This is a genomic window from Streptomyces chumphonensis (assembly GCF_014779715.1).
In the GTDB taxonomy this organism is placed as follows: domain Bacteria; phylum Actinomycetota; class Actinomycetes; order Streptomycetales; family Streptomycetaceae; genus Streptomyces; species Streptomyces chumphonensis.
In genome coordinates, this window is the sequence record NZ_JACXYU010000011.1 from 114168 (window position 1) to 171595 (window position 57428).

The 57428-nt window shown below is 74.1% G+C and carries 48 protein-coding genes and 2 tRNA genes (2 of these 50 cut by a window edge); 13 read left to right on the top strand and 37 right to left on the bottom strand.

Annotated elements, in window-relative coordinates; all coding sequences use genetic code 11:
- The 7 genes from def to IF129_RS19585 form a co-directional block, all read right to left on the bottom strand.
- Positions 1 to 13, bottom strand: partial view of a peptide deformylase gene (gene def / locus IF129_RS19555; protein WP_191211023.1) — the 5' end (the start) only. The gene continues 632 nt to the left of window position 1, outside the view; only the first 13 of its 645 coding nucleotides appear in the window; it begins with the start codon at positions 11 to 13; its stop codon lies beyond the left edge, outside the window.
- A gap of 108 nt (positions 14 to 121) precedes the next feature.
- Positions 122 to 1135, bottom strand: coding sequence for a tetratricopeptide repeat protein (locus tag IF129_RS19560; RefSeq protein ID WP_191211024.1), 1014 nt, complete (start codon positions 1133 to 1135; stop codon positions 122 to 124).
- 325 nt (positions 1136 to 1460) lie between these two features.
- Positions 1461 to 1838: a mycothiol system anti-sigma-R factor gene (gene rsrA / locus IF129_RS19565; RefSeq protein ID WP_191211025.1), complete on the bottom strand. Its 378-nt coding sequence runs from the start codon at positions 1836 to 1838 to the stop codon at positions 1461 to 1463.
- The gene (locus tag IF129_RS19570) at positions 1835 to 2518 is read right to left on the bottom strand and encodes a sigma-70 family RNA polymerase sigma factor (protein WP_381479817.1); all 684 of its coding nucleotides are present in this window, start codon (positions 2516 to 2518) and stop codon (positions 1835 to 1837) included. Before IF129_RS19570 ends, rsrA begins: the two co-directional genes overlap by 4 nt.
- Positions 2519 to 2780: 262 nt before the next feature.
- Positions 2781 to 3455: an alpha/beta hydrolase family protein gene (locus IF129_RS19575; protein ID WP_191211027.1), complete on the bottom strand. Its 675-nt coding sequence runs from the start codon at positions 3453 to 3455 to the stop codon at positions 2781 to 2783.
- 35 nt (positions 3456 to 3490) lie between these two features.
- On the bottom strand, positions 3491 to 4306 hold the full coding sequence (locus IF129_RS19580; RefSeq protein ID WP_191211028.1) for an SOS response-associated peptidase: 816 nt from the start codon (positions 4304 to 4306) through the stop codon (positions 3491 to 3493).
- Positions 4307 to 4372: 66 nt separating this feature from the next.
- On the bottom strand, positions 4373 to 6454 hold the full coding sequence (locus IF129_RS19585) for a glycosyltransferase (RefSeq protein WP_191211029.1): 2082 nt from the start codon (positions 6452 to 6454) through the stop codon (positions 4373 to 4375).
- A gap of 178 nt (positions 6455 to 6632) precedes the next feature.
- Between IF129_RS19585 and IF129_RS19590 the strand changes: the two genes are divergently transcribed.
- From IF129_RS19590 to rsgA, 3 genes are all read left to right on the top strand, one after another.
- A complete protein-coding gene (locus IF129_RS19590; RefSeq protein ID WP_191211030.1) occupies positions 6633 to 7388 on the top strand; it encodes a M50 family metallopeptidase in 756 nt (251 codons plus the stop codon).
- A gap of 128 nt (positions 7389 to 7516) precedes the next feature.
- Complete coding sequence (aroA, locus tag IF129_RS19595) at positions 7517 to 8830, top strand: 3-phosphoshikimate 1-carboxyvinyltransferase (protein WP_191211031.1); 1314 nt, start codon at positions 7517 to 7519, stop codon at positions 8828 to 8830.
- Positions 8831 to 8844: 14 nt separating this feature from the next.
- Positions 8845 to 9837, top strand: coding sequence for a ribosome small subunit-dependent GTPase A (gene rsgA, locus IF129_RS19600; RefSeq protein ID WP_191211032.1), 993 nt, complete (start codon positions 8845 to 8847; stop codon positions 9835 to 9837).
- Positions 9838 to 9918: 81 nt separating this feature from the next.
- Here the strand turns inward: rsgA and IF129_RS19605 are convergent, their stop codons facing one another.
- The gene (locus IF129_RS19605) at positions 9919 to 10521 is read right to left on the bottom strand and encodes a TetR/AcrR family transcriptional regulator (protein ID WP_191211033.1); all 603 of its coding nucleotides are present in this window, start codon (positions 10519 to 10521) and stop codon (positions 9919 to 9921) included.
- 174 nt (positions 10522 to 10695) lie between these two features.
- On the opposite strand from IF129_RS19605, the gene hisN reads away from it, so the two are divergent.
- Complete coding sequence (gene hisN / locus IF129_RS19610; protein WP_191211034.1) at positions 10696 to 11502, top strand: histidinol-phosphatase; 807 nt, start codon at positions 10696 to 10698, stop codon at positions 11500 to 11502.
- A gap of 188 nt (positions 11503 to 11690) precedes the next feature.
- Positions 11691 to 12110, top strand: a complete 420-nt coding sequence (locus IF129_RS19615; protein ID WP_191211103.1) for a CBS domain-containing protein — start codon at positions 11691 to 11693, stop codon at positions 12108 to 12110.
- A gap of 142 nt (positions 12111 to 12252) precedes the next feature.
- Here the strand turns inward: IF129_RS19615 and IF129_RS19620 are convergent, their stop codons facing one another.
- The gene (locus IF129_RS19620) at positions 12253 to 13719 is read right to left on the bottom strand and encodes a catalase (RefSeq protein ID WP_191211035.1); all 1467 of its coding nucleotides are present in this window, start codon (positions 13717 to 13719) and stop codon (positions 12253 to 12255) included.
- Positions 13720 to 13876: 157 nt separating this feature from the next.
- On the opposite strand from IF129_RS19620, the gene IF129_RS19625 reads away from it, so the two are divergent.
- Positions 13877 to 14296, top strand: a complete 420-nt coding sequence (locus IF129_RS19625) for a Fur family transcriptional regulator (protein WP_191211036.1) — start codon at positions 13877 to 13879, stop codon at positions 14294 to 14296.
- Positions 14297 to 14449: 153 nt separating this feature from the next.
- On the opposite strand, the gene IF129_RS19630 is transcribed toward IF129_RS19625, so the two are convergent.
- From IF129_RS19630 to IF129_RS19645, 4 genes are all read right to left on the bottom strand, one after another.
- Positions 14450 to 14523, bottom strand: a tRNA-Met gene (locus IF129_RS19630).
- A 68-nt stretch (positions 14524 to 14591) separates the two neighbouring features.
- On the bottom strand, positions 14592 to 16349 hold the full coding sequence (locus IF129_RS19635; protein WP_381479764.1) for a tetratricopeptide repeat protein: 1758 nt from the start codon (positions 16347 to 16349) through the stop codon (positions 14592 to 14594).
- Between the two features lie 194 nt (positions 16350 to 16543).
- Positions 16544 to 16617, bottom strand: a tRNA-Met gene (locus tag IF129_RS19640).
- A 64-nt stretch (positions 16618 to 16681) separates the two neighbouring features.
- Positions 16682 to 19663 carry a UPF0182 family membrane protein gene (locus IF129_RS19645; RefSeq protein WP_381479765.1) on the bottom strand — a complete coding sequence of 994 codons (2982 nt, stop codon included), beginning with the start codon at positions 19661 to 19663 and terminating at the stop codon, positions 16682 to 16684.
- A 113-nt stretch (positions 19664 to 19776) separates the two neighbouring features.
- On the opposite strand from IF129_RS19645, the gene IF129_RS19650 reads away from it, so the two are divergent.
- The gene (locus tag IF129_RS19650) at positions 19777 to 20355 is read left to right on the top strand and encodes a PPA1309 family protein (protein ID WP_191211038.1); all 579 of its coding nucleotides are present in this window, start codon (positions 19777 to 19779) and stop codon (positions 20353 to 20355) included.
- 55 nt (positions 20356 to 20410) lie between these two features.
- Here IF129_RS19650 and IF129_RS19655 read toward each other — a convergent pair whose 3' ends face one another.
- The 4 genes from IF129_RS19655 to IF129_RS19670 form a co-directional block, all read right to left on the bottom strand.
- Positions 20411 to 21502 (bottom strand): YlbL family protein, encoded by a 1092-nt coding sequence (locus tag IF129_RS19655; protein ID WP_191211039.1) that lies wholly within the window; start codon positions 21500 to 21502, stop codon positions 20411 to 20413.
- 9 nt (positions 21503 to 21511) lie between these two features.
- Positions 21512 to 21802 carry a hypothetical protein gene (locus IF129_RS19660; protein WP_191211111.1) on the bottom strand — a complete coding sequence of 97 codons (291 nt, stop codon included), beginning with the start codon at positions 21800 to 21802 and terminating at the stop codon, positions 21512 to 21514.
- 121 nt (positions 21803 to 21923) lie between these two features.
- Positions 21924 to 22394 carry a molybdenum cofactor biosynthesis protein MoaE gene (locus IF129_RS19665; RefSeq protein ID WP_191211040.1) on the bottom strand — a complete coding sequence of 157 codons (471 nt, stop codon included), beginning with the start codon at positions 22392 to 22394 and terminating at the stop codon, positions 21924 to 21926.
- An 84-nt stretch (positions 22395 to 22478) separates the two neighbouring features.
- The gene (locus IF129_RS19670) at positions 22479 to 23597 is read right to left on the bottom strand and encodes an SDR family oxidoreductase (RefSeq protein ID WP_191211041.1); all 1119 of its coding nucleotides are present in this window, start codon (positions 23595 to 23597) and stop codon (positions 22479 to 22481) included.
- 245 nt (positions 23598 to 23842) lie between these two features.
- Between IF129_RS19670 and IF129_RS19675 the strand changes: the two genes are divergently transcribed.
- The gene (locus IF129_RS19675; protein WP_191211042.1) at positions 23843 to 25315 is read left to right on the top strand and encodes a zinc-dependent metalloprotease; all 1473 of its coding nucleotides are present in this window, start codon (positions 23843 to 23845) and stop codon (positions 25313 to 25315) included.
- Positions 25312 to 25839, top strand: a complete 528-nt coding sequence (locus IF129_RS19680; RefSeq protein ID WP_191211043.1) for an NUDIX hydrolase — start codon at positions 25312 to 25314, stop codon at positions 25837 to 25839. The genes IF129_RS19675 and IF129_RS19680 overlap by 4 nt, the downstream gene beginning before the upstream one ends.
- A 79-nt stretch (positions 25840 to 25918) precedes the next feature.
- On the opposite strand, the gene IF129_RS19685 is transcribed toward IF129_RS19680, so the two are convergent.
- From IF129_RS19685 to IF129_RS19700, 4 genes are all read right to left on the bottom strand, one after another.
- Entirely contained in the window at positions 25919 to 26650 is a 732-nt protein-coding gene (locus tag IF129_RS19685; RefSeq protein ID WP_191211044.1) for an AIM24 family protein, read from the bottom strand.
- A gap of 14 nt (positions 26651 to 26664) precedes the next feature.
- A complete protein-coding gene (locus IF129_RS19690) occupies positions 26665 to 27348 on the bottom strand; it encodes an AIM24 family protein (protein ID WP_191211045.1) in 684 nt (227 codons plus the stop codon).
- Between the two features lie 11 nt (positions 27349 to 27359).
- On the bottom strand, positions 27360 to 28913 hold the full coding sequence (locus IF129_RS19695; protein ID WP_191211046.1) for a TerD family protein: 1554 nt from the start codon (positions 28911 to 28913) through the stop codon (positions 27360 to 27362).
- A 65-nt stretch (positions 28914 to 28978) separates the two neighbouring features.
- Complete coding sequence (locus IF129_RS19700) at positions 28979 to 29557, bottom strand: M48 metallopeptidase family protein (RefSeq protein WP_191211047.1); 579 nt, start codon at positions 29555 to 29557, stop codon at positions 28979 to 28981.
- 224 nt (positions 29558 to 29781) lie between these two features.
- Here IF129_RS19700 and IF129_RS19705 point away from each other — a divergent pair, with 224 nt between their 5' ends.
- Together IF129_RS19705 and IF129_RS19710 are read left to right on the top strand one after the other, a co-directional pair.
- Positions 29782 to 30924 (top strand): ThiF family adenylyltransferase, encoded by a 1143-nt coding sequence (locus tag IF129_RS19705; RefSeq protein WP_191211048.1) that lies wholly within the window; start codon positions 29782 to 29784, stop codon positions 30922 to 30924.
- Positions 30925 to 30958: 34 nt separating this feature from the next.
- Positions 30959 to 32374 carry an ABC1 kinase family protein gene (locus IF129_RS19710; RefSeq protein ID WP_191211049.1) on the top strand — a complete coding sequence of 472 codons (1416 nt, stop codon included), beginning with the start codon at positions 30959 to 30961 and terminating at the stop codon, positions 32372 to 32374.
- Positions 32375 to 32522: 148 nt separating this feature from the next.
- On the opposite strand, the gene IF129_RS19715 is transcribed toward IF129_RS19710, so the two are convergent.
- From IF129_RS19715 to IF129_RS19760, 10 genes are all read right to left on the bottom strand, one after another.
- Positions 32523 to 32831: a hypothetical protein gene (locus IF129_RS19715; RefSeq protein ID WP_191211050.1), complete on the bottom strand. Its 309-nt coding sequence runs from the start codon at positions 32829 to 32831 to the stop codon at positions 32523 to 32525.
- Positions 32828 to 33181 carry a WhiB family transcriptional regulator gene (locus IF129_RS19720; RefSeq protein WP_318153841.1) on the bottom strand — a complete coding sequence of 118 codons (354 nt, stop codon included), beginning with the start codon at positions 33179 to 33181 and terminating at the stop codon, positions 32828 to 32830. The genes IF129_RS19715 and IF129_RS19720 overlap by 4 nt, the downstream gene beginning before the upstream one ends.
- Positions 33182 to 33302: 121 nt before the next feature.
- Positions 33303 to 33596: a hypothetical protein gene (locus IF129_RS19725; RefSeq protein WP_318153842.1), complete on the bottom strand. Its 294-nt coding sequence runs from the start codon at positions 33594 to 33596 to the stop codon at positions 33303 to 33305.
- Between the two features lie 217 nt (positions 33597 to 33813).
- Positions 33814 to 36042 carry an ATP-dependent DNA helicase UvrD2 gene (locus IF129_RS19730; protein ID WP_191211051.1) on the bottom strand — a complete coding sequence of 743 codons (2229 nt, stop codon included), beginning with the start codon at positions 36040 to 36042 and terminating at the stop codon, positions 33814 to 33816.
- Between the two features lie 124 nt (positions 36043 to 36166).
- Complete coding sequence (locus tag IF129_RS19735) at positions 36167 to 36409, bottom strand: mycoredoxin (protein ID WP_191211052.1); 243 nt, start codon at positions 36407 to 36409, stop codon at positions 36167 to 36169.
- A gap of 115 nt (positions 36410 to 36524) precedes the next feature.
- A complete protein-coding gene (nudC, locus tag IF129_RS19740) occupies positions 36525 to 37469 on the bottom strand; it encodes an NAD(+) diphosphatase (protein WP_191211053.1) in 945 nt (314 codons plus the stop codon).
- A gap of 55 nt (positions 37470 to 37524) precedes the next feature.
- Complete coding sequence (locus IF129_RS19745) at positions 37525 to 40935, bottom strand: ATP-dependent DNA helicase (RefSeq protein ID WP_191211054.1); 3411 nt, start codon at positions 40933 to 40935, stop codon at positions 37525 to 37527.
- Positions 40936 to 40995: 60 nt separating this feature from the next.
- Positions 40996 to 41817: a hypothetical protein gene (locus IF129_RS19750; RefSeq protein ID WP_191211055.1), complete on the bottom strand. Its 822-nt coding sequence runs from the start codon at positions 41815 to 41817 to the stop codon at positions 40996 to 40998.
- A gap of 138 nt (positions 41818 to 41955) precedes the next feature.
- On the bottom strand, positions 41956 to 45234 hold the full coding sequence (locus IF129_RS19755) for an ATP-dependent helicase (RefSeq protein ID WP_191211056.1): 3279 nt from the start codon (positions 45232 to 45234) through the stop codon (positions 41956 to 41958).
- Between the two features lie 236 nt (positions 45235 to 45470).
- A complete protein-coding gene (locus IF129_RS19760) occupies positions 45471 to 45857 on the bottom strand; it encodes an MGMT family protein (RefSeq protein ID WP_224755251.1) in 387 nt (128 codons plus the stop codon).
- Between the two features lie 134 nt (positions 45858 to 45991).
- On the opposite strand from IF129_RS19760, the gene IF129_RS19765 reads away from it, so the two are divergent.
- Together IF129_RS19765 and IF129_RS19770 are read left to right on the top strand one after the other, a co-directional pair.
- Complete coding sequence (locus IF129_RS19765; protein ID WP_191211058.1) at positions 45992 to 48832, top strand: lysylphosphatidylglycerol synthase domain-containing protein; 2841 nt, start codon at positions 45992 to 45994, stop codon at positions 48830 to 48832.
- Positions 48833 to 48949: 117 nt separating this feature from the next.
- Positions 48950 to 50581: an alpha/beta hydrolase gene (locus IF129_RS19770; RefSeq protein ID WP_191211059.1), complete on the top strand. Its 1632-nt coding sequence runs from the start codon at positions 48950 to 48952 to the stop codon at positions 50579 to 50581.
- A 105-nt stretch (positions 50582 to 50686) separates the two neighbouring features.
- Here the strand turns inward: IF129_RS19770 and moeZ are convergent, their stop codons facing one another.
- From moeZ to IF129_RS19800, 6 genes are all read right to left on the bottom strand, one after another.
- On the bottom strand, positions 50687 to 51865 hold the full coding sequence (gene moeZ, locus IF129_RS19775) for an adenylyltransferase/sulfurtransferase MoeZ (RefSeq protein WP_191211060.1): 1179 nt from the start codon (positions 51863 to 51865) through the stop codon (positions 50687 to 50689).
- 65 nt (positions 51866 to 51930) lie between these two features.
- Positions 51931 to 52752: a spherulation-specific family 4 protein gene (locus IF129_RS19780; protein ID WP_318153845.1), complete on the bottom strand. Its 822-nt coding sequence runs from the start codon at positions 52750 to 52752 to the stop codon at positions 51931 to 51933.
- A complete protein-coding gene (locus tag IF129_RS19785; protein WP_191211061.1) occupies positions 52740 to 53657 on the bottom strand; it encodes an NAD-dependent epimerase/dehydratase family protein in 918 nt (305 codons plus the stop codon). The genes IF129_RS19780 and IF129_RS19785 overlap by 13 nt, the downstream gene beginning before the upstream one ends.
- Positions 53654 to 55108 carry a hypothetical protein gene (locus IF129_RS19790; protein WP_191211062.1) on the bottom strand — a complete coding sequence of 485 codons (1455 nt, stop codon included), beginning with the start codon at positions 55106 to 55108 and terminating at the stop codon, positions 53654 to 53656. The genes IF129_RS19785 and IF129_RS19790 overlap by 4 nt, the downstream gene beginning before the upstream one ends.
- The gene (locus IF129_RS19795) at positions 55105 to 56922 is read right to left on the bottom strand and encodes a DUF3492 domain-containing protein (RefSeq protein WP_191211063.1); all 1818 of its coding nucleotides are present in this window, start codon (positions 56920 to 56922) and stop codon (positions 55105 to 55107) included. Before IF129_RS19795 ends, IF129_RS19790 begins: the two co-directional genes overlap by 4 nt.
- Before the next feature lie 201 nt (positions 56923 to 57123).
- Positions 57124 to 57428 carry the 3' portion of a DUF3152 domain-containing protein gene (locus IF129_RS19800; protein WP_318153846.1) on the bottom strand. Its footprint extends 856 nt past the window's final position, so the window shows 305 of its 1161 coding nt (coding positions 857-1161); its start codon lies beyond the right edge, outside the window; the stop codon is at positions 57124 to 57126.

A 57428-nucleotide genomic window follows, 5' to 3' on the forward strand; every position in this document is an offset into this window, starting at 1 on the left:
GCTGCTGGCTCATGCCGCCGTTCGCCTTCCTCACAGCCTGCTCTTCCGCCCTACAGGGTACGGGGAGCCGGGCGTGCCACCGCCCGCACCGTCGGCTTCCCGCCAGGCCGCGCGGACGGCGTCAGCAGACCTCCTCCAGGTCCCGCCACTCGCGGGTGTCCGGGCTGTCGGCCACCCAGCTGTCCAGCAGGCCGCGCACGAGCGAGGCGGGCGCGGCCAGGCCGCACTCCCGCTCCGGGATCCACACCTGGCCGGGGCCTCCGGCCGTCATGTGGCCGAGCGGGCCGGGCTGGCCGGGCTCGCTGTGATCGTGCGGATCGTGCCGGGGAGCGGTGCCGTCGCCCTCGTCGCTCGGCATCCGCGACTCCGAGCAGGAGCGGCACAGCAGGCGCACGGACGACGACCAGTCCTCGGCGGCGAAGCCCGCGTCGGCGGCGAGCCGCTCCAGCGCCTCCCGGTCCGCCTCGGTGGCCGCCTCCAGCAGGACGACCCACGTCGGGACGGGGGAAGGCGCCCACAGCTCTATCTCGTCGAAGACCGGGAAGGCCGTGGGCCGCCCGGTGCCGTTCAGCGTGCGCTCCCCGTGCGGGACGCCGTCGTGCAGCACCACCTCGCCCCAGCGGCGTCCGGACGAGGGCAGCGGGATCGACTGCACGGCTATCCGCGCCGGGTCCAGCCGGCGGCCCCACACGACCTCCGACTCGCCCTCCGGGGAGAGCCGCAGCGCCGCGCTGCCCAACTCCATCCCCGTCGGCTCGCCGGTGGCCCCGGCGTCGGACGCGTCCGTGGGCACCTTCAGTCCGTACGCCTGCCAGGCGCGGCGGGCCAGCGGCCAGTCCTGCAGCGCGGTGGCGGCGATACCGACGTTCCACCAGTCCGGAGCACCGGCCGCCCGCTCCAGCAGGGCGACCGCCCGCAGCCCTGCGGTGCGGGCCTGCTCCCAGTCGTGCCGGAACTTGTGCAGCAGGGCGAGGTTGAACCAGGACTCGGAGAGCCACGGCTCCATGTCGGCGGCGCGCGTCAGCAGTTCGCCCGCGTCCTCGTACCGGCCGTCACCGATCAGGGTGAACGCGCGGTCGGTGGCCAGCCGCCAGTCGGTGGACGGCCGGTGCCGTGCCCTGCCGAAGATCTTCACGATGATCCCGCCTGATTCCCGCCTGTCGATGGTGGCGTCTACCGGTCGAGGGCGCCGCGTGCAGGGGCCGTGGGGAGCCCTGCGGAGCTCTGCCCCCGCATCCAACCATGCCCGCTCCCGCACGTGCTCATTACCCGACGGCCGGACCGTTCCTCACGGGTTTCGGGTCCTTACACGGTCAGCTTGCTCCAGCCGCACGCGGGGCGCGACAGGACGTGCGTCGGACGGGGAGGGCTGGGAGCGGGGTGCGGGCCGGGCGACCCGGACCCCTGCGGGGGCGGGAGGCGGCGGCCCCGGACGCGGCGCGGACGGCCGAACGGGTACGTCAGCGCAGGTGGGGACGGACGGAGGACGCCGGCCCGGCTCCACCCTCGTCGCCCGGCTCGGTGGCCGACGCGCCGTGGACGTATCCGGAGGTGTCCAGCACCGCCTGGTCCGGCACGGCGTCGCCGGCCCGGATCAGGTCGATCCGCCCCATCACCTTCGAGCGCAGATCCGTGGGGACGTCGTCGTGGCCGCAGCAGCGCTTGACGAGCTTCTTCACCGCCTGCTCCAGGCCGTACTTCTCCAGACACGGAGAGCACTCGTCGAAGTGCTCCGCCAACTTCTCGCGATCGGCGTCCGGCATTTCCTGGTCCAGGTACTCGTACAGGTGGTCCAGGACCTCTGAGCAGTCCGTCTCGTGCGGATCTCCGCAGCTCATGAGCCCGAGCCCTTCCGGTCGTGCGCTTCGTCGAACCCCCCGGAACCGGCCGTCGCCGCTGCCGCCCCCGCGGGGACGAGGCCGCGCTCGCGGGCGTAGTCCTCCAGCATCCCGCGCAGCTGACGGCGGCCGCGGTGCAGCCGGGACATCACGGTGCCGATCGGCGTACCCATGATGTCGGCGATCTCCTTGTAGGCAAAGCCCTCGACGTCCGCGAGGTAGACCGCGATGCGGAATTCCTCCGGCACGGCCTGGAGGGCCTCCTTCACGTCCGAGTCGGGCAGGTGGTCCAGCGCCTCGGACTCCGCCGAGCGCAGCCCCGTGGACATGTGCGACTCGGCACGGGCCAACTGCCAGTCCTCGATCTCCTCCGCCGCGCTGCGCTGCGGCTCCCGCTGCTTCTTGCGGTAGGAGTTGATGAAGGTGTTGGTCAGGATCCGGTACAACCACGCCTTGAGGTTCGTGCCCTCACGGAACTGGTGGAACGAGCCGTACGCCTTCGCGTACGTCTCCTGCACGAGGTCCTCGGCGTCCGCCGGGTTGCGCGTCATGCGCAGCGCGGCGGAGTACATCTGGTCGAGAAAGCCGAGGGCGTCCCGCTCGAAGCGTGCGTTGCGCTCGGCGTCGGTCTCCCGCGGTAGGCGCTCCGTACCGTCCTCGGTGCCCGTGACCGGACCCACCTCCTCCGTAGCGGCCGCGAGCCCTTCGTCGGACCCGCTCGAACCGGAGAATAGACGACGTTCCACGTCATTCGCCGCCTCAATCCTCACGGCACCGGCCAGCGCGAGCGTGGCCCAGTCCATGTCGACGGCCTGGGGACGCTGCGGGCAAGCGACTGAACCCATGGGGGCGGCTTCCTCTCCTGGTGCCTCGGTGACGTCCTGCGGTCGGGCGCCCGGCCTTCCGGCCCGGCAATCCGTCACAACAGCGCCGCCGCCGGGATCATTCCCGGCCCAGCCACCGGGTCACGGCGTCCACGATCAGCGCGGTCGCGGCGTCCTGCCCGGAGGACCCCGGCTGCCCGGCCTTCGCCCTGCGGGGCACGGCGAACCCGTGGTCGGCGGCGGGCACCTCGACGACCTCCGTCCCGGGCGGGAACTCCTCCGGCCGCCCGAACGGGTCACGCCCGCCCTGGACCACCAGGACCGGCACCCCGGCGCCCAGCAGCTCCTCCGCCCGCGACTTCTCCGGCCGACCCGGCGGATGCAGCGGGAAGGACAGCGCCACCACGCCGACCGCCCCCAGCCCCCGGGCCGTGCGACACGCCACCCGGGCCCCCGCGCTGCGGCCCCCCGCCACCACGGGCGGGCCCTCGGCGGCGAGCTCCGGCCACAGGGCCGTCCAGGCCGCGTCCAGCGTCTTCGGGGCGGGGGCCACCTTCCGGCCCGCCACCCGCCAGGGCTGCTCCACCAGGGCCACCGTCACCCCGTGGGCGGGCAGGGCCGCCGCCAGGGCCGCCAGGTCCCGGGCCTCGATGCCGCCTCCGGCACCGTGCCCGAGGGCCAGGACCCGGCGCGCCCCGGGGGCCCGGTGCCAGGTGACGCGGGCGGGCCCGGCGGGCGTCGTGATCTCGCTCACGGGGTGCTCGGGGCTTTCATCGGGTTCCTGGCCGCTCATGCCGCCATCAGACCACGGCACGCGCGGCAGGCCCGTCAGAACAGCGTCTCCTCCTCGGGAGCCTCCAGCTCCCTCACCAGTTCGGGCGAGTTGTTGCGGACGTTGCTGACCTCCGTGCTCACCGGGTAGGCGCGGTGCCGCCCCGTCGGCAGGCCGCCGAGCAGCTCCCGCAACTCGCCCTCGTCGTGACGCCCCGGGTCGAGCCAGGCGTCCCAGCGGTCCGCCGGGAGGGCGACGGGCATACGCGGGTGGATGTCCGCGAGCGAGCGCGGCCCGCCCGGCGCGGCGCCGGGCAGCTCGGCCGTCTCCGCCTCCGTGGTGATCACCGTGCACGTCACCCACCAGGCCCGGGGGTCGTCCTCCGGGCGCGTGGTGTCCTTCCAGAACTCGTAGAGCCCGGCCAGCGCCATGACCGAACCGTCCACCGGGGTGACGAAGTAGGGCTGCTTCCTCGGCCGCTTCCTGCGGCCCCTCTGCTCCAGGTCCAGCTCACCCCGGCCCGTCACCCACTCGAAGTACCCGTCGGCGGGCAGCAGGCACCGGCGGGAGGTGAACGCGCGCCGGAACGCCGCCTTCTCGTGCACCGTCTCGGCCCTGGCGTTGATCATCTTGACGCCCAGCTCGGGGGACTTCGCCCAGGACGGCACCAGCCCCCAGCGCAGGACGCGCAGTTGACGTACCGGCTCGCGACTCTCCGCACCCTTGAGCGGCCGGTCCAGGACAGCGTGCACGTCCTTGGTCGGCGCCACGTTCCAGTCCGGCGCCAGCGTCTCCTCCGGCTCCCACTTGCGCACATCGAACAGCCCGACCAGATCCTCCGGGCTCCGACTCGCCGCATACCTACCGCACATGCGTGCAAGCCTGCCACGGCGCTCCGACGGGCGGGGGCGGCGGAGGGGTCCGGCGCGGTGGGTGGGTCACGTGGTCTCGGGCGTGAGGGTGCGGGCGCTGAGGGCCAGTTCGTTGCGGAAGGTGATGTACGGGCGCACGCGGGTCGTTCCGCGCTGCGGGTGCGGCACTTCGACGGCGGGGTAGACGTCGGTCCGGCGGCGGTCGGCGGAGTCGCCGCCGATGCGGCCGAGCGGTGCCGGGGCGGCACCGGGCGCGGGCAGCAGGCGCAGGTCCCACAGGTCGTGCGCCGCGCCGCGTCGGGCCAGCGCCTCCCCGTGGGGCAGCGTCGCGGCGAAGCGGGCCCCGCCCAGTGGCCGCGCGGGCACGGTGAAGTCGTGCGCGGCGCCGAGCCGGGAGGCGGCGAGCAGGACGGCGTCGGGCCCGGGCTCGGCGCCGAACAGGCGGGCGGTGACGGCCGTCGCCCCCTCCCCCACGACGACCTGCTCCACCTCGGCGTGGGCCGGACGCAGCCACGTCCGCACGCTCAGATTGCCGTGCGCGGTGGTGTAGGGCACCCACGCGGCGACTCCCGCCTCCGTCGCCCGGGGCATGAGGGTGACCAGGGCGGCCGTCTCCACCAGTTCCGACCGCACGCGGCGCACCCGGCGCGTGCCGCTCCGCGCCACGTAGAGGTCCCAGCGGCCTTCGGCGAGCGTGTGGGCGTCCGGTTCGACGAGGGCCTCGATCCGGCCGTCCGCCGTGTCCGCGCGCGACGCGAGGGGCAGGACGATCTGCCGCCCCCCGGGGTCCGCGCGTCGGCGCAGGACGAGGTCCAGCGGCTCGGGCGGCAGACCCGCCGGGTCCAGCCGGACGACGACGCCCCCGTCGCGGGTGGCGGCGGCGCGGGCCTGCGGGGCGGGCGCCGCGCCCGGCGGCGGCTCGGGCGGCGTGCGGCGCGTGCGGCGACGCACGGTGGCGGCGGCCCGTTGCAGGCCGTCGGCCGCGCGCCGGCGCAACGGCCGGAGTTCCGTCAGCAGCCGCACGTAGCGCTCGGCGATCCGGTCGGGATCGTAGGCGCGGGCGGTGACGCGGGCGGCGGCGCCGAGGGCACGCCGCTCGGTGGCGTCGTCGATGAGCCGCAGAAGGGCCCCGGCGAACGCGTCCTCCCCGCCGGCCGGTGGGACGAGGAGGCCGTCCCGTCCGTGCGTGATGATCTCCCGGGGCCCGAAGGGGCAGTCGGTGGAGACGACGGGGACGCCGCAGCGCATGGCCTCGACGATCGTCATGCCGAAGGACTCCGCGTCGGAGGAGACGGCGGCGATGGCGCCCTTGGCCCACTCCGTCTCGATCGGCGTGACCGCGCCCATGAGCCGCACCTGGTTGTAGAGGCCCAGCTCGGTCACGAGGGCCCGCAGGCCCGCGGCCCCGGCGCCCCGCCCGTACAGCCGAAGGCTCCAGTCGGGGCGGTCGGCCGCGACCTTGGCGAAGGCCCGTACGAGCCGGTCGTAGCGCTTGACGGGGATGAGCCGGCCGGCCGCGACGACGGTGCGCGAGCCGCCGTCCGTGGGGGCCACCGGAACGGCGGGCACCGCGTTGGGGATGCACAGGATGCGGGTGCGCACGCCCGGCAGCACCGCGCGGTAGCGGGCGGCGTCGCTCTCGGAGACGGTGACGAACGCGTCGAGTCCGGCGACGGCGGTCTTCTGGTCCTCCCGCAGCTGCGGGTTGTGGAAGTCGTGGGTGAGGTGCTCCTGCCCGACGCGCACGTAGCGCGACGTCCCGTAGCGGTCGAGGTAGCCGTTCAGCACGGGTCTGGTGCCGATGACGGCGTCCGCGTCGGTCGTCCGCAGGTAGGCGGCGACGCGTTCGTCCGTCAGTCGGGTGGGGGCGAGGGGGCCGTTGCTGACGCCGCTGTCCTCCCACAGCGCGGTGGGCTCGGCGGCGTGGGGGTGTTCGCCGTCGTGGCCGGGGGCGCCCCGGCGGCACTCGATGAGCGAGCGGACCCGCACACCGGGGGCGAGGTCGAGCCGCAGCGCGTCCCGGGTGCGGTGCACGGAGACGATCTCGACGTCGTGGCCGGCGGCGGCCAGCGCACCGCCGAGGTTCACCGTGGAGCGGATCGTTCCGCCGATCCCGAAGGCGTTGTAGAGGAGGAAGGCGATCTTCACCTGGCACTCTCCTGTTCTCCGGCCTGCCCGTGGCCGGTCCGGACTGCTACCGCAAGGAGTGCTACGCCCGGGAGCGCCGAAGGTTGCTGAGGACACCGCCCGGATCTTTCTTCGAGGCCGGCCACACACGGGTGACGTGGCAAGGTGGGGCGACGGGCGGGAGCGGGAGAGGAAACCCATGGGCATCGACGACGTCACCGAGATGTGGGACCGGGTCACCGGTACCCAGCAGGCTCCGGCGGTGTGGCTGGTGATCGCCACGGGCCTGGTGGCGCTGGCCGTCGTGGGGATACGCGGCTCCTGGCGGTTCGCCCGCAACGCCGTCACGATCGCCCACGAGGGCGGCCACGCGTTGATGGCGCTGTTGACCGGACGTCAACTCCAGGGCATACGTCTGCACTCGGACACCTCGGGGCTCACCGTGTCGCGGGGGAAGCCGACGGGACTCGGCATGGTCCTCACGGCCGCGGCCGGTTACACGGCGCCGCCCCTGCTCGGGCTCGGCGGCGCGTGGCTCCTGCAGTCGGGGCGCATCACCGCACTGCTGTGGGGGACGACCGCGCTGCTCCTGGCCCTGCTGGTGATGGTCAGGAACGCCTACGGCGTCCTCAGCGTCGTCGCGACGGGGTCGGTGTTCATCCTCGTCTCCTGGCTGACGCCGGGCGAGGTGCAGGCCCTGTTCGCCTACGCCGTGGTGTGGTTCCTCCTCCTGGGCGGCGCGCGGCCGGTCTTCGAGCTCCAGGCCAGACGCCGACGGGACCGGGGACGCGTGCCGGCCGTCCCCGGTGCCGCCGGCACGGCCGGTGCCCCCGACAGCGACGCCGACCAGCTCGCCCGGCTGACCAACGTGCCGCCGCTGGGCTGGCTGCTCTTCTTCCACGCCGTCGCGCTGTGCTCCCTCGTCGGTGGCGGGAGCTGGCTGCTCGGGCTGTAGGGGGCGGCCGTCCCCGGGGCGGGCGCGGGGTGAGCGCGGGGTGAGCGCGGGGTGAGCGCGTGCGACGTCGCGCGGCGAGGGCACGCGCGCACGACCGACGCCTTGGCGCACGCACTAGAGTGAGGCCCATGACCGCCACCGCTGCTCTTTGGCCTGCGCCGTCCGCGTCCGGTGCCGTCGACGCCAACGTCACCGTGCCCGGCTCCAAGTCGGTGACCAACCGCGCACTGGTCCTGGCCTCGCTCGCCTCCGACCCGGGCTGGATCAGGCGGCCGCTGCGCTCCCGGGACACCGTCCTGATGGCCGAGGCCCTGCGCACGATGGGCGTCGGCATCGAGGAGGGCGTCGGCCCCGACGGCACCGGTGAGGCCTGGCGCATCATCCCGGCGGGCCTGCACGGCCCGGCCACCGTGGACGTCGGCAACGCCGGCACCGTCATGCGCTTCCTGCCGCCGGTGGCCGCGCTGGCCGACGGCCCCGTCCACTTCGACGGCGACCCACGCTCGCACGAGCGGCCGCTGCACGGCGTCATCGACGCGCTGCGCACCCTCGGCGCCCGGATCGACGACGACGGCCGCGGCGCCCTGCCGCTCACCGTCCACGGCGGCGGCTCGCTGACCGGCGGTCCGGTGGCGATCGACGCCTCGTCCTCCAGCCAGTTCGTGAGCGCGCTGCTGCTGTCCGGTCCCCGGTTCAACCAGGGCGTGGAGGTGCGGCACACCGGCGAGACGCTGCCGTCGATGCCCCACATCCGCATGACGGTGGACATGCTGCGGGCGGCCGGAGCGCAGGTCGACACCCCGGAGGCCGGCGGAGAGGCGGGCGTGTGGCGGGTGACTCCGGGCGCGCTGCTCGGCCGTGACCTGGTGGTCGAGCCCGACCTGTCCAACGCCCAGCCCTTCCTGGCCGCCGCTCTCGTGACCGGCGGCCGGGTCACCGTCCCGGACTGGCCCACGCAGACCACCCAGCCGGGTGACGCCCTGCGGGAGATCTTCACCTCGATGGGCGGACGGTGCGAGCTCGACGAGCGCGGGCTGACGTTCACCGGCTCCGGCGCGATCCACGGCATCGACGTCGACCTGTCCGACGTGGGCGAGCTGACGCCCGGCATCGCCGCCGTGGCGGCCCTCGCGGAGTCGGAGTCCGTGCTGCGCGGCGTCGCCCACCTGCGGCTGCACGAGACGGACCGGCTGGCCGCGCTGACCAAGGAGATCAACGGCCTCGGCGGCGACGTCACCGAGACCGCCGACGGCCTGCGCATCCGCCCGCGCCCGCTGCGGGGCGGCGTCTTCCACACCTACGACGACCACCGGCTGGCCACGGCGGGGGCGCTGCTCGGCCTGGTCGTGCCGGGCGTGGAGGTGGAGAACGTGGCCACGACGGCCAAGACCCTGCCGGACTTCCCCGGCATGTGGCGGTCCATGCTCGGCATGCCCGGCTGAGGACGGCGCCCGGCATGCGCCGCTACGGCAAGCACACCGACGAGGACGACATCCGGATCCGGCCCGGACGCCGGGGCAGCCGGCCCCGGACCCGCCTGCGGCCCAAGCACGAGGACGCGGCCGAGGGCTTCGTCCTCACCGTGGACCGGGGCCGCGTCACCACGCTCGTCGACGGCCGTACGGTCACCGCGATGAAGGCCCGCGAGCTGGGCCGCAAGGGCGTCGTGGTCGGCGACCGGGTCGCCGTGGTGGGGGACCTCTCCGGGGAGAAGGACACCCTCGCGCGCATCGTGCGGGTGGAGCCGAGGACGTCCGTGCTGCGCCGCACGGCCGACGACGACGACCCCTACGAACGCGTCGTCGTCGCCAACGCCGATCAACTGGCCATCGTCACCGCGCTCGCCGACCCCGAGCCGCGCCCCCGGCTGATCGACCGCTGCCTGGTGGCGGCCTTCGACGCCGGCCTCGACCCGCTGCTCGTCCTCACCAAGGCCGACCTCGCGCCCGCCGAGGAGTTGCTGGCCGCCTACGCCCCGCTGGGGGTACGCGCGGTGGCCGCCCGGCACGACGAGCCCGTCGCGGCGGTGCGGCACCTGCTCGACGGCCGGGTGACGGCGTTCGTGGGCCATTCCGGCGTCGGCAAGACGACTCTGGTCAACGCCCTCGTACCGGAGCGCAGCCGGGCCACCGGGCACGTCAACGCGGTCACCGGACGCGGCCGCCACACGACGACGTCGGCGCTGGCGCTGCCCCTTCCGGACGGCGGGGGCTGGGTCATCGACACCCCCGGCGTGCGGTCCTTCGGGCTGCACCACGTGGACCCGTCCCGCGTCATCCACGCCTTCCCCGACCTGGAACCGGGCACCGAGGGGTGCCCCCGGGCGTGCAGCCACGACGAGCCGGACTGCGCGTTGGACGCCTGGGTCACCGAGGGCCACGCCGAACCGGCGCGGCTGTACTCCCTGCGCCGACTGCTGGCCGCCCGGGAACGCCGCGAGGGCGACTAGGGATCGTCGAGGCGCGCGGGAGAGGCGGGCGGGGGAACGGCCCGGGTGCTGGCCCCTCCGGGCGGAGTCCCGGTGGGGGCCTCATGGCCGACGGGTCGGCGGGCCCGCGTCCGGGGCCGGTAGGCCCCCTCGGACGGAGGAGCCCGAGAGCAGCGCCGAGACGACGGCGGCGACGCGGGCCGGTGCGTCCGGTTCGGTCGGCGGTACGACGACGTAGGAGAGGGCCAGCCGCAGCCCCGCCTCGCAGGCGCGGCGCAGCTCGGCACCCCCTTCACCGCTCAGGGCGTCGAGGATGCCGGCGGCCAGCCGCTCGACCACCTGCGCGGGCGGGACCTCGGGGAGGGGCAACCGCGAGTTCCAGAAGCCGGTGAGCGCGGCGCGTACCAGCGGTTCCTCCCGCGCCCGGCAGAGGATCCACACGGCGGCGGCGGCGCAGCACACGGCCGGGTCGCCGCCGCTGCGCCGGGCGGCGGTGACGGCGTCGGCGGCGCCCGTCACGAAGCCGTCGACCTGGCGGGCCACGAGGGCGGCACCGAGGCCCTCCTTGGTGCGGAACTCGTTGTAGAGGGTCTGCCGGGAGACGCCGGCCGCCGCCGCGACCTCGACCATGCGCACGGTCGCCCAGGGCTGCGCCGCCAGGGCCGACTGGGCGGCGATCAGCAAGGACTCACGGGCGCTCGGCATGATCCCCTCCCCTGGCCGCGCGTCGGATGTGCGGCACAGGATCATGGCGGGGCCGGGGCAAGTCAAGACATCGGAAGGGTGACGTCCGTTCACCGTGCCCGCTCGCGACACGGGCACGCGCCCGGACGGACGGCCCATGTGGCCGGGCCACCGCCCACTGGATACTGTTCGATCATGCCGGACTATCACGATGATCTGCGTCTCGCCCACGTCCTGGCCGACGCCGCCGACGCCGCCACCATGGAGCGGTTCAAGGCGCTGGACCTCAAGGTCGAGACGAAACCGGACATGACGCCGGTCAGCGAGGCGGACAAGGCCGCCGAGGAACTGGTGCGCTCCTCGCTGCAGCGGGCCAGGCCCCGGGACGCCGTGCTCGGCGAGGAGTTCGGCACCGAGGGTTCCGGCCCCCGGCGGTGGGTCATCGACCCGATCGACGGCACGAAGAACTACGTGCGGGGCGTGCCGGTGTGGGCCACGCTCATCGCGCTGATGGAACGCGGTGAGGGCGGCGACCGGCCGGTCGTGGGCGTCGTGTCCGCCCCGGCGCTGCATCGCCGCTGGTGGGCGGCGCTCGGCAGCGGGGCGTACACCGGCCGCAGCCTCTCGTCGGCCTCGCGGATGCAGGTCTCCCGGGTGGCCCGGCTGCGGGACGCCTCGTTCGCTTACTCCTCGCTCTCCGGCTGGGAGGAGCGCGGTCGGCTGGGCGGGTTCCTCGACCTGACCCGCACCGTGTGGCGCACCCGCGCCTACGGCGACTTCTGGCCGTACATGATGGTCGCCGAGGGCTCGGTGGACCTGTGCGCCGAGCCCGAGCTGTCCCTGTGGGACATGGCCGCGAACGCGATCATCGTGCAGGAGGCGGGAGGCACGTTCACCGGGCTCGACGGCCGACCCGGTCCGCACAGCGGTGACGCGGCGGCCTCCAACGGCCTCCTCCACCAGGAGATGCTGGCCTATCTCGGGGGGCGCACCGCCCGTTGACGTGTCGGAGGGTCCGGGTGGCCGGATTCTCGTCGGAACGGGCGTCAGACGGGCTCGCACGCGGTCTTGTTGGGCGCCGGGGAGCGTGTGACTATGAAGACTCACCCGCTTGTGAGCTTGTGAATCCGTTCTCGTGCCGACAGGACGGCTCCCGGCTCCGCCAAGGAGGTGGCACGACGACCATGCCCATCCTCGTCCGCGACGCCATGACGACCCTGGTCCTCACCATCGGGCCCACCCACACCCTGCGCCAGGCGGCCTGCCTGATGGCGGGGCGCCGGGTGGGCGCAGCGGTGGTGTTCGACACCGACACCAGCGGGCTCGGCATCCTCACCGAGCGCGACGTCCTCAACTCCGTGGGCTGCGGCCAGGACCCCGACCGGGAGACCGCGCACGCCCACACCACGACCGCCGTGGTGTTCGCCTCACCGGACTGGACGCTGGAGGAGGCCGCAGGAGCGATGACCCGCGGCGGCTTCCGCCACCTGATCGTGCTCGACGACCGAGAACCGGTCGGCATCGTCTCCGTTCGCGACATCGTCCGCTGCTGGACCCTGGCGAGCGGCGCCGCACCGGATCCTGCCCGGCCCGGCGCCGTCGCCGTGTGAGCGCGGTCGAACGCGCCGGAGGGGCCGGAACACCGCACTGAGTGGCGGGTCCGGCCCCTCCGGCCTGGCGGCGGCGGTGACCCGCCGCGCAGGGCCTGGACCGCGGCGGACGACCGCTCGCCGCGGTCAGTGGCGTGGCGCGTCAGCCACGCAGCGCCCCGACGGCCGCCTCCAGACGCTTGCCGTAGTCCTCGTCGGCCCGGCGGAAGTTCTCGATGGCGCGCTGCGCGATGTCGTCGCGCGAGACCTGGGCGATGAAGCCGGCCAGGTTGCCGATCAGGCGCTCCTTCTCGTCCTCCGACATCAGCCGGTACAGGTTGCCCGCCTGGACGAAGTCGTCGTCCTCGGCGTGCGCCGGCGCCTCGTGCTCGCCGGTGACCCCCGAGACGGGCAGCGGCTCCCACAGCGGGCGGCCGGTCTCGAAGGGACCGCCGAAGCTGTTCGGCTCGTAGTTCTTCGCCCGGCCGTGCCGGCCGTCGTACATGACGCCGTCGCGCCCGTGGCTGCGGGCCTCGCCGGCCTTAGGGCGGTTGACCGGCAGGTGGTCGGCGTTGATGCCGACGCGGTAGCGGTGCGCGTCGCCGTAGGCGAACAGGCGCCCCTGGAGCATCTTGTCCGGGGAGGGGCCGATACCGGGCACGAAGTGGTGCGGGGAGAAGATCGACTGCTCGACCTCGGCGAAGATGTTCTCCGGGTTGCGGTTGAGCTCCAGCTTGCCGATCTCGACGCAGGGGTAGTCGGCGTGCGGCCACACCTTCGTCAGGTCGAACGGGTTGAAGCGGTAGGAGGCGGCCTCGGCCGCCGGCATGATCTGGACGGAGACCGTCCAGCTCGGGTAGTCGCCTCGCTCGATCGACTCCCGCAGGTCACGCTGGTGGCTGTCCGGGTCCTTGCCCGCGAGGACGTCGGCCTCGTCCTGGGTCAGGCACTCGATGCCCTGGTCGGTCTTGAAGTGGTACTTGACCCAGAAGACCTCGCCGGCCTCGTTGGTCCACTGGAAGGTGTGGGAGCCGAAGCCGTCCATGTGGCGGTAGGAGGCGGGGATGCCCCGGTCACCGAAGAGCCAGGTCACCTGGTGCGTGGACTCCGGCGACAGGCCCCAGAAGTCCCAGACGTTGTCCGCCTCCTGCGAGCCCGTGTACGGGTCGCGCTTCTGGGTGTGGATGAAGTCGGGGAACTTGATGGCGTCCTTGATGAAGAACACCGGGGTGTTGTTGCCGACGAGGTCGTAGTTGCCCTCTTCGGTGTAGAACTTCAGCGCGAAGCCGCGCGGGTCCCGGACGGCGTCGGCCGCGCCGAGGTTCCCGGCCACCGTCGAGAAGCGCAGGAAGACCTCGGTCTGCTTGCCGATCTCGGAGAGGAACGCCGCCCGGGTGTAGGGGGTCACGTCGGCGGTCACGGTGAAGGTGCCGTAGGCACCGGCGCCCCGCGCGTGCACGATCCGCTCCGGGATCCGCTCGCGGTTGAAGTGGGCCAGCTTCTCCAGGAGGAGCTGGTCCTGCACCAGGACGGGACCGCCCACGCCCGCCGTCTGGCTGTTCTGGTTGTCCGCGACGGGAGCACCGGCCTCCGTGGTCAGCGGACCGGTCGTCTCGCTCTGAGCAGTCACTCTCACGCCTCCTGCGTCTGTCCTGTCCCTTGGCTGTCGCCGACGCCGAGCCTACATTAGACTCAATCCAAGTCAAGATGAATATGAAACTCGTACAGTGTCCGACCAGGCGGGAGCCACTGTTAAGCTGGCCCCACCTGAACGATGGGTGGAATCGATGAGTGACCTTCTGGACCGACTGCGCGATCGCGGCTGGCGGCTCACCGCGCAACGGCGCGTCGTCGCCGAGGTCCTCGACGGTGACCACGTGCACTACACCGCCGACGAGGTGCACGCCCGCGCCGCCGAGAAGCTTCCTGAGATCGCTCGCGCGACGGTCTACAACACCCTGAGCGAACTCGTGGCGCTCGGCGAGGTGATCGAGGTCAGCACGGACGGGCGGGCCAAGCGCTACGACCCGAACGCCCACCACACCCATCAGCACCTGGTGTGCTCCCGCTGCGGCACCATCCGCGACGTGCACCCGGCCTCGGATCCGCTGGGCTCCCTCCCCGAGAGCGAGCGCTACGGGTTCAGCATCTCCGAGGCGTCCGTGATCTACCGGGGTGTGTGCCCCACCTGCGCCACCGCGGCGTAACGCCCCTCGGCGAGCGGAGCACCGGGCACCTCCGTCGGGCCGGAGACCCTCACCCGACGCCGCCGCACACCACCCCGTGCGCCGGAGCCCCGGGCCAGGCGTGGAAAAAGCCGGTGGCCCGGAACCTTGCGGTTCCGGGCCACCGGCTTGCAGTAGCGGGGACAGGATTTGAACCTGCGACCTCTGGGTTATGAGCCCAGCGAGCTACCGAGCTGCTCCACCCCGCGTCGTTGTGGTCCTCACTCTAGCCGTGGGGTGACGACCAGCGCAAATCAAGACGACGGCGGGGTTCGGCTCACGCGGACAGCTCGGAGTGCAGGGCGTCGCTGAGCCGGGCGGCGCGCTCCGCCACAGCGGCCGGGCCCAGCTCGACCGCACGGGCGCACCAGCGTCGGCTCTCGGCCAGCTCGTTGCGCCGGGCCGTGAGCAGCGCCAGCTGCAACGCCGCCCGGCCGTGGCCGGCCTCCGCCGCACGGGCCCACCACAACGCCGCCTCGGGCTCGGCACCCTCGCGCACCAGCAGCAGTCCCAGGTTGAAGGCACCGCTGGAGCTGCCCTCCTCCGCCGCCGTGCGGTACCAGCGCGCGGCCTCCACGACGTCGCCGCGCGCGGCCGCACACAGGCCGACCCGCACCTGCGCCCGACGGTGACCGGCCCCGGCCGCGTCGGCGTACCACCGCTCGTACTCCGGCACACCCTCCTGCGGCGGCCCGCCCGCGCTGCGGTGCTCCAGCAGCGAGGCCAACCGGAACGCCCCCTCCACGCTGCCGCCCTCCGCCGCACGACGCAGCACGTGCTCGGCCGCGTTCTCGTCGCCCTCGCGCAGGAGCGAGCCGCCGACCTGCAGCGCGGCCTCCGCGTGCCCCGCCTCGGCCGCCTGCCGGTACCACCGCATGGCCTCGTCCAGCGCCCCGCGACCGGAGTGCAGGATGCCCAGGTTGAAGGCGGCGTCCACGCTGCCCCCCTCGGCGGCCTTGGAGAACCACGGCTCCGCACCGTCGGTGTCGCCCCGCTGGAGGAGGAGCACGGCCAGGGCGTTGGCCGCCTCGGTGTGCCCGGCGTAGGCCGCCTTGCGGTACCACTGCTCAGCCTGCGCCTCGCGGCCCTGGCCGGCGCAGAGCAGGCCGAGGTTGAAGGCACCGTTGATGTCACCGGCCTCCAGGGCCGCCACGTACCAGCGCTCCGCCTCCGGCCGCTGACCCCGTTCGGCGTGGAGAGCACCGAGAGCATTGGCGGCGTTTCCGTCACCCTCGCGGGCGGCACGGCGCCACCATTCCTCCGCGGCCTCCTCGTTGCCCGCGTCACGGAGCAGGAAGCCGAGCGCACACGCCGCGCCGGGCTCCCCCTCACCGGCGGCGATCAGGTACCAGCGTCCTGCCTCCCGGGTGTCGCCCCGCTCCTCCAGGAGCACGCCGAGGTGCAGCGCGGCACCGCTGTGACCCCGTGAGGCGGCCTGCCGGAACCACGGTTCGGCCGTCTGCGCGCCCCTGTCGGAGTCGGTCAGCAGGTGCAGTGCGACCCGGTGGGCGGCCTCGCGGTGGCCGCCTTCGGCGGCGGCCCTGAACCAGGCCTCGGCACCGTCCTCGCCACGGTGGTCGAGCAGGTCGGCCAGGGCGTAGGCGCCCAGCGTGTGCCCGGCCTCGGCCGACTGCCGCAGCCAGTAGCACGCGGCGGACTCGTCACCGCGCTCGCGGTGGTACCTGCCCAGGGCGTGAGCGGCGGCGGCGGATCCGGCCACGGCCGCGCTGCGCCAGCACGCGGCGGCATCCTCGGCGCGACCACGCTGGTGCAGCAGGACGCCCAGGTTGTTCACGGCCGCCCGGTCCCCCGCCGCGGCGGCAGCCCTCAGGTGCGGCTCGGCCTCGTCGAGCTCTCCCCGCCGCAGCAGGTCCGCGCCGAGCGCGCTCAGCGCCGGCACACCGTGGACCGGTGAGGACGTCGCTCGCGCCGCTGCCACGGATGCGACGGCGAGGACGTTCCGGGCGTCATCGACCTCGGCGACATGTGGGGCGTCCCGGCGCTCCGCGCCGTCAAGCCTCGTCATCTCCCCCATAACGTCCATCGTCGCACCACCTGCAACCCGGGTACATCTGATATGCCGCAACCCGAGAGGTCGCTTCGGCGTTTTGTCGACTTCCCGATATGACGAGAGTTCAAACTCCTTCGTGCGAGGAAGAGTTGGCGCTCCTCATTGACTCGGAACAGCGGAAGGGCCCGGAGTCGATGACTCCGGGCCCTTCCGTGCAGTAGCGGGGACAGGATTTGAACCTGCGACCTCTGGGTTATGAGCCCAGCGAGCTACCGAGCTGCTCCACCCCGCGCCGTTGTGTAGACCACACTACCACGGCGCGGGGCGGCCCCTTCAGCACGGCCGCGTGCCCTCGGTCACGCCTCTCCGCCGCCGGTGTCCTCCCCGCCGCTCCCGGCGTCCTCAGCCCGCCGCAGGGCGTCCTGGAGGTCCTCCTGGGCGCGGCCGTACGCCTCCCAGTCACCCTCCTGGAGTGCCTGCTCTCCGGCTTCGTACGCGTCCTGGGCGTCCTGCAGCGCCTCGGCCAGAGCCGTCGGATCACCGGGCTCGGACGGCTGACCGGGCTCCTCCTCCGGCTGCTCCTCCTCCGGCTGCTCCGGCTGCTCGGGCCGCGGCTCCGCCGGCTGCTCGCCCTCGCCGCTGACCGAGAAGACCTCGTTGAGCGCGTCGGACAGGGTGTCCTCGTAGGCGATCTCGCCCCCGTAGGCGGCCAGCACCTTGCGCATACGCGGGTAGTTGGTGTCCGCACCGCGCACGTACAACGGCTCGACGTAGAGCATGCCGTCGTCCATGGGGATCGTCAGCAGGTTGCCGTACTCGACCTCCGAGTCGCCTCTTTCGAGGATGTTGATGGACTCGGCGATCTGTGGATCGGAGTTGAACCGGCTCTGCACCTGCTGCGGCCCGGACACCTCCATCGACGTCGGCACCTTGAGCACGCGGATCGTCCCGTAGTCGTCCGTCTCGGCGTCCGACTCCACCGCCATGAAGGCGCCCAGCGTCTCCCTGTTGTTGGGGTTGAAGGTGGTGGTCAGCGAGAAGCTCTTCTCGTCCTGACCGGGCATCTTCATGCTGAGGTAGTACGGCGGCACGGGCTCGTTGTCCCGTGTCGTGTCCGTCGGGATCTGCCAGCGCTCGCTGCCGCTGTAGAACTGGCTGGCGCTCTCCACGTGGTACCGCGTCAGCAGCTCGCGCTGGACCTTGAACAGGTCCTGCGGGTACCGCAGGTGGTCCAGCAGGTTCTCACTGATCTCCGAGCGCGGCTCGACCGTGCCGGGGAACGCCTTCATCCAGGTCTTCAGCACCGGGTCCTTGGTGTCCCACTCGTACAGCTTCACCTCACCGCTGTAGGCGTCCACGGTGGCCTTGACCGAGTTGCGGATGTAGTTGACCTGGTCCTGCTGGGCGAGCACCGTGCGCTGGCCGTCGGTCAGCGCGTCCTGGGTGGTGTCCCCCAGGGTCGTGCGCGAGGAGTACGGGTAGCCGTTCGACGTCGTGTAGGCGTCGACGATCCACTGGATCTTCCCGTCGACCACGGCCGGGTACGGGTCACCGTCGATCGTCAGCCACGGGGCGACCGCCTCGACCCGCTCCTTGGGCGTGCGGTTGTAGAGGATGCGCGAACCGTCACCGATGGCACCGGAGTACAGGATCTTCGGCTCACCGAAGGCCATGGCGTACGCCGCCCGGTTGAACGTCCCGGAGATGTCGACGCCGCTCTTGCCCTCGTAGGTGTACAGCTTCTCCTGGTCGTCGGCGACGTAGTCCAGCTCCTGCTGCGGCCCGCCGACGATGGAGTACATCGTCGTCTTCTCGCCGTAGTAGACACGCGGCTGGTATTCGGGGAGCTGGCCCTGGGGAGGCAGGTCGCTCTCGGTGAAGACCGGGGTGCCACCGCCCTCCTCGTAGTCCACCTCGGTGCCCTTGGCCGCGACGACCCCGTAGCCGTGGGTGTACTTGAAGTGGTTGTTGATCCAGTTGCCCTCGGGCACGCCCGCGATGTTGATCTCGCGGAGGCCGACGACCGTGTCCTGCTCCGCGCCGTTGGGCCCCTCGTAGCGGTCCACGTCGAGGTTCTCGGGGAAGGTGTAGTAGCCGCGCACCTGCTGCGACTGGCGGAAGGCCGGAGAGACGACGTTCGGGTCCAGCAGCCGGATGCTGGCGGTGTCACTCACCGCGTCCCGCTCCCGCTGGTTCCTCTCCTGCGTCTCCCCCTCGTCGGCCTCGGCCTCCTCCTGGGACTGGCCCTCGTAGTCCCGGTACTCGACGCCGTCGATGCCGTACGCCTGGCGCGTGGCCTCCATGTTCTTCTGGATGTACGGCGTCTCCTTGGCCTGCTGGTTCGGCTGGACCTGGAAACGCTCGACGATCGCCGGGTAGAGCCCGCCGATCAGGATGGCGGACAGGACCAGCAGCCCCAGACCGATCATCGGCAGCTGCCAGGTGCGGCGCCACAGGGCCGCGAAGAACAGCAGCGCGCAGATCCCGGCGATGAAGAAGAGGATCGTCTTGGCCGGGAGGTAGGCGTTGGCGTCGGTGTAGCGCAGCCCCGTCCAGTCGTCTGTGCCCCGGATGTCGCTGGACTTCACCGCGAGCCCGTAGCGGTCCAGCCAGTAGGCCACGGCCTTCAGCGCGACGAAGAGGCCGAGCAGCACCGACAGGTGCCCCGTGGCCTGCGTCGTGGCCCGTGCGCCGGGCGTCGTCAGACGGAGGCCGCCGTAGAGGTAGTGCACGAGCGCGGCGGCGATCAGCGACAGGACGACCACGGCGAAGCCGAAGCTCAGCAGGAAACGGTAGAACGGCAGGTCGAAGGCGAAGAACGAGATGTCCTTGCCGAACTGCGCGTCCTGCTCACCGAACGCGGTGCCGTTCACCCACATGAGCCAGGTGCGCCACTGGCCCGAGGCCGAGGCCCCGGCGATGAGGGCCACCAGGGCGGTGACGCCGATCAGTATCCACTTCTTGAACGGCGCGACGGCCATCCGGTAGCGGTCGAGGCTCTGCTGCTCCATCGACATCGCGCTCAGCGGCGGACGCAGCCGGTGCGCGAGCCAGATGTTCAGCCCGACCGCGAGGCCCATAAGGACGCCGAAGACGGCGAACAGGCCGATCTTCGTCCACAACGTGGTGGTGAAGACCGTCGTGAAGTCCAGGGACCGATACCACAGCCAGTCGGTCCAGAACCCGGCGAACATGACGAAAAGCATGGCCAGCACGGCCAGTACGCCTGCTGTCAGCAGCAGCGTCTTGGCGCGCCGGGATGGCTGGCCGACTCTGATCCGTGGCCCGGTGGGGCCCCCTGAGCCCCGGTCCGGCATCTGGAAAGCCAAGGTGCGCACCTCGAAGATCGCGATGGATGATGCGGCCCCGTAACGGCAGGGCTCACTCTGGTCAACTTAACGAAGCTTTACTCGGTTCCCGTTCCCGGGGCATCAGAAGGCACGATATGAGCATGAGCAACCTTCCCCTGGACGGAACCCCCCTGGCCGCGTCACCACTGACCCGTGCCGTGCTGGAAATCGACGACTACGCCTCCGGGCTCGGCTGGGACCAGCCCGCCCGCCTCTTCGCCCTCGTGGACACCGCGCAGCTCCAGGCCGACGAGCCGGAGCTGGCGGAACGCCTCGGCCTGTCCGGTCCGGACGCCGACCCCGACGCCGGCCGACCGAGCGCCGGACTCACCCCCGTCGAGCAGGACGAACTGCCCGACGGACTGCCACTGGACGAGTTCCTCGGCACCATCGCCTGGCCGGACGCGGTCACGGGCTGCGCCCTGACCGTCGAACGGCTGATGCTCCCCCCGACGGCCGAGGGCTCGGTCCCCACGGACCTGGACGAGGAGGCGCTGGCGGCGTGGGTCGCCCGGCACCCGGAACGGCAGGAGGTGCGGATGACGGTGGCCGTCCTGCGGGACGGTGAGCGGGAGGCCGCCCTGCGGCTGCGGGAGAAGGACGCAGCGACCGAGGTGCTGACGGGCTCGGACCTCGTCCCCGGACTCGCCGAGGCGCTGACGGCGACGTTCACCGGCTGATCCCGCCGCACCGCCGGTTCCGGCGGTGCGCCCGGTGCCCGGGCGGCGGCACGGGTCAGTTCGCGGCGCACACGGGGAGCGACTCGGTGTCGTCCGCGCGGATGTCCTCCAGCGCCGCCAGGGCGTCGTCCATGGTGGCGACCTCGACCAGCGTGAGGCCGTCCGGGCGGGCCTTGGCGGCCGTGGGGCAGTTGGCCTCGGGGGTGAGGAAGTAGCGGGCTCCGGCGGCGCGCGCGGCGAGGGTCTTCATCGTCACGCCGCCGATCGGCCCCACTTCCCCGTCGGGGGTGATGGTTCCCGTACCGGCGACGAACGTGCCGCCGGTCAGGTCCTCCTCGGTCAGCTTGTCCGTGATCCCGAGGGCGAACATGAGCCCGGCGCTGGGGCCGCCGACGTCCGCGAGCCGGATGTCGATCTCGAACGGGAACGTGTGCGCCGTCCCCGCCTGGATGCCGACGATGGCGCGGTCGTCCTCGGCCGCCGTCGTGGTGAGGGTGACCTCGCGCGTCTCCGCCGCCGCCGGGTCCTCGCCGGCCTCCTCGGCGGCCGTGGCGGCCTTGACGGGAACGACGGTGAAGACGACGTCCTCGCCGGGTTCGTGGGCGGTGACCAGCTCGGCGACCTCCGACGGCTCCGTCACCGGGGAACCGTCCACGGCCTTGATGACGTCACCGGCGCGCAGGGTGCCCTCGGCCGGGCCGTCTTTGACGACGGCCTTGACCACGGTCCGCTCGGCGACCGGGATACCCAGCTCACGCAGCGCCGCGACCTTGGCGGACTCCTGCGACCGGGAGAACTCCTCGGCGTTCTCCTGCTCGGCCTCCTCGGCCGTCGTGCCGTCGGGGTAGAGGGACTCGTGCGGAACGACGGCGGCGTCGTCCGAGATCCAGCTGTAGAGGGCTTCGCCGAGGGTCATCTCGTAGTCCGCGCCGGTCACGCGGACCGTCGTCATGTTGAGGTTCCCGGCGGTGTCGTAGGACTCCCGGCCGTCGATGCTGAGCACGGGCTCGCCGCCGTACTCGCCCAGCGTGTTGACGGTCGGCCCGGGGGAGAGTTCGGAGTAGGGCACCCGCACCAGGGCCACCGCGCAGAGCATCGCTATGAGGAGCAGCGTGGAGGCGAGGATCGTGGCGTGACGGCGAGACATGCCCCGACACTACGGGACCGGCCGGTCACCCGGCCGCTCGGGACGGGCCGTCCGGGGTGGGCTCCGGCGGGCCGGGCGGAGCGGTGTGGACGGGCTCGGGGCCCCTCCCCCGGCGGCCCCGGAGCGGCGGTGGCGCTCGGCGGCGGACCGCTCCATCACGGAACGGAACGCGTCGTAGCCGGCGACCCCGGCGGCGTCGCCGGTACCCCGCTCGGCGGACCGCCGGGCGGCCCAGGAGGCCCAGGAGGCCGCGTATATCGCCCCCGCCAGGGGTATGAGGAGCCAGACCAGCGACGCCATGCGAACCTCCCGGTCCCGCCGCCGGCCTCCACGGGACGGCGGCACGCGAACGGACAGTGCGGAGATTCCCACTCTTGGGGCCACTTTCCAGGCGTGCAACCGGACGTGTGCCCGCTCGGCGTCAGCCCGCGCCGACCCATTCGTCGGTGCCGTCGGCGAAGACCTGGTGCTTCCAGATCGGCACCTCGTGCTTGAGGTCGTCGATGAGCTTGCGGCAGGCGCTGAACGCCTCGCCCCGGTGGGGGCAGGAGACGGCGACGACCACCGCCAGGTCACCCACCCGGAGGTCACCCACCCGGTGGACGGCGGCCAGGGCCCGAACGGGGAACTCGGCGGTGACGCGCTCGGCGATCCGCCGCATCTCGGCCTCCACGCTCGGGTGGGCGGAGTAGCCGAGGCGGTCGACGTCGCTGCCGCCGTCGTGGTCGCGCACGGTGCCCACGAAGAGGGCCGTGCCGCCCGCCGCGCTGTCCCCCACGGCGGCGAAGACCTCGTCGAGCGAGAGCGGTGTCTCCCGGACGGCCAGCAGGCGGATCGGGTCGGCGGCGCCCTGTTCGCCGGGGTGGTGGGCTGCGTCGTGCGTGTGTGCCATGGGCTCATGCTGCCGCACACGGCGTGGTTTCGGAAACGACCTTCCACCGTCCGGGCGCACGGGTGCCGCAGATTCCGAGCGGGGTCAGCGGCCGCGGCGCCTGCGGGCCCGACGGACCAGCGCCGCCGTGCCCACCAGCGCGACGGTCGCACCGGCGGCCCCGAGTGTCGTCGCGGCGTCCTTGCGGCCGAGCCTGCGTCCGGCGACCGTGTGCCGGCCCTCGACCTCGTCCAGGAGCGCGGCCAGCACCTCCTCGTTGGTCCACCGGGGACGCCATCCCGCGTCGTGCAGTCGGGAGCCGCTCACGACCCAGGGGTACATGGTGTACGCCAGGTCGCCGGCGGGCGAGGGCGTCAGGCCGAGACGGTGCAGCCGGGAGGCGGCGCCCAGCGCGACCGCCGAGGGCAGCTCCATCCGCCGGATACCCGAGAGCTCCTCCACCTCCTCCTGCTCCAGCCACCCGTCGCACCCGACGGCCAGCTCACCGTCCACCTCCTCCAGCACGGCGTACTCCAGCGCGCTGACCAGGTCCTCGACGTGGCAGAACTGCCAGCACGGCCGGGACCCGGCGACCACGAGCAGGCGCGGTGACTCGAAGTAGCGGGTCAGCGCCGTGTCCACGCCGCCCACGAGCACGGACGGACGCAGCACGGTGACGTTCAGGCCCGGATGCGCCCGGGGCGCGCGTTCGGCGAGCCGCTCGATCTCCAGCAGGTCGCCGACGCCGGTCGCCTCGGCGGTGGCGCGCAGCTCGGCGTCCTCCGCGAGCGGCACGTCGTTGTCCGGCAGGGCGCCGTAGACCATGGCGGACGTGCACAGCACGACGCGCCGCACCCCGGCCGCGGCGGCCGCCGTCAGCACCGTCTGCGTACCGCGCACGTTGTAGGCGGTCCGCGCCTCACCGTCGGACTCCAGGTCCAGGTCCAGGGCCAGGTGGACGACGACGTCGACCGGCTCGCCGCCGTCCTCGCCCGACCGCAGGCGCTCCGCGAGGGCGGGGTCGCGGACGTCGAGCGTGTGCCACTGCACGCCCTCCGTCTCGCCGCGCTCCTCGTCCAGGCCGACGACCTGCCTGATCGCCGGGGACGCCGCCAGTCGCGCCGTGAGCAGCGCGCCGACCCCGTGCGCCGCGCCGGTGACGGCGACGACGGGACCGGCAGCGCCGTTTCGCGCTGCGCGAACGTGGTGTTCGGGGGAACTCACCGGGCTGCTCCAGTGGTTGTCTCTGGTACGGGTGCGCAGGCCCCATCCTGCCTGACAGGTGTCTAGGCTGGAGGGAGTGCCCGCGAAACGGGTGGGCCGTTCCCGTAAGGACCCACCCACCCGACGCGGCGGTTCCGGCGCTCCCCGCGCCTTCCGCACGCGGTCCACCGGGCCGGCCACGGACCTGCACCGATCTGCCGGGCCCGGCCGACCCGACGACCCACCGACAGAGCCGAGGACTTTCCGTGAGTGACACCCCATTCGGATTCGGCCTCCCGCCCGAGGAGCCGGAGGACGGCGACGACGGCCGGAAGAAGGGCGGCGAGGGCGGGAACCCCTTCGGCTTCGGCGGCATGCCGGGCGGGCCGGGCGACCCCGACAACCCCCTCGCCGCCATGTTCGGCTCGCTGGGCGGCCCCGGCGGGATGAACCCGAACGACCTCGGCGCGGCCTTCCAGCGGCTCGGCCAGATGCTCAGCTACGAGGGCGGTCCGGTCAACTGGGACATGGCCAAGGACATCGCCCGGCAGACCGTCGCCCAGGGCGCGGCCGACGGCTCCAAGGACGCGAGTGTCGGCCCCCAGGAGCGGGCCCAGGCCGAAGAGGCGCTGCGCCTGGCCGACCTGTGGCTCGACGGCGTGACCTCCCTGCCCTCCGGCGCCGGGGCCACGGTGGCCTGGAGCCGTGCCGAGTGGGTGGAGTCGACGCTGCCGGTGTGGAAGGAACTGGTCGACCCGGTGGCGGAGCGGGTGGGCGCCGCCATGGGAGACGTCCTGCCCGAGGAGATGCAGGCCATGGCCGGCCCGCTGCTCGGCATGATGCGGTCGATGGGCGGCGCGATGTTCGGCACCCAGATCGGCCAGGCACTCGGTGTCCTCGCCGGAGAGGTCGTCGGCTCGACGGACGTGGGCCTGCCGCTCGGCCCGGCGGGCAAGGCCGCCCTCCTGCCGCGCAACATCACGGCCTTCGGCGAGGGCCTGGGCGTCCCGCAGGAGGAGGTCCGGCTGTACCTGGCCCTGCGGGAGGCGGCCCACCAGCGGTTGTTCGCCCACGTGCCGTGGCTGCGCTCACACCTGTTCGGCGCGGTGGAGGGCTACGCGCGGGGCATCGCCGTCGACACGGCCAAGCTGGAGGACGTCGTCGGACAGCTCGACCCGAGCCGCCCCGAGGAACTGCAGGAGAAGCTGCAGCAGGGCATGTTCCAGCCCGAGGACACCCCGGAGCAGAAGGCGGCGCTCGCCCGGCTGGAGACGGCGCTGGCCCTGGTGGAGGGCTGGGTGGACGCCGTCGTGCACGCCGCGGCGCAGCCGCACCTGCCCGGAGCGGACGCACTGCGGGAGACGCTGCGCCGACGGCGGGCGACCGGCGGCCCGGCCGAGCAGACGTTCGCGACACTGATCGGTCTGGAACTGCGCCCCCGCAGGCTGCGGGACGCCTCCCGGCTGTGGGCCTCCCTGGCCGACGCTCGCGGGGCCGAGGGCCGGGACGCCCTGTGGGAGCACCCCGACATGCTGCCGACCGCCGCCGACCTGGACGACCCCGACGGCTTCGTCCACCACGAGCACCCGGACTTCTCCGAGCTGGACCGGATGCTGGGCGCGGCGGCGGAGGGCACGGCACCGGAGGGTCCCGGGAAGCGCACCGACGGGGACGCCGACGGAGACGGGGACCGCCGGGGCGAGGGCGGCGACGGGAGCAAGGGCGACGACGCCCGGTGAGCCTGCACGAGGACGCGGTGCGGACGCTGAAGGAGTGGTCCGCACCGCCCGGGTCGCAGGAGCGGTTGCGGCAGGCGTACCTGGACCACCTGGCGTCCCGGCCGGACGCCGTGCGGCGCTCCTGCGCGTCCGGTCATCTGACGGCGAGCGCGCTCGTCGTCGACGCCGCCGCCGGCCGTGCGCTGCTCACGCTGCACGGGAAGCTGCGCATGTGGCTGCAGACCGGCGGGCACTGCGAGCCGCAGGACGCGACGCTGGCCGATGCCGCCCTGCGGGAGGCGACCGAGGAGTCCGGTGTGGCGGGGCTCTCGCTGCTGCCCGGTGGCCCCGCCCGGCTGGACCGGCACCACACGCCGTGTGCCTGGCACCTCGACGTGCAGTACGTGGCCCTCGCTCCGCCCGGATCGGTGGAGACGGTCAGCGCCGAGTCGCTGGAGCTGCGGTGGTTCGCCTTCGACGAGGTGGCCGAGGTGGCCGACGCCTCCGTCGTGCGGCTCGTGGAACGGGCCCGGCAGCTGCTCTGAGCGGCGTCCGGGACCGGGCCGGCCGCCGGCGCGGCGCCCGCCAGCCCTGCGCGGGGGGCGGGCGCCGCCGACGGGCCGGTCAGTTGGTGAAGACGTTGCCCCCGGTCGGGCGGTCCATGCCGAACTGGCCGCGCACGCCACCACCGAGCCGCGCGTTCTGCGGCGGCAGGAGCTCGCTGGGCTGGACGAGGACGAAGCCGTGGCCCATGAAGTTCAGCTCCCACCCCTCGCCGGTGTTGCCCCGGCGGCGCCACACGCCGGAGGAGCTGGTCTGGGCCTGCATCTGGACCGTCAGACCGGTCGACCAGGCGACGACGGCGTCCGAGTCGACACTGACGTAGCGCTCCGGGGTCACCGGCATCATGAGCGGCTTCCCGGAGGTCATGAGGGCCAGCTGTCCCTGACCGGTGATGAGCAGGTTGTACTTTCCCGTGCCCGAGATGCCGTACTGGCTGTCGACGCTGATGACCTCCCAGTGGAGCCCCGAGTCGAGTGCCAGGACGTAACCGCTGTCCACGGTCAGGCCGTCGCGCGGCACCTCCAGCACGTGCACGTCCTGTGCCAGGTTGGCGAAGAAGACCGTGCCCTCGCCCGAGCAGCGCATCAGTTCCAGGTGGTCGGCGCCCCGGCGCCGACCCCGGGGCTGGTACTCGCCGTCGAACTGGACCTGCCCCTGGTAGGCGATCATGCTGCCCTTGCGGGCGAGCACGTCCCGCCGCCCGCTCACGGCCACGCGCAGCATCTTGTCGTTCTGCAGGGCGAACGGCGGCGCGTCCTGCACCTCGGTGTGTGCGAAAAGCGGACTCTGCATGGTGTTCCTCCCCCTCAGCCGCGCACGCGCAGGCGGTCGGCGCTGTCCTCGCTGGGCTGGACCACGACGAAGCCCTGCCCGGAGAACCCGAGCTGGAACGCCTCCCCGCTGCCCCGCCCGATCAGGGCCGATGCCTTGAAACTGCGCTTGCCCTTCACCTTGAGCCTCGTCGACCAGGCGACCAGCGCGTCCGGGTCGACGTACGTCTCGTCCTCGCCCCGGCCGCAGTCCACGACGACCGGGGTCCCGCGGGAGGTCAGGGCCACCCAGCCGGTACCGGCGACGGTGACGTTGAACAGGCCCTGTCCGGCCAGCTTGGCCAGGCCCTTCACCCGCTCGACGCCGAACTGGAGGTGCGCGTCGAAGGCGAGGAGGTTGGTGCCGTTGACGGAGACGGAGTCGTCGGCGAGGTGCACGACGACGACCTCGGCTCCGTAGTCGGCGAGGTAGAGCAGACCGTCGCCGTGGCAGCGCATCAGCGGCGCGCCCTCGCCGGTGAGCCACTGGGCGGCCTGCTGCCGCACGGCCGGCGGGTTGGGCTCGTACTGCACGAACCCCTCGTAGGAGATCATGGATCCGGTGCGGGCGTACACGTCCTGCCCGGAGGCCATGGCGACCTTGAGGATGTGGCTGCCGTGGTTCTCCATCCGGGCGGCCGGCGGCGTCGGGGCGTAGCCCGCGAGCGGTTGCTGGGTCATGACGGGCTCCCTCAGACCTCGTAGGGCTGGACGACGATGAAGTTGCCGGGGGCGCCCCGGAACTGGAGGTTGACGCTCTCGCCGCTGTGCCCGGGATAGGCCGTGCGCCGCAGCCGGACCTGGCTGGAGACGATGACCTGCGCGGCGGACGACCAGGCGACGACCGCCTGCGCGTCGGCGTACGTCATCGGGGTGACGGGCAGCACGACGGGAGTGCCGTGCGTCTTGACCACGACGGTGCCGGTGCCCTGGAACTGCATCGTGAACAGCACCCCGCCCGGAATTCCGTGCCCCTCGATGCGCCGCACCTCGTAGTGCAGCGTCTCGTCGAAGGCCAGCACGTTCTCCGCCGAGACGCAGATCCCGTCGCCCTGGAGCTCGATCGGATGGAGATGGCTGCTGTCGTCGGCGAAGAAGACCTGACCGCGACCGGCGCAGCGCATGAGCTGCATCTCCTGGCCGGTGGCCTGCCCGACCACCCGCCCGACGAAACCGGCGCTCTTGTGGCTGAAGTCGACGTCGCCCTGGTACAGGACCATGCTGCCCTGGCGCGCGAGCACGGGCTGCGGGTCGACGCCGAGGTCGGCGCGCACCAGCTGGCCGTTCTGGAGCGTCCAGCGCCGGCCGACGGGGACCTCTCGGTACTTCTCCAGGCTGACGCGCAGCCCGGCGCCGCCCTGCTGGGGAACCCCGTACCCGCCGGGGACGGCCTGGCCGGGCGGCTGCTGGCCGAAGCCGGGGGGCGACGCCTGCGCGGGCACGCCGGGCGGTGCGTAGGAGCCCGGCGGCGGCTGGGGCGGTCCGGGGGGCTGCGCCACCGGAGCCGGCATCGGGGCGGCGATCGTCGGAGCCGCGTGCTGCGGAACGGACGCGGCGGGCTGCTGCGGGACGGGCGCCGGAGGCGGGGGCTGCACGGGGGCGGGCGCCGGAGGCGGGGACGGCGGGCCGCCGGGCGGCGGTGCGAAGGCCGGCGCGGGCCCGGCGGGCGGGGCGAAGCCGGGAGCCTCGGCCGCCTCCCCCTCCGGGGCCCGCGCCTCCTCGGCGACCTCACCCCCGAAGTGCTGGAGCAGCGCGGCCAGCCCGCCGTCGAAGCCCTGGCCCACGGCGGCGAAGCGCCAGACGTCCTTGACGTAGAAGTCTCCGAGCATGACCGCGCGCTCGGTGGTGAACTCCGAGCCGTCGAACGCGTAGCGCGCGACTTCCTCGCCCCCCGCGACGATGCGCAGGTAGCCCGGCGCGACCTGGGACATCTGGCCGTCGCCGTCGAGGGTGGCGGTGAACGACAGGCGGCGCACGGCGTCCGGGACCTCGTCGAACGTCACCCGGAAGGACTCGGTGTCGCCGGCTTGCGGGCCGAGCTGCCGGATGGCGCCCTCGGGGGACTCCGGCTGGTTGTAGAAGACGAAGTAGCGGTCGTCCGACAGGCGTTCGTCGGCGTCGAGTCCGAAGCAGCTGATGTCGAACGCCAGGCCGGGCCCGGTGATCTGCACGCCGATGTACAGATCCGTCCCCGCCGTCAGATCACTGAGTCTGGCCTTGTGGCCGCGTTGGAATTCCCTGGCCATGCGTAACGCCCGTCCCCCATCCGTGCTGGAACCTTGGCGTCAGGCTAACCGGTCCGGCCGCGAGGTCAGCCGTCGCGTGCGCCGCGGGCGTGCGGCAGCCGCCCGGCCGAGGCCACGCCCTCCAGGTAGCCGCGGGCCCGCTCCGTGCGCGGGTAGGCGTCGAGCAGCCGCCAGAACTCCGGCCCGTGGCCGGGTACGAGGAGGTGGGCCAGTTCGTGCAGCAGGACGTAGTCGAGCACGTACTCGGGCATGCCCTGCAGACGGTGGGAGAGCCGGATCGTCCCCTCGGCGGGCGTGCACGAGCCCCAGCGGGTGTTCTGGTTCGTGACCCATCGGACGGAGACGGGACGGGCCCGGCCGCCGAGGTACTGGTCGGACAGGCCGAGGGCCCGGCCGGCCAGCTCGCCGTCCGGAGGGGTGCGGCGGCTCTCCTGGGCGGCGAGCTTGTCGAGCATGACCGCGACCCAGCGCCGTTCGTCGGCGAGGGACATGCGGGCGGGAATGAGCACGACGGTGCGGCCGTCCTCCCGGTAGGCCGAGACGGTACGGCGGCGGCGGTCGCTGCGGCGCACTTCGACCCGCCCTGGGTCCGGGGCTTCTGCGGAGCTCGGCGACGGGACGCTGTCGAGAGGTTCGGCGGTCACGGTCCGACGGTACCGGCCCGGAGCGCGACTGCCGAGGCCACGTGACTCTCGCGCATGACTAGTACGACCATCACCCACTGCCTGTGGACAACTCAGCGCAACCCTGGGCGATCTGGTTCATGCTGAGGCCGGTTGCGAGGGTCGGCCGCATCGGTGCGGTCCGGCTGTTGGCAGGCGCGCGTCCGCAGAGGTCGGGCGCAGCGCCATGACGGAGGGGGCGGGAGATGCATCCGAAGATCAAGTCCGCGCTGCGCAGGAGCTGGCGGGACCGGCACACGGTTCAGTACGGGGTCACGCCCGCGCACGCGGTCGTGCTCGGTCCGGTGGACACGGCCACGGGAAGCTTCCTCGACCTGCTGGACGGCACGCGCAGCATGGAGCAGCTGAGGCAGCTGGCGAGGAGCCTCGGCCTGGGGCACGGCGCGGCGGACGGGGTCGTGGAGCGGCTGGCCGGTGCCGGCCTGCTGGACGACGCCTCAGCCGGGCGGGGCGCGGCGGCGGCCGTACCCGAGGCGTTGCGCCCGGATCTGGCCTCCCTCTCGGTCGTGCACCCGAGGGCGGGAACCGCGGTACGCCTCCTGGCGGCGCGCCGCTCCGCCCACGTCCAGGTCCGGGGCGGGGGCCGCGTCGGCGGCACACTGGCGTCGCTTCTCGCGGCAGCCGGGGTGGGCCGGGTCGACGTCGTGGACGGCGGCTGCGTGAGCGAGTGGGACACCGCGCCCGGCGGGTTGGGTTCCCGTCAGACGGGCGAGCGGCGCACGTCCGCGCTGCGCAAGGCGGTGGTCCGGTCCGCCCCCTGGTCGCGCCGTCCGCGAGGCGCCGCCCCCGGCCGTCCGGACGGCGGTCTCGACTTGGTGATCATCGCCCCGCGCGACGGGCTGGCAGCGTACGCCCCGGAGGCCGAAGCGGCCCGGGAGCTGATCGCCGCAGGCCGGCCACACCTGTACACCGGCGTGGTGGAGGCCACCGGATTCGTGGGCCCGCTCGTTCTTCCCGGCCAGTCGGCGTGCGCGGACTGCATACTGCGGGGGCGCGCCGCGCGGGAGCCCGCCTGGCCCCTCATGGTGGGCCAGTGGCGGCAGGCCCGGCGCACCGGTCCCGTGGCCTGCGACACGGCGCTGGCGACGGTGACGGCCGGGGCCGCCGCGTCCTTCGCCCTGAGCCTTCTCGACGGAGACGGCGGCGCCCGGCCCGGCATGCGCTGCTCGTTCACCCTGCCCGGGCTACGGCCCGAGGAGGAGGCTGTGCGACCGTATGAGGAGTGCCCCTGCGGGGCTGCGGCACAGGAGAGGGACGTGTCCGGCGCCACAGCCTCGACGTGGGACGCACCAGAGGTGACCATGGCGTCCGGGCCGGGTGGCGCCTGAGCCGCCGGAGCCGATCCGCGAGTTGGAGGGGTGCATGTCAGATCTTCCCCGCAAGGCAGTGACCCGGACCGCCAAGCTGGCCGCGCTGCCGCTCGGGTTCGCGAGCCGGACGGCGCTCGGCCTCGGCAAGCGCCTCGGCGGCCGACCCGCCGAGGCCATCGCCGCCGAACTGCAGCAGCGCACCGCTGAGCAGCTGTTCTCCACGCTCGGCTCCCTCAAGGGCGGAGCCATGAAGTTCGGGCAGGCCATGTCGGTGTTCGAGTCGGTGCTGCCCGAGGACGTGGCCGGCCCCTACCGCGCCGCGCTCACCAAGCTCCAGGAAGCGGCACCGCCGATGCCCGCGGCCACGGTGCACAAGGTCCTCGCCCAGCGGCTGGGCGAGGAGTGGCGGGAGCTGTTCCTCGAGTTCAGCGACAAGCCGGCCGCGGCCGCCTCGATCGGCCAGGTGCACCGGGCCGTGTGGCACGACGGCCGCGAGGTGGCGGTCAAGGTCCAGTATCCGGGCGCCGGGGAGGCGCTCCTCTCGGACCTCGCCCAGCTGGGCCGGTTCGCCCGGGTGCTGGGGCCCCTGGTGCCGGGGATGGAGGTCAAGCCCCTCATAGCCGAGATGCGGGAGCGGGTGGCCGAAGAGCTGGACTACGCGCTGGAGGCGGAGGCCCAGCGGGCCTATGCGGCGGAGTTCGCCGGGGACCCCGACGTGTGCGTGCCCGACGTGGTGCACCAGTGCGAGCAGGTACTGGTCACCGAGTGGATGGACGGGACACCGCTGGCTGCGGTCATCCGTGAGGGTGCGCAGGACGATCGCGACCACGTGGGGCAGCTGCTGGCGCGGTTCCTGTTCAGCGGCACCGCGCGCACGGGCCTGCTGCACGCGGACCCGCACCCCGGGAACTTCCGGCTGCTCGACGACGGCCGGCTCGGTGTCATGGACTTCGGCACCGTCAACCGCCTCCCCGAGGGGCTTCCCGAGCCGATCGGTGTCGCGCTGCGCACGACGCTTGAGGGGCACGTCGACACGGTGTACACGGTGCTGCGCGAAGAAGGCTTCGTCAGGCCGGACGTCGAACTCGACCCGGAGGCGGTGTACGACTACCTGCAGCCGCTCATCGAGCCCGCCGTCGCGGAGAGCTTCCCGTTCTCCCGGGAATGGCTGCGCAAGCAGACGGCCACGCTCGCCGACCGTCGCTCCCCCGCCTACCAGTTGGGCAAGCAGCTCAACCTGCCGCCCTCGTACCTGCTGATCCACCGCGTCTGGTTGAGCACGATCGGGGTGCTGTGCCAGCTCGGCGCACACGTGCGACTGCGGGACGAGCTGGAGGACTGGCTCCCGGGCTTCGCCGCGGACGCGGTGGAGGAGGACGGGGAGATCGAGGAGGACGGGGCCGAACCGCCCGAGGCGGAGAAGAGCGGGCCGGACGGGTCGGCCGCCGTGGCGGGCACGGTTGCCTGAGGTGTGACGCGCCGGGGCCGGGGCGCTGATGCGCCCCGGCCCCGGTTCCGGCGCGGTCCGCACCGGTTCTGCCGTGCTGCTGTCCTGGGTCAGGTCGTGTGGTGGTCACCGTTGTGCCGGTGCCGGATCACGGTCGCCTCCCTGGTGCTCAGTACATGACGGTCCTCGCGATGGCCCTGCGGGCACGCATGGAGGCACGTTCGGCCCTCCGCTGCATGCGCCGGGCGAGCACCAGCTGATACGCCAGTTGCTCGGCCTTGGCCTCGCTGCGGTACTGCTGTATTCGGGCCCTGCTCAAGGTTTCGGGCAGGAGTTGCATCTGACGGGTCCTGTTCTGTGGGGCGCCGGGCCGTTCGGCCCTGCCGCGCTCGTAGGCGGGGAAGATCATGTCGTTCATCGGGTCCTGCTCCGCGGGTCCGTGGGCGGACGGACTGTCGATCGTGCCGGGGGCGTTCATGCCGCGACCGGGTTCTTGCGAGGGCGGCCACGCGGCCGCTTGCGCGGCACCACGACGCCCTGGACGAAGAGCTCGCCGCCCCAGACGCCCCAGGGCTCGCGCCGGTCCTTCGCCCCGGCGAGGCAGGCCTCGCGCAGCGGGCAGGTCTGGCAGAGGGACTTGGCGTACTCGACGTCGGCGGGCGCCTCGGCGAAGAAGACCTCGGGGTCGTAGCTACGGCAGGGAACGGCCACGCCGAGCCGGTCGATGGCGTCGTCCAGCTCGGTGAGCTTGGGGAAGGCGGTCAAGGGGTCCTCCGTGGGATCAGGCGGGTTCAGGTCGGTCTGCGGTGACGGGGTGTGCGTCTGCACTGGTGACTTCCTCGTCTGTCGTTGTCGGTCCGGCCGGTGGCCGGGCTGCCTGGGCAAACAGAAGGGCCGCGGTACCCGGTGTGGGTTCCGCGGCCCTGGAAGGTGCCGACCTGATCGCCGATCAGGCTGGATCTCTCCAGGGTTCAGGCCCACGGAAGGCCCACATCGTGTGGTGCTTGCTGTACTGCTGCTTCTGGCTTGCGCCGGCATCCGCCGCCGCCGCGGCGAAGGCGCAGGCCTTGGCCTGTGCCGCCGCGAGCACTGCGGACGCCCCGGCCGGTCGCTCGGCACGCGTCCGGACACCGGACAGACCGGTGGCCGGGACTCCGGCGCCGAGGGAGCAGGTGGCAACGACCGAGTGAGCGGTCGTGAGGGCACGGGTGCTGCCGGGGGTGATGTTGATGATTCCGATCACTGGTCTCGCCTCCTCTCGGCGTCTCGGCCGGAAACCGGCCGGAGCCGGTCCCGAACATGTTCAGGGATAAGTACAGCACGGAGCGGCCGGAGCCGGAAAGCTTCCCGCCCTCTCCACGTTCCGAAGGCTATGGGGCGCGTGGCGGCGCGCGCAAACTATTTTTCCGGCGGGTTTCCGCCGGTCGGAGCGGGGGCGTCGGGGCCGGGTCGGGAAGCGGCTATTCCGCTTGTCCGGCGGTGGGTGCGGGGTCCCACTCCTCGCCCGCGCACAGCGCCAGCACCTCCGCACCGAAGGACCGCGCCTTGCGGGCGGTGACCCCGGCGATGGAGCGCAGCTCGCCCTCGTCGTCCGGGACGCGCTCCGCGATGGCCATGAGGGTCTTGTCGGTGAAGACGCAGAAGTCGGGCTGACCGATCCGTCCGGCCTGGGCGGAACGCCACTCGCGCAGTCGTTCGTACAGCTCTTCGTCGAGGTCGGAGGGGCAGCCCTCGCAACGCAGGAGCTTGACCTCCCCGGCGTCGGTCAGCGTGCGGCCGCACACCCGGCACCGCACCAGGGAGCGCCGCCGAGCGGGCCGCGCCCGCTCCCCGCCCCCCTCGGCGCCCCGCTGGGCGCCGGGCCCGCCGCCCACCACCGACCCGCTGGCGCCCGGCGAGGGCGAACCCGGCGCTCCGGAACCGGAGCCGGGCCGCAGGCCGTCGAGGAACCGGCTGGGACGCCGGCCGGGACGCCCGCCCGGCGTGCGCGACAACGACCACGACAACCGCAGGTGCTGCCGGGCGCGCGTCACCCCGACATACAGCAGGCGCCGCTCCTCCTCGACCTGTTCGGGGGTGCGGGCGTAGCTGATCGGCAGGACGCCGTCGCAGAGCCCGACCAGGAAGACGGCGTCCCACTCCAGGCCCTTCGCCGCGTGGAGCGAGGCCAGCGTGACCCCCTCGACCGTCGGGGCGTGCTGGGCTCCGGCCCGCTGGGCCAGCTCGGCCACGAAGTCGGCCACGGTGGCCCCGGGCCGGGCCCGCTCGACGTCCTCGGCCAGGCGGACGAGGGCCGCGAGCGACTCCCAGCGGTCGCGCACCGCCCCCGACCCGGCCGGGGGCTGCGGCGGCCAGCCCCTCCCCCGGAGCACCGCGCGCACCCGTGCGGCCAGCCCGCGCACGCCGGCGAGCAGCGGATCGTTGTCGCCCGCACGTGCCGCACCGCGCAGGGCGACACCGGCCTCCCGGATCTCGGGGCGCTCGAAGAAGCGCTCGGCCCCCCGCAGCTGACACGGGACGCCGGCGTCGGCGAGGGCCTGCTCGTACACCTCGGACTGGGCGTTGATCCGGTAGAGGACGGCGATCCCGCTCGGCGGTACGCCCGCGTCGATGAGCTGCCTCACCCGCCGGGCGGTGTCCTCCGCCTCGGCCGGCTCGTCCGCGTACTCACCGTAGCCGGGCTCCGGCCCGGGATCGCGCTGGGAGCGCAGTTCGAGGCGGTGCCGGGCGGCGCGGCCGGACGCCTGGGACAGCAGCCCGTTCGCCAGGTGGACGACCTGCGGGGTGGAGCGGTAGTCACGCACGAGGCGTACGACGGTGGCCGCCGGGTGCCGGACCCGGAAGTCCAGCAGGTGGTCCGGCGTCGCGCCGGTGAAGGAGTAGATCGTCTGCGAGGCGTCCCCGACGACGCACAGGGAGTCCCGCTCCCCCAGCCACAGCTCCAGCAGCCGCTGCTGGAGGGGGCTGACGTCCTGGTACTCGTCCACGACGAAGTGCTGGTACTGACCGCGGACCTGCTCGGCGATGTCCGACCGGTCCTGGAGGATGCCGACGGTCAGCAGCAGGACGTCCTCGAAGTCGATGAGGCCCCGCTCGCGCTTGAGCTCCTCGTACGCGGTGAAGACCCGGGCCGTCTCCCCGGCGTCCCGGGGGACGAGCCGCCCGGCGCGGGCGGCGGCGCCCGGGTAGTCCTCCGGAACGGTCCGGGTGACCTTGGCCCACTCGATCTCGCCCGTGACGTCCCGCAGCTCGGTGCGGTCCAGGCGCAGGCGGCTGCGGGTGGCCGCCTCACCGACGAGGGCCGCCTTGCGGTCCAGCAGCTGTGGCAGCTCGCCCCCCACGGCGCGGGGCCAGAAGTACTGGAGCTGACGCAGGGCGGCGGAGTGGAAGGTGCGCGCCTGGACGCCTTCGGCGCCGAGCTGGCGGAGCCTGCCCCGCATCTCCCCGGCCGCCCGGTTGGTGAACGTCACCGCGAGGACGCCGGCGGGGGGCAGCACACCGGCGCGGACACCGTAGGCGATGCGGTGGGTGATGGCCCGTGTCTTCCCCGTCCCGGCGCCGGCCAGGACGCACACGGGCCCGTGCAGGGCCGTGGCGACCGCGCGCTGCTCCGGATCGAGCCCGTCGAGCACCGCGTCGGCCGTCTCCGGGACCCGGGGGAGGGCGGAGGGGCGCGTCGCTGATGTCACCCCGCCATGCTGCCAGGTCCGCCCGGCGGCCCGCGCCGGCCGTCCACAGCCGGTGCGGGTTCGTCATACCGCCAAGGCTGGGGGCGGCCGGCCCGCTCGGACGTCGTACGGCGGGGGCACCGCCTCAGGCGCCGACCTTCTCCTTGATCTGCGCCAGGGACGGGTTGGTCAGCGTGGAACCGTCGGCGAAGAGCAGGGTCGGCACCGTCTGGTTGCCGCCGTTGGCCTTCTCGACGAACGCCGCGGACTCCGGGTCGAGCTCGATGTTGACCTCGGTGTAGGGGATGCCCTCGCGGTCCATCTGGCCCTTCAGCCGGCGGCAGTAGCCGCACCAGGTGGTGCTGTACATCGTCACGGATCCCTGCATGGGGCTGGTGCTCCTTCGCGTCGTGTGGGCTGGCACAGGGGGGAACGCGGCACGGGCCGCGAGGATTCCCGGCCGCCGGGGCTGTGCCGGGGCGCGGTGCCGGGGCGCGGGACGGTCAGCCGCGCGGCGGCACGGGCAGCGGGCCGCCGTACCAGCGCTCGACCAGCCGGGCGGCGATGGAGATGCCGGTGATCGGCAGCACCTCGCCCGCCCGGATCGCCCCGCCCAGCTCCTCGCGGGAGAACCAGCGGGCCTCCTCGATCTCGTCCCCGTCCACCTCGATGTCGGGGGACACGGCACGGGCCATGAAGCCGAGCATGAGGGTGGTGGGGAACGGCCACGGCTGGCTGCCGACGTACTCGACGCCGCCGACGGTGACGCCCGCCTCCTCGGCCGTCTCCCTGATCACCGCGTTCTCCAGGGACTCGCCGGGCTCGACGAAGCCGGCGAGGGTGGAGAAGCGCCCTTCGGGCCAGTGCACCTGGCGGCCGAGCAGGGCGCGGTCGCGGTCGTCGGTGACGAGCATGATCACCGCCGGGTCGGTGCGCGGGTAGTGCTCGGCACCGCAGGCGGGGCAGCGGCGGATGTGGCCGGCGGCCGCGATGACGGTGCGCTCGCCGCAGCGGGAGCAGAAGCGGTGGAGGCGCTGCCAGTTCTCCAGCGCGACGGCGTGGACGAGCAGCGCGGTGTCCCGCTCCGCGAGGAGGGCGCCGGCCTCGCGCAGTCCGGCGGGGCGGGCGAGGTCGTCCATGCGCCCGGGGAGCGCGTCCTTCTGGAGGGCGAAGTAGCGCACGCCGTCGGTGTCCGTGCCCAGGAAGTAGCGGTGGGACTCGGTGATCGGCGCGTCGAAGGACGGCATCGTGACGAGCTCGGTGCCGCCGTCGTCGGTGTCGACGACGAGGGCCTGGCCGCCGGAGACGACGAAACAGCGGGTGGTCGGGTGGCTCCAGGCGGCGGCCAGCCACGCCTCGTCCAGCCGGTAGCCCGCGCTGCGGTCGATGCCGCCGCTGGAGGCGAACGAGATCGGGCGCGCGGGGTGCTGCTCGGTGCTGGTCGTCACGGCGGTTCGCTGCTCCTCGTCGACGTGCTCGGGCGGGCGGGGCTGCCCGTCGAGCCTATCGGTGCCGTTCGGGTGGTCGTGTCGCCGTCGCACCGCCCGGGCCGGTGGACGGGCGGGTCGGGTGGGCGCGCGGGGGCGTTCCGGCGTCGGAGTGCTCGCCGTGCAGGAGCAGCCGCTCCAGCTCGGCGCGACCGGGGAGCGCGTCGGGCCGCACGATCCGCCCGCTGCGGACGTGCAGGAACGCGGCCCGCACGGCTTCGGGCTCCAGCCCGTGCTCCTCGGCCCAGGCGAGCCGGTAGAGGGCCAGCTGGAGGGGGTCCGCGTGCCGGCCGCGGCCGGTCTTCCAGTCGACGATCTCGAATCCGTCCGCGTCCCGGTAGACGGCGTCGATGCGGCCGCGCACGATCCGGCCCGCCAGTTCCAGCTGGAAGGGGGCCTCGACGCGGTACGGGGTGCGGTCGGCATAGGGGGTGCGGGCGAAGGCGTCCTTGAGGACGTCCAGGTCCCGCTCGTCGGCGAGCTCGGCCGCCGCGGGGTGCAGCTCGTCGTCCTCGGCGCCCGGCAGCTCGTCGGGGCCGAGCATCGGCAGGGCCAGCTTCTCGTACCGGGATTCGACCCAGGCGTGGAAACGGGTGCCCCGTCGGGCGGCGGCGGGTCGGGGCGGGCGTGGCATCGGCCGCACCAGGTCGCGCGCGTACTGTTCCGGGTCGGCGGCGAGACGGAGCAGGTCGGAGGCGGTCAGGACGGCGGGCAGCGGCACCTCGCGGCGGGTACGGCGGGTACGGCGCAGCTCTCCGGCCAGGGCGGTCAGGTCGCGGTCCCAGGAGGCGGCCAGCCGGGCCTCCTCGGGGGTGAGGCCGGACGCCTCCCGTGCGGCGGACGCCTCCGCCGGGGCGGCGGAGGTGTCCGGGGCGGTCGCGTCCCGGGCCGCGGACGCCTGGGCGGGAATCACCGGCTCGGGCGACTCCGGGGCGGCGAGATGGGCCTGCACGGCGTCGGCGGCCTCCCGGCGCCGCTTGAGGGCGGCGGGTTCCAGCGGCAACGGCCAGGCGCGTTCCCGCCGGGGACCGGCGAGGGCCGGGTTCTCCGTGCCCTCCGCAGGCTCGTCGGCCCAGACCTCCACCTCGCCGTGGGCGGGGTCGGCCTCGACGTGGTCCCGTACGGCGGTGAGGAACGGCGAGGGGCCGCGGGGCTTCTTCTGGCTGGGGCCCCACCAGTGCCCGGAGGCGAGGAGGAGGGTGCGCGGTCGGGTGAAGGTGACGTAGCCGAGCCGCAGCTCCTCGGTGGCCTGGTGCTCCTTGGCGGCCGCCTCGTAGGCACTGCGGTCCTTGGCCGTCCACCCGGTGAGCGCGGGGAGGGTGGCCGCGTCGCCGCGCAGGGGGTGCGGCAGCACCCGGGATTGGGTGAGCCAGGAGTCCTGGCCGCGTTCGCTGGGGAACTGCCCCGCGACGAGTCCGGGAACGGCGACGACGTCCCACTCCAGGCCCTTCGACTTGTGCGCGGTGAGCACCTTGACCGTGTTCTCTCCCCCGGGGAGCGAGCTGTCCAGGCCCTTCTCGTACTGGACGGCGGTGCGCAGGAAGCCGAGGAAGGCGAGGAGACTCGCCTCCCCGTCGAGGGAGGCGAAGCCCGCCGCGAGGTCGAGGAAGGTGCCCAGCGTCTCGCGGCGGCGGGCGGCGAGTGCCTCCGGGGACGCGGCGAGCTCCACCTCGAGCCCGGTGACGGCGAGGACCCGGTGCAGGACGTCCATCAGCGGGTCGGCCAGCGCGCGGCGCAGTTCCCGGATCTCGGTGGCGAGCCGGGCGAAGCGGACCCGGGCGGCGGCGGAGAAGGGCAGGTCGTCCTCGCTGCGGCCCGGGTTCGGGAAGGTGTCGAGGGCGTCGGCCAGGGAGACGATCTCGGCGGGGTCGGTGCCCTCGACGGCGGCGGCGAGCCGGGCGTCGGCGTCGGCGCGGTCGCGGGGCGGGGGGCCCGCCAGCAGCCGGGCGCGACGGCCCAGCAGGGCGAGGTCGCGCGGGCCGATGCGCCAGCGCGGGCCGGTGAGCAGCCGGACGAGGGCGGCGTTGGCCGTCGGGTCCTGGAGGACCTCGCAGGTGGCGACGAGGTCGGCGATCTCGGGCAGGTGCAGCAGCCCGGACAGCCCGACGACCTCGACGGGGAGGTCGCGGGCGACGAGGGCCGCGTGGATCTCGGCGAAGTCCGCGGCGCCCCGGCACAGCACCGCGATCTCCCCGGGCGGGGTGCCGGTGCGCACCGCGTGGGCGAGGGAGTCGGCCAGCCAGTCCAGTTCCCGTGCGTGGGTGTCCAGCAGGGCGCAGCGCACCCGCCCGGCCTGTTCGTCCCCGGGGGCCGGGCGCAGCGCCTCGACCCCGTCGTGCCGGGCGCGCAGCGGGGCGGCGAGGTCGTTGGCGAGGGCCAGCAGACGTCCGCCGCTGCGCCGGTTCTCGCTGAGGGCGTGGCGGGCGGCGGGGGCGGCGTCCGGCCCGGCGAAGTGGCGGGGGAAGTCGTCCAGGTTGGCCACGGACGCGCCGCGCCAGCCGTAGATGGCCTGGCACGGGTCGCCCACGGCGGTCACGGGGTGGCCCGTGCCGTTCCCGAAGAGACCGGCGAGGAGGACGCGCTGGGCGACGGAGGTGTCCTGGTACTCGTCGAGCAGGACGACGGCGTACTGCTCGCGCAGGAGCCGCCCGACCTCCGGGACGTCGCGGGCCAGGCGGGCGGCGAGTGCGATCTGGTCGCCGAAGTCGACGAGGTCCCGTTCCCGTTTGCGGGCCCGGTACTCCTCGACGAGGCCGAGCAGTTGGAGCCGGCCGCGGGCGGTCTGCGGCACCTTGCGCAGGGCGGCGTTGGTGAGCCGGACCGCGCCGCTCTCCAGGTGCGTGGTGAGCTCGGTGTCGTGGGCGCGCAGCCGCTCCGGCTCGACGAGGTGCTCGGAGAGCTCGGAGTCCAGGGCGAGCAGGTCCTCGACGAGGGCGCTGAGGCTCTTGGTGAGCGCGTCGAACGGGCCGGTCGCGGAGCGCAGGACGGACGCGGCGAGCTGGAAGCGGGTGGCGTCGGCCAGCAGGCGGACGGTGGGTTCGACGCCCAGGCGCAGCCCGTGCTCGGTCAGCAGGCGTCCGGCGAAGGCGTGGTAGGTCGAGATGTCCGGCTCGCCCGGTTCATCGTCCGGGGTCGCGGGGTCGGTGTCGAGGACGCCGGCCGTGACGAGTGCCCGGCGCACCCGGTCGGCCAGCTCGCCCGCCGCCTTGTTGGTGAACGTCAGGCCCAGCACGCGGTCGGGCGCGACCTGCCCGGTGCCCACGAGCCACACGACGCGGGCGGCCATCACCGTCGTCTTCCCCGACCCGGCTCCCGCGACGACGACCTGCGGCGCCGGGGGCGCCGTGATGCAGGCCAACTGCTCCCCGGTGAAGGGGATGCCGAGCAGCTCCCTGAGCTGTCCGGGGTCGCTGAGCCGTGCCGTCATCCCCCCGACGCTAGCGGGCCCCTCCGACAGCGGAGGAGACCGGGCCGGGGAGCAGCCCTCCTACACGGCGGTCGGGGGGCCGCCGACCGCCTCCTCCCGGAGGTCCTCCAGGGTGACGGCGTCCTCGGGCGCCTCGACGGAGACCCGCCGGTCGAACTCGGAGAAGGTGAGGGACTCCTCGCCCTCGGGTCCGTCGCTCTCGACCCGGAGGATGCGGGGGTTCTCGTCGTCGTTGGCGACGAGGATGGTCAGGGGGTCGCCGTCCTCCTCCTCGCCGGTGATCGGCAGGACCTCGCGGCCTTCGAAGGAACGGGGCGCGCCCACGGAGTAGTCCGACCCGCCGGAGTCGCCGCCCCCCGCGTCGTCGGTGGTCAGGTCGTCGAGCAGGGTGTCGAGGTCGCAGAAGTCCTCGAAGGCGTTGTCGCTCGACCCCATGTCGATCCAGCGGTCGGCCATGAGCTCGATCGCCCGGTCGGGCAGTTCCTCGTCGGGGCCGTTGCGCAGGAAGTCCGCGTCGGCCTTCATGAAGCCGGTTCCGTCGTTCAGGCCGACGAAGTCGAGGCCGCCGGTGTCCTGCCGCATGGTGCCGTAGCAGCCGGCGTCCCGGCTCAGCGTGAGGTCCATCTCGGTCGTCACCCCGTCGACGGGGAGGGTGCCGCGCATCCGGAAGGAGTCGAGCGCCAGCGTCGCTTCGCGGGTGGCCTCCTCGAGCTCGTCCACGGTCATGTGCTCCAGCCTGGTGCTGGTCGCCCGCTCGTAGAAGGAGCGGTCGTCGCCCGCCGCGCCCTCGGCGTCCGCTCCCCCGTCGTCCCGTCCGCAGCCGCTGAGGCCCAGCACGACGACGGCGGCGGCCACCGCCACGCTCCGCTTCCCCGTCTTCACCTTCGTTCGTCCCCTCCCCTGGTCATCGTGCCGCGACCGGCACGGTGCGCCATCCCATCACGCGGACGGCGCGGGCCCGTCGGCGGGGCGCGGCGACGTCCCGTGCCCGGCTCCCGGGGACCCGACCGCCCCTGCGGGTCACTCGACGACGTGGTGGCCTTCGGGGAGGGCCGGGCACGAGGAACGGAACGCGCAGTGCGCGCAGTGCCGTCCGGGGTCGGGCGAGAACCGTTCGTCCAGGACGCGTCCGGCGGCGGTGGCCAGGAGGTCCCCGATCCACTCCCCCGCCGGATCGGCGGACAGGGGTTCCTGTCGCTGGACGGCGGGGAGCGCGTCGCCGCCCTCCTTCTTCGGCGCGCCGACGCGCAGGTGGACGAGTTCGGCGCCCCCCGCCTCCAGGGCCGGGTCGCCCTCGCGCAGCGCGAGCTGGTAGACGGCGAGTTGGGGGTGGCGTTCGACGTCGGCGGTGGAGGGCTTGTTGCGTCCGGTCTTGAAGTCGACGACGTAGACCCGGCCCTCGGCGTCCTCCTCCACCCGGTCGATGCTGCCGCGCACCCTGATCCGCACGGCACCGTCCGCGCCGTCGAAACCGTCCGAGCCGTCCGAGCCGACGGGCAGCGTGACGTCGAAGGTCTGCTCGGTGGCGAGCGGGCGACGGCCGGAGCGGTCCAGGACGTGCCAGCGCAGGAAGCGTTCCAACGCGGCACGCGCGTTGTCCTTCTCCTGCCGCGACTTCCAGGGCGCCTCGAAGGCGAGGGCGTCCCAGACCGAGTCGAGCCGTTCGAGGAGCACGCCGAGGTCGGCCGGGGTCGTTCCGGAGGCGACCTCGTCGGCCAGGACGTGCAGGACGTTGCCGAAGCCCTGCGCCGTGCTGGCCGGCGCGTCGGCCTTCACCTCCCGGCCCAGGAACCACTGGAGGGAGCACTCCGTGGCCAGCTGGCCGACCGAGCTGCCGGACAGGGCGACCGGCAGGCGCGGGTCGCGCAGCGGGGCGGCGGACCGGGTGGGTTCGGCCAGCCCCCACCAGCGCTGGGGGTGGGCGGCGGGCACCAGGGCGTGGCCGTCGTCGTCGCGCAGGGCGGCGAGGCGGGCGAGCCGACGGGCGGCGGCCTCCCGCAGGGCGGGGCCGGCGGCGGGGTCGACGGTGGTGGCGCGCAGCTCCGCGACGAGCCCGGCGACGGAGAGCGGGCGTGGCGGCCGCCCGGCGACGTCCCGGGGGGTGACGCCGAGCTCGGCGAGGAACCGGGACGGCTGGTCGCCCTCCTCGGTGGCGCTCTTCACGGCGGTCACCACCAGGCGGTCCCGGGCCCGGGTCGCGGCCACGTAGAACAGTCGCCGTTCCTCGGCCAGCAGGGCACCGGGCGGGAGCGGCTCGGCGAGACCGTCCCGTCCGATGCGGTCGGCCTCCAGGAGGGAACCGCGGCGGCGCAGGTCGGGCCAGAGTCCTTCCTGCACGGTGGCGACGACGACGAGCCGCCATTCCAGGCCCTTGCTGCGGTGGGCCGTCATGAGGCGGACGGCGTCGGGGCGCGCGGCCCGGCCGGCGAGGGTGTCGGCGGCGATGTCCTGGGCGTCCAGCTCGGCCAGGAAGTTCAGGGCGCCCCGGCCTCCGCTGCGTTCCTCGGCGCGGGCGGCGGCGGCGAAGAGGGCGCAGACGGCGTCCAGATCACGGTCGGCGTTGCGTCCGGCGGCGCCGCCGCGTCGGGCGGCGCGTTCGAGCCGGTCGGGCCAGGTGGTGCCGTTCCACAGCTCCCACAGCGCCTCCTCGGCGGTGCCGCCCCCGGCCAGCAGCTCGCGGGCCTTGCGCAGGAGCAGACCGAGGTTCTGCGCGCCGCGCGCGTGGGCGGGGTCGTGGGCGACCAGGCGTTGCGGTTCGGCGAGCGCCCGCGCGAGGAGCTCGTCGGAGGGCCGGGGCACGGCGCTGCCGGCGGCGCGCTCCTCCTCGCGCAGCGCGCGGCCGAGGCGGCGGAGGTCGGCGGCGTCCATGCCGCCGAGGGGGGAGGCGAGCAGGGTGAGCGCGGTCTCCGTGTCCAGCCAGGCCCCGGCGCGCTCCGGTCCGTCCGGGGGGTCAGGGGTGCCGGGTGGGGCGTCCGCCGCACCGGCGACCGCGCGCAGGGCGGTCAGCAGGGGCGTCACCGCCGGTTCGCGGCGCAGCGGCAGGTCGTCGCCGGAGACGTCGACGGGCACCCCGGCGGAGGTGAGCGCGCGGCGCAGGACGGGCAGGGCCGCCCCGGCGCGTACCAGCACCGCCATCTCCCCCCAGGGGACGCCGTCCTCCAGGTGGGCGCGGCGCAGCAGGTCGGCGATGTTGTCGGTCTCGGCCCCCGGCGTGGGGTAGGTGTACGCCTCGACCCGGCCGCCGGAGCGCTGCGGCCGGGGTTCGCGGTGCGCCCGGACGGCGTCGGCGGGGAGGCGGGGCAGCGGCATCCGGCGGGTGAGGTGCCGGGTGGCGGCCAGCAGATCGCCTCCGGAGCGGCGGTTGGTGCGCAGCACGGTCGTCCGGGCGCCGGGGAAGGCGTCGGCGAAGTCGAGGATGCCGTTCACGTCGGCGCCCCGGAAGGCGTAGATGGACTGGTCGGGGTCGCCGAACGCCACCAGGGGACGGGCCGCGCCGGGCGGCCCGGCGAGGGCTTTGAGGAGCCGCACCTGGGCCGCGTCGGTGTCCTGGTACTCGTCGACGTACACCGCGTCGTAGGCGCCGGACAGGAACTCGGCGGCGCCGTCCGGCCCGGTGCGTTCGGCCAGGAGCACGGCGCGGTGGACGAGCTCGGCGTAGTCCAGCACGCCCTGGAGGTCCATGACGTCGAGGTACTCGGCGAGGAAGGCGGCGGCGGCCGACCAGTCGGGTCGGCCGGTGCGGGCGGCGAAGGCGGCCAGTTCGCCGGGGCCGAGGCCCAGCTCGCGACTGCGGGCGAGGACCGCGCGCACCTCGTCGGCGAAGCCCCGGGTCGTGAGGCAGGCGCGCAGTTCGCGGGGCCAGTCGATGCGCGGAACCCCTCCCTCCGCGTGTCCCGCCAACAGGTCGCGGATGTGGAGATCCTGTTCCGGTCCGGAGAGCAGCCGGACCGGCTCGGCGAAGTGTTCGGCATCCTGGTGGGCGCGCACCAGGGCGTAGCAGTAGGAGTGGAACGTCGTGGCCTGCGGGGCGGTGCCGCCCATCCGGGCGGCCATGCGGTCCCGCAGCTCGACGGCCGCCTTGCGGCTGAAGGTCAGCACCAGGACGCGCTCGGGGCGCACGCCCCGGCGCACCCGTTCGGCGACGGCTTCGACCAGGGTCGTCGTCTTGCCGGTGCCGGGGCCCGCCAGGACGAGCAGGGGGCCCCGGTCGTGGTCAACCACAGCCCGCTGCCCTGCGTCCAAGGCAGGGAGACGCGCCCGATCCGGCGGCGTGCGTACCAGCCGGTAGGTATCGGACATCTGGGGGGAACTCACGTGGATCGCCGGCCTCGGGGTCTGTGCTGGATGGTGCAGACGGTACGCGAGCGGACCGCCGGGCCGCAGTGCGTCTCCGCACTACCCCGAACGGCACGCCCGCCCCGGGGGACGCCGCACGATGACGGAAGCTGGACAGTGTGAACGGCCAGGAGCACCGCAGCCGCCGGGAGACCCGGTACGGCGCCCGGAACGTCCCGGTGCCGGGGCGCGTGCCGCCGTCAGGAGCCGTCCGGCCCGCCCGGCCCGGCCCAGCGGGCCCGGCGCAGGTCGAGCCGGGGCCCGCCGCCCGCGCCCGCCGGGCGCAGCGGCGTGCCCTCGTCGCGGTAGTGGCCCAGCGCCCGCTCCTCGCTGCCGCGCAGCAGGACGCCGTCGGCCCGCACGACGCGCCACCACGGGACGCCGCCGCCGTACAGGGCCATCACCCGGCCCACCTGGCGCGGCCCGCCGACCCGGGGTATCGCGCCGGACCGCCCGGCGTCGGCCGCGCGCTCCCCGGCGTCCTCCCGCAGCCACCGCGCCACGTCCCCGTACGTCAGGACGCGCCCGGCCGGGATCAGCTCGGCGACCTCCAGCACCCGTTCCGCGTAGTCAGGCAGCTCTCCCATGGGGGCCATCGTGCCGTACGCCTCGGACACGCCGGGCGGGCGGAACGTCGGAAAGATCACAGGACCGCCCGTCATCGCCCCCTGCTGCACGCGCCTGTCTGCGGCCCGTGCCACCATCGTCCGGGCGGTGACGCGTGATACGGGATCGAGAAGAGCACTCCGGACGTCAGCCGGGCGGGCCCCCTCCCCAGGAGGAGGGCCGCCGGGCCGGCGCGGTGCGTCCCGAGCCCGCCTCGGCCGGGCCGGATGACGACGGTCCGGCTCCCCGCCCCGGCACGGACCACGAGGCCGCCGCCGGGCCGCCCCGCCGGACGCGCGGCGGCCCCGGCGACCTGCGGGACCTGCTGCGCCGCATCGCGGGCGGCCCCGCCCACCCGGACTCCGACGTGTCCGAGCAGCTCGACGGCGACGAGCCGCTGCTGTCGGCCCGCGTCCACCGGCCGTCGGACCTGCTGCGCCTGCTGCTCGGCGCGGTCGGCATCGCCGTCGTGCTCGCCATCGCCTACTTCGCCCATGCCACGACGGCCGGGATCGAGCAGGACATCGACAAGGGCGCGGGCCAGGCGCCGCCGCTGGTCATCAGCATCACGGGGGTGGTCTCCAGCATCGCCGTCCTGATCGTGCCCGTGGCCTTCGCCATCGAACGGCTGATCAAGCGGGACGGGCTGCGCATCGCCGACGGTGTGCTGGCGGCCGTGCTCGCCCACGGCGTCTCGCTCGCCGTGGCGCTGTGGATCGCCGAGGCCGCGCCCGCACCGATCCAGGAGGCGTTCACCAAGTCGGCCCCCGGCGGGGGGCTGACCGACCCGGTGCACAACTACCTCGGGCCGGTGATCGCCTACATGACGGCGGTCGGCATGGCCCGCAGGCCGCGCTGGCGGGTGCTGCTGTGGGTGGTGCTGCTCGCCGACGCCCTCTCCGTGCTGATCAGCGGCTACACGACCTCCATGGCCATCGTCCTGACGGTGCTCATCGGCTGGAGCGTCGCCTACGGCACCGTCTACGCCGTGGGCTCGCCCAACGTGCGCCCGACCGGGCAGAACCTGCTGGCCGGCCTGCGGCGCGTCGGGTTCGCGCCGGTGAGCGCGGTGCGTGCCGAGGACGGGCAGGCCGACCACGACCGGGGCCGCCGCTACATCGTCGCCCTGGAGGACGGGCCGCCCCTGGACGTCACGATCGTCGACCGGGAGCAGCAGGCCCACGGCTACTTCTACCGGGCGTGGCGACGCCTCTTCCTGCGCGGCATCACCCAGCGGCGCAGCCTCCAGTCCCTGCGGCAGGCCCTGGAGCAGGAGGCGCTGCTGGCCTACGCGGCCATCGCGGCGGGGGCCAACGCGCCGAAGCTCATCGCCACCTCCGAGCTGGGGCCCGACGCGGTGATGCTCGTCTACGAGCACATCGGCGGTCGTCCGCTCGACGCGGTGCCGGACGCGGAGGTCACCGACGGGCTGATGGAGGCGGCGTGGCTGCAGGTGCGCGCGCTCCAGTCGCGCCGCATCGCCCACCGCAGGCTCAGCGGGGACGCGCTCCTGGTGGATCACTCCGACGCCGTGTTCCTGACCGACCTGCGGGTCGGGGAGATCGCGGCCGGTGACATCAGCCTGCGCATGGACGTCGCCCAGCTCCTGACCACCTTCGGTCTGCGCGTCGGGGCCGAACGCTCGGTGCGGGCCGCCGTGGACGTCCTCGGTCCGGACGCCGTGGCCGACAGCCTGCCGCTGCTGCAACCCCTCGCGCTCAGCCGGGGCACGCGGCACACCCTGCGCCGGCTCGCGAAGGAGCGCGCGGAGCGCGAGCGCGAGCGGGTCCTGGAAGCCGCGAAGGCGCACCGCGAGGCGCGGGAGGCCCGGGCGGCGGAGTCCGCCGACCGGCCGCACCCGGCGACGGCCGCCCGCGCCGAGCAGGCGGAGCACGTCCGGGTCGAGGAGTCCGAGCGGGAAGCCGTCGAACGGGTGGTGGAGGAGGAACGGGAGGAGGACCTCCTCGCGCAGATCCGCGAGGAGGTGCTGCGCATACGGCCGCAGGCCCCGGTGGCCCCCGTGCAGCTGCAACGGATCCGGCCGCGCACCCTGGTGAGCTTCATCGCCGGGGCGCTCGGCGCCTACTTCCTGCTGCCGCAGCTCGCCCACGACAGCGTCGGCGACATGATCACCGAGGCGCACTGGGGCTGGGTGCTGTTCGCCGTGGCCGCCGCCGCCACGAGCTACGTCGGCGCGGCGCTGAGCCTGCTCGGCTTCGTGCCCGAGAAGGTGCCGTTCCTGCGGACGGTGTGGGCGCAGGTCGCCGGCTCCTTCGTCAAGCTCGTCGCCCCGGCGGCGATCGGCGGTGTCGCGCTCAACACGCGCTTCCTCCAGCGGGCCGGGGTGCGGCCGGGGTACGCGGTCGCCAGCGTGGGCGCGTCCCAGCTGTTCGCCCTCGGGATCCACGTGCTGCTGCTGCTGACCTTCGGGTACATCACGGGGAAGGAGCAGGCCCCCTCCATCCCCCCCTCCCGCACGGTCATCGCGGGGTTGCTGACGGTCGCCGTCCTGGTGCTCATCGTGTCCGCGATCCCGCCGCTGCGGCAGTTCGTCGGCACCCGGGTGCGGGCCCTGTTCGCGGGCGTCGTGCCGCGCATGCTGGACGTCGCCCAGCGTCCGACGAAGCTGGCCAGCGGGATCGGCGGCATGCTGCTGCTGACCCTGGCCTTCGTGCTGTGTCTGGACGCCTCGGTGCGCGCCTTCGGCGGCGAGGTCAGCTTCGCCATGGTGGCCGTCGTCTTCCTCGCCGGGAACGCCCTCGGCTCGGCGGCACCCACCCCCGGTGGCGTGGGCGCGGTGGAGGGCGCGCTGATCGTCGGCCTCACCGCGCTGGGCGGGCTCCCGGAAGGAACGGCCATCTCGGCCGTGCTGCTCTACCGGCTGCTGACGTTCTGGCTGCCCGTGCTGCCCGGCTGGCTCGCCTTCACCCGGCTCACCGCCCGCAAGGCGCTCTGACCGACCGCTCCGGGTCGCCCGCGGGGGCGCGGCCGCCGGTCACCCGGTCGGGTCCGCACAACGGGCGGCGCCCGCGACGACGCGCTGACGATGGCAGTCCCGACCCTGGGAGCAGCCATGCCAGCAGCCGTCCGCCGGGGTGGCGCCCTCGCCGCCGCCGCTCTGCTCACCGTGGGCCTGACGGCCACGGCCGGGTGCGCGGGGAACACCGGTGCGCGGGACGAGCGCGCCGAGCCGCAGGCCGTGGGGCAGCCGCCGAGCCCGCCCCCGACGCCGGACCTGCCGTCCTCCCTGACGGAGCAGGAACTGACCTGGCGCGCCTGTCCGGCCGCCCCGGAGTACGGAGCGGGCGGCCCGCCGCAGCCGCCGGAACCGATGCCGGACGGCACGCAGTGGCGGTGCGCGTCGATGAAGGCACCGCTCGACTACGACGAGCCGGACGGCACGACGATCGACGTCGCCCTGGTCCGCGCCCGCAGCCGGGCGGAGGGCGACGAGCGGATCGGCTCGCTGATCTTCAACTTCGGCGGCCCGGGCGGTTCCGGTGTGACGACGCTGCCCGTCTCCGGCGCCGACTTCGCGACCCTCCAGGAGCGGTACGACCTGGTGAGCTTCGACCCGCGCGGTGTCGCGCGCACGGCCCCCGTCCGCTGCCTGTCGGACCGCGAGCTGGACGCCTACCACCAGGAGGCGACCGTTCCGACGAGCCGGGCCGAGGGCGAGGAGTACCTCGACGAGCAGACCGCCTACGCGCAGGCGTGCGAGAGCGACTCCGGCGGTGTCCTGCCCCATGTGCGCACGATGGACACCGCCCGCGACATGGACCTGATGCGCGAGGTCCTGGGCGACGACACGCTGCACTACTTCGGCGTCTCCTACGGCACGGAGCTGGGCGGCGTCTACGCGCACCTCTACCCGGAGAACGTCGGCCGGGCCGTCTTCGACGCCGTGGTGGACCCGACGCTGGACCCGGCGGAGTCCGGTCTCAACCAGACCAAGGGCTTCCAGCTCGCCCTCACCAACTTCCTGAAGGCCTGCGACGAGGACGGGGAGTGCCCGATCGGCGACACCCCCGCCCAGGGCGAGCAGGCGATCGTCGATCTGCTGGAGCGGCTGGAGGAGCAACCCCTGCCCACCGCCGACCCCGACGGGCGCGAGCTGAACGCCTCCCTCGCCTCCGCCGGCATCGCGCTCTCCCTGTACTCGCAGGATTTCTGGCCGATCCTCACCGAAGCACTCCAGGACGCGGTGGACGACGACGACGGCACCCTGCTGCTGCGGCTGAGCGACCTGCTCAACGGCCGCCGCGACGACGGCACGTACGACAACAGCCAGGCGGCGCTGACGGCGATCAGCTGCGCCGACGCCGAGCCGCGCTACACGCTGGACGACGTGCGGGAGTGGCTGCCGCGGTTCCGCGAGGCCTCCCCCGTCTTCGGCGAGACGGCCGCCTGGGGCCTGGTGTCCTGCCACGACTGGCCGGTCGAGGGCGTCTGGGAGCACCCCGTGGTCAGCGCGCCGGATGCGGCACCCATCCTGCTGATCGGCACGACGGGAGACCCGGCGACGCCGTACGAGGGGGCCGAGCGCATGGCGGAGCAGCTCGGTGGGGAGGCCGTGGTGCTGACGTACCGGGGCGAGGGGCACGGGGCGTACAACGGCGGCGACCCGTGCGTGCGCAAGGAGGTCGACGCGTACCTGCTGGAGGGTGAGGTCCCCGAGCCGGACGCGGAGTGCGGCGGGGCCTGACGGCCGCCGCCCGCGCCCGCGTGGAGGGGCCCGGAACCAGACGTTCCGGGACCCTCCGACCCGCGGGTCTGACCGCCGCTCCGCGGCGGACGGAGGGGACGGAACTTAGTAGACCGGCTTCTGTGGCTCGATCTGGTGCACCCACCCGATGACGCCGCTGCCGACGTGGACGGCGTCGGCGAAGCCTGCGTTCTTCAGGACCGCGAGGACTTCCGCGGAGCGGACACCCGTCTTGCAGTGCAGGACGATCCTCTTGTCCTGCGGGAGGTCCTGGAGGGCGCCCCCCATGAGGAAGTCGTTCTTGGGGATCAGCCGGGCACCGGGGATGGAGACGATCTCGTACTCGTTCGGCTCGCGCACATCGATGATGTCGATGTTCTCGCCCTCGTCGATCCACTCCTTGAGCTGCTTCGGCGTGATCGTCGAGCCGGCGGCGGCCTCCTGGGCCTCGTCGGAGACGACGCCGCAGAACGCCTCGTAGTCGATGAGCTCGGTGACCGTCGGGTTCTCGCCGCACACCGCGCAGTCCGGGTCCTTGCGGACCTTGACCTGGCGGTACGTCATCTCCAGGGCGTCGTAGATCATCAGCCGGCCGACCAGCGGGTCACCGATGCCCGCGAGGAGTTTGATGGCCTCGTTGACCTGGATGGAACCGATGGAGGCGCAGAGCACGCCCAGCACGCCGCCCTCGGCGCAGGAGGGCACCATGCCCGGCGGCGGGGGCTCGGGGTACAGGCAGCGGTAGCAGGGGCCGTGCTCGCTCCAGAAGACCGACGCCTGACCGTCGAAACGGTAGATGGAGCCCCAGACGTACGGCTTGTTCAGCAGCACGCAGGCGTCGTTGACCAGGTAGCGGGTCGCGAAGTTGTCGGTACCGTCGACGATCAGGTCGTACTGGGCGAACAGCTCCATGACGTTCGTCGAGTCGAGCCGCTCCTTGTGCAGGTTGACCTGCACGTACGGGTTGATCCCGAGGACGGTGTCCCGGGCGGAGTCCGCCTTGGACCGGCCGATGTCGGCCTGGCTGTGGATGATCTGGCGCTGCAGGTTCGACTCGTCGACCTCGTCGAACTCCACGACGCCGAGCGTGCCCACCCCCGCGGCGGCGAGGTACATCAGGGCGGGCGAGCCGAGACCGCCGGCGCCCACGCACAGCACCTTGGCGTTCTTCAGCCGCTTCTGCCCCTCCATCCCGACGTCCGGGATGATCAGGTGGCGGGAGTACCGGCGGACCTCGTCGACGGTGAGCTCGGCAGCCGGCTCGACCAGCGGTGGCAGCGACACGGAGACCTCAGCTTGGGTGGTCGGAACGTACGGTTGTTCTCTCCGTAACACTGCCACGCGCTATCTCATTCCGAGATGGCCGGTCCGGTCCGCGAGACGATGTCGTCCCAGTAGCCGGGCAGCGTCTCGAACGGATCGGTGCCGCAGCCCCGGGGGGACTCCGCCGGGCCCCTCCCACCGGGGCCGCGCCCGCCGCGCGGCCGGCCGGTGGCGTCCGTCACGTAGACGGTCCCGGCCCCCTGCCACCGGGCGAGGCGCAGGGCCTCCTCCAGGTGGCCGCGCGGGACGCCGTGGACGAGGTGGCAGAACCGCGAGGCCGGATGGTCGGCCGTCCACTCCGGGGCCTGCGACCAGCGGTAGTCGGCCCACCGCCCCCGGAACGTGACGAGCTGCTCGGCGATGGCCGCGTAGCCCGGGTCCGGGTGCGTGTCGTGGCCGAGCACCAGATGGAGGGCGGGGTGCCCGTGCCGCGCCCCGAGCCCGCGCAGCGCGGTGACGGCTGCGGTCGCGGCCGGGAGCGTGACCGCACCGGCGGGCGCGCGGTCCAGGTAGAAGCCGCTCACGCCGTACCAGTCGAGGAAGCGCGCGGCGTCCGTCAGCAGCTCGGGGCCGGAGCGGACACCCCGGCGCAGGTCCAGATGGCCGAGCAGGGGCACGCCGGAGGCCCGCAGCCGGGCCGCCGCCGCGAGGCAGTACGGGTCCGGGCGGGCTCCCGCGCCGCCCGTGACCGGCACCCGCAGCACCGCCCAGTGCACCGGGGCGCCCGGGCGGGCCAGCTCGGCCCACTCCACCGGTGCCACCAGCGGATGGGCGTACCCCGGTACGCCCAGGCCCAGCCACCCGGCCGTCCGGGCCGCGGGCGGCGGAGAGGGCCTCAGATCCGACACGCGGCCTCCATCCAGATGTCCGCGAGCGACTCCTCCAGCCCGATCCGGGGCCGCCAGCCGAGGCGGTCCCGGGCGGTCCTGACGTCGGCCTGCTGCCAGGCGCCGCAGCCGTCCGGGTAGGGGGGCTGGACGTGGCCGGTGCCCAGGTGGGGCTCGTCCAGCTCCAGTACCGAACCGGCGTATCCGGCCACCCGTACCAGCATTCCGGCGGCGTCCCGCAGCCGGACGGCCCGCCCGGTACCGATGTTGACGACGCCCTGGGCGGCGGAGAGGGACGCGGCGTGCACGGCGCGGGCCACGTCCCGCACGTCGACGAAGTCCCGCTGCACGCCGAGCCCGGAGAGCTTCAGCTCGTGGTCGCCGTGCTGCATGGCGCGCCGCATGGCCTCGGCGAGGCGCCCGAGCGGCGAACCGGCGGGCGTCCCCGGACCGGCCGGGGAGAACACGCGCAGCACGATGGCGTCGAGCCCCGAGCCGAGGACGAGCTCGGTCGCGGCGAGCTTGCTGACGCCGTAGTGGCCGCCGGGCCGGGGCATCGCGTCCTCGGCCGTCGAGGAGCCGGGCTGGGAGGGACCATACTCGGCCGCGCACCCGACGTGCACGAGCCGCGCGGTGCACCCACTGCGGCGCAGGGCCTCGCACACGGTCGCCGTGCCGACGGTGTTGTGCCGCAGCAGGTCGCGGGCGCTGCCCCGGATGGCGCCGGCGCAGTTGACGACGACGCCGGGGTGGACGGCGTCCAGGAAGCGGGTGAGCGCCCCCGGGCTGCCGCTGGACAGATCGAACCGGACGTCGGAGTCGTCGCGGCGGCCGAGCGCGGTGAGCTGGACGGCCGGGTCGGCGAGCAGGCGGTCGGCCACGTAGCGGCCGAGGAAGCCGTTGGCCCCGAGCAGCAGCACCCTCATCGTGCTTCCTCCCCCGGTAGGCGCGGAAGGCCGGCGGCGTGCGACACGGTCATCGGTGGGGCTCCTTGTGGACGAGGGTGGTCGGGGGTCTCGGGCGGCCGGACGGTCGGCGGGGGCGCCGCGCGACGGGCCGGTACGGGCACGGCGGCCGGGGTCGCGGCCTCCGGGCGGAAGGCGCCCCGCAGCGGATGGTGGGCGGCCGCGCCGGTCAGGTGGGTGACGGCCGGGGCGAGGAGGCACACCCACGCCAGGCCGCAGGCGGCGGCCTGCACCACGGCCGGGCCGCCGGTGTCGACCGCCCGGCGCAGTGGCGCGTCGATCGCGTCGAGGCCGGGCAGGTCCGCGGCGGCGGCCCAGCCGAGGGCGAGGGCCTGCACGGCGCAGGCCACCGCGAGCCCGAGGGCCGCCGGGCGGGGGAAGCCGTGCGCGGCCAGCAGCACCGCAGTGAAGAGGAGCAGGCCCGTGGCGGTGACGGCGGCGGTCCCGGCCAGGAGGTGCGCGTCCGGGCCGCCGACGCCGAGGGGCGCGCCGGTCAGCGCGTACCGGGCGGCGGCCTGGATCGCCAGGAGGGCCAGGCAGCACAGGGCGAGGATCCCGGCCAGCAGGGGACGGGCACGCGCGGCGAAGGCCCCCAGGCTCCGGCTGACCGCCAGCCGGTGCCGGGCCCCGGTCGCGAAGCGGTGCACGCACCAGGCGGCGGGCGCGACCGCGAAGGCCAGCGTCAGCGCGACCCAGCGGGGCGCGGGACGCAGCAGCGCCCCGCCGTCGAGGAGGGCGCCCAGGAGCCCGTCGCCGAGCAGCGCGTAACCCAGCAGCCAGACCCCCGCCAGGACCGGCGGCCACCCGAGCGGCACGCCCCGCAGCGCCGTCCGCAGGACCGCGCGCAGGACGCCCGCGACGAGCAGGGCGGCGAGGAGGGCGGCGGGCCACCGCAGCGAGGCGGGCAGCTGCGCGGGCAGGGGTGCGGGGAGGGCGAGGGCGCACAGCGTTCCCGGCAGGAGGGTCAGCGCCGCGCGCACTACGGTGCGCACCCCCTTCGGGCCCGGCGTCCGCGGCCACCGGGTCCGGCGGCCGGCCCTGCGGGGCCGGTCCGCCTTCGGCGGAGCGGGCGGCTCCAGCCGGGCCGAGCGGGCGAACAGCTCCTCGGCCAGGCCGAAGACGTCCCGGTGCCGGTAGCGGGCGGCGGCGCGGTCGTTGATCCCGTGCGCCTCCAGCGCGGCGGCGATCTCCAGCGGGTCGACGGCCCGCGCGCACAGCTCCCGGTGCTGGTGCAGCAGTGGCCGCACCGGATCGGCGGGCTCCCGCCGGACGGGGGCCCGTTCCTCGGCGCGGGGTGCCCCGGCGGCGGGCCGTTCCCGGCGTCGGGGCGTGGCACCGAGGGCCGCCGAGGACCGCTCGTTCCAGGCGCCGGGGCTCTGCGGGGCGCGCGGCTCGTACTCCACGGTACTCATCGGCCGCCCCCGCCCGCTCCGACCCGCGGCCCGGGGCCGACCGGTTCGCCGGGGCCCCGGGCCGGGCGGGCCCAGCTCGGCCGTCCGACCGGGGCCGGGGACGTCCGGGTGTGCGGCACGGCGGGCTCCCCCGCGCCGGCCGGCGCCGCCTCGGGTCCGAGGCGGCCGGACGCCCAGCGCACCGCCACGTGGGCCTCGGCGGGCCGCGCGAAGGGGTGGGCCCGGCCGCCGGACGTTCCCCGCCCCGCGCGGCGGCGCGCGATCAGCTCCAGGTACATCCCGTGGAAGGCCTCCAGGTTCTGTTCGACGGTGAACAGCTCCAGCGCGCGGGCGCGGGCGGCGGCGCCGAGGCGGGCCCGCCGGGCGGGGTCGCGGAGCAGTTGGAGGCAGGCGTCCGCCAGGGCGCGGGGGTTGCGCGGGGGCAGGACGAGGCCGGTGCCGCCGATGACCTCGCAGACGGCCCCGGCGTCCGTGGAGACGGTCGCGCGACCGCTGAACATCGCCTCCACCAGGGAGACGGGGAACCCTTCCACCGCGCTGGAGAGCACGACGACGGCGGCCCTGGCGTAGGCGTCGGCGAGTCGGGGGACCTCGGGTGATCCCACCTCGGTGAAGGTGACCGGGTTCGTCCCCACGCTGCGGGCGTCGCGCGCCTCGTCCGGGAAGAGCTGGGCGGCGAGGACGCGGCAGTGGGCGGCGTACGCGGGGTCGTCGGCCGGGCCGGAGCCGACGAGGAGCAGCCGGGCCCGGGGCTCGACGCGGCGTACCTCGGCGAACGCGTGCAGCAGTGCCACCACGTCCTTGGCCGGCTCGACGCGTCCCGTCCACACCAGCGTGGGCGCCGGGTCGGCCACGCCGTCGTCCTCGGCGACGGCGGTGAACGGCCTGCTCTCCATGCCGGGGTAGACGGTGCGCAGCTTGTGCCGCTCGGCGCCGCAGCGCTCCTGCCAGCGCCGGGCGTGGGCGTTGCCGGGCGTGATCACCTCGGCGCACCGGTACGCCTCGGCCGCGAGCCGGGCCTGGAAGGAGGCGAGCAGGGAGCGGACCGGGGCGGCGGACGCGGCGGGCGGCACGTCCCGGGCGGACCGCCGGGCCGCGCCGACGGCTCCGAGGTAGTGCTCGCGCACCCGCACCCCGTACTCGGTCAGGAGCAGCGGCGTGCCGACCCGGTGCCGGACGAGGAGCCCGGGCAGGGCCGCGGGCCCGGCGCCGACGGCGTGGCAGAGGTCGGCCGCGGTGAGCGCCGCGTCGCCGCCGCTCCCGCCGGGGCCGGGGCCGTACCAGTCGAGCGAGAGGGGGCGCAGGGCGCGTTCGAGCCGTTCGACGACGGCGAGCAGGTCCGGGACGGAGGCGGAGCGCGCGGAGCGCAGCGCTCCGGGGGCCCGGCAGGCGGACTCCAGAAGCCGGACCGCCTGCTCCGAGCGCAGGGCGGCGGGCAGCCTGCCGTGTTCGCGGGCGAGGTCGCCGAGCCCGTAGAGGCCGGTGGCGAAACGGTCCGCCTGTGGTTCCTCGGCGCACACGGCGGCGGCCAGTTCGGCGAAGTGCGCCGCGAACAGCGCGCGGGCGCGCCGTCCGTAGCCACGGCGCTCGCCGGGGCGTCCGACGGCGGGCGGACCCCACAGCCGGGCCGTCCGCACCTCCCGCACGGTCGGCGGCAGGGCGCACCGGGCGCCCTCGTCCTGACGACGGCTGCGGCTGAGCGCGTACACCGTGAACTCGTGGCCGCCGAGGCCCTGGACCAGCCGTCCGCACCAGGCGGCCGACTCGCCGCGCGCGTACGGGTAACCGCCCTCGGTGAGGAGCGCGATCCGCATGGCGTCACCCCCGTTCTTCTCCTGTACCGGCGCAACGGGACGACGCTATGCGGGGGATACGGGGGGATGATGGACGGTTGTCCGCTCTACCACCGGAAGGGGTGAACTACCGTGACCTTCCGCCGGTGCGGACGTTCGACCCCTGATAAGGGAGGCCCGGTCGACGCGCCCCGGGAGGTGGGCGGAGCCCGGCCGACGGCCTCAACCCTCGGGATGCGGCCACGCGTTGGGACGGCAGGTCGCCGAGCCCGAACTGAGCGTCTTCGTCTGCTGCATCATCACCGGAGCGAGGTCGCCGTCCTTCGCGCAGCCCACATGGCCGAGCCCGAGCCGGTGCCCGACCTCGTGGTTGATGAGCATCTCCCGGTACTCGCGGACGAGGTCGGGGCCGTAGGTCGGCGACCCCTCGCCCCAGCGGTAGGCGTTGATCATGATGCGTTCCGTGGACGCCGAGTCGCACGAGACGTTGTCGACCGTCGTGTCCAGACCCGACTTGGCGCACCACT

What these genes read in the sequence shown, in the direction of transcription:
- rsrA (WP_191211025.1), bottom strand. Translation starts at nt 1,838, where the DNA reads ATGAGCTGCGGAGATCCGCACGAGACGGACTGCTCAGAGGTCCTGGAC.
- IF129_RS19575 (WP_191211027.1), bottom strand. Translation starts at nt 3,455, where the DNA reads ATGAGCGGCCAGGAACCCGATGAAAGCCCCGAGCACCCCGTGAGCGAG.
- IF129_RS19580 (WP_191211028.1), bottom strand. Translation starts at nt 4,306, where the DNA reads ATGTGCGGTAGGTATGCGGCGAGTCGGAGCCCGGAGGATCTGGTCGGG.
- IF129_RS19590 (WP_191211030.1), top strand. Translation starts at nt 6,633, where the DNA reads ATGGGCATCGACGACGTCACCGAGATGTGGGACCGGGTCACCGGTACC.
- aroA (WP_191211031.1), top strand. Translation starts at nt 7,517, where the DNA reads ATGACCGCCACCGCTGCTCTTTGGCCTGCGCCGTCCGCGTCCGGTGCC.
- rsgA (WP_191211032.1), top strand. Translation starts at nt 8,845, where the DNA reads ATGCGCCGCTACGGCAAGCACACCGACGAGGACGACATCCGGATCCGG.
- IF129_RS19605 (WP_191211033.1), bottom strand. Translation starts at nt 10,521, where the DNA reads ATGCCGAGCGCCCGTGAGTCCTTGCTGATCGCCGCCCAGTCGGCCCTG.
- hisN (WP_191211034.1), top strand. Translation starts at nt 10,696, where the DNA reads ATGCCGGACTATCACGATGATCTGCGTCTCGCCCACGTCCTGGCCGAC.
- IF129_RS19625 (WP_191211036.1), top strand. Translation starts at nt 13,877, where the DNA reads ATGAGTGACCTTCTGGACCGACTGCGCGATCGCGGCTGGCGGCTCACC.
- IF129_RS19635 (WP_381479764.1), bottom strand. Translation starts at nt 16,349, where the DNA reads ATGGGGGAGATGACGAGGCTTGACGGCGCGGAGCGCCGGGACGCCCCA.
- IF129_RS19650 (WP_191211038.1), top strand. Translation starts at nt 19,777, where the DNA reads ATGAGCAACCTTCCCCTGGACGGAACCCCCCTGGCCGCGTCACCACTG.
- IF129_RS19655 (WP_191211039.1), bottom strand. Translation starts at nt 21,502, where the DNA reads ATGTCTCGCCGTCACGCCACGATCCTCGCCTCCACGCTGCTCCTCATA.
- IF129_RS19660 (WP_191211111.1), bottom strand. Translation starts at nt 21,802, where the DNA reads ATGGCGTCGCTGGTCTGGCTCCTCATACCCCTGGCGGGGGCGATATAC.
- IF129_RS19665 (WP_191211040.1), bottom strand. Translation starts at nt 22,394, where the DNA reads ATGGCACACACGCACGACGCAGCCCACCACCCCGGCGAACAGGGCGCC.
- IF129_RS19685 (WP_191211044.1), bottom strand. Translation starts at nt 26,650, where the DNA reads ATGCAGAGTCCGCTTTTCGCACACACCGAGGTGCAGGACGCGCCGCCG.
- IF129_RS19690 (WP_191211045.1), bottom strand. Translation starts at nt 27,348, where the DNA reads ATGACCCAGCAACCGCTCGCGGGCTACGCCCCGACGCCGCCGGCCGCC.
- IF129_RS19695 (WP_191211046.1), bottom strand. Translation starts at nt 28,913, where the DNA reads ATGGCCAGGGAATTCCAACGCGGCCACAAGGCCAGACTCAGTGATCTG.
- IF129_RS19705 (WP_191211048.1), top strand. Translation starts at nt 29,782, where the DNA reads ATGCATCCGAAGATCAAGTCCGCGCTGCGCAGGAGCTGGCGGGACCGG.
- IF129_RS19710 (WP_191211049.1), top strand. Translation starts at nt 30,959, where the DNA reads ATGTCAGATCTTCCCCGCAAGGCAGTGACCCGGACCGCCAAGCTGGCC.
- IF129_RS19715 (WP_191211050.1), bottom strand. Translation starts at nt 32,831, where the DNA reads ATGAACGCCCCCGGCACGATCGACAGTCCGTCCGCCCACGGACCCGCG.
- IF129_RS19735 (WP_191211052.1), bottom strand. Translation starts at nt 36,409, where the DNA reads ATGCAGGGATCCGTGACGATGTACAGCACCACCTGGTGCGGCTACTGC.
- IF129_RS19745 (WP_191211054.1), bottom strand. Translation starts at nt 40,935, where the DNA reads ATGACGGCACGGCTCAGCGACCCCGGACAGCTCAGGGAGCTGCTCGGC.
- IF129_RS19755 (WP_191211056.1), bottom strand. Translation starts at nt 45,234, where the DNA reads ATGTCCGATACCTACCGGCTGGTACGCACGCCGCCGGATCGGGCGCGT.
- IF129_RS19760 (WP_224755251.1), bottom strand. Translation starts at nt 45,857, where the DNA reads ATGGGAGAGCTGCCTGACTACGCGGAACGGGTGCTGGAGGTCGCCGAG.
- IF129_RS19770 (WP_191211059.1), top strand. Translation starts at nt 48,950, where the DNA reads ATGCCAGCAGCCGTCCGCCGGGGTGGCGCCCTCGCCGCCGCCGCTCTG.
- IF129_RS19785 (WP_191211061.1), bottom strand. Translation starts at nt 53,657, where the DNA reads ATGAGGGTGCTGCTGCTCGGGGCCAACGGCTTCCTCGGCCGCTACGTG.
- IF129_RS19790 (WP_191211062.1), bottom strand. Translation starts at nt 55,108, where the DNA reads ATGAGTACCGTGGAGTACGAGCCGCGCGCCCCGCAGAGCCCCGGCGCC.
- IF129_RS19795 (WP_191211063.1), bottom strand. Translation starts at nt 56,922, where the DNA reads ATGCGGATCGCGCTCCTCACCGAGGGCGGTTACCCGTACGCGCGCGGC.